The 55,111-nt window shown below is 71.5% G+C and carries 60 protein-coding genes (2 of these 60 only partly in view); 27 read left to right on the top strand and 33 right to left on the bottom strand.

Going from position 1 to position 55,111, the window contains the following annotated elements:
- Together AB0H71_RS26265 and AB0H71_RS26270 are read right to left on the bottom strand one after the other, a co-directional pair.
- Positions 1-43: the 5' portion of a DUF3107 domain-containing protein gene (locus AB0H71_RS26265; protein ID WP_357026340.1), read on the bottom strand. 185 nt of this gene lie to the left of the window's left edge; only the first 43 of its 228 coding nucleotides appear in the window; it begins with the start codon at positions 41-43; its stop codon lies off the left edge, out of view.
- Between the two features lie 97 nt (positions 44-140).
- On the bottom strand, positions 141-680 hold the full coding sequence (locus AB0H71_RS26270; RefSeq protein WP_357026070.1) for a YceI family protein: 540 nt from the start codon (positions 678-680) through the stop codon (positions 141-143).
- Positions 681-780: 100 nt separating this feature from the next.
- Here AB0H71_RS26270 and AB0H71_RS26275 point away from each other — a divergent pair, with 100 nt between their 5' ends.
- On the top strand, positions 781-1,614 hold the full coding sequence (locus AB0H71_RS26275) for a helix-turn-helix transcriptional regulator (RefSeq protein ID WP_357026072.1): 834 nt from the start codon (positions 781-783) through the stop codon (positions 1,612-1,614).
- Between the two features lie 85 nt (positions 1,615-1,699).
- Here the strand turns inward: AB0H71_RS26275 and AB0H71_RS26280 are convergent, their stop codons facing one another.
- Genes AB0H71_RS26280 through AB0H71_RS26290 form a run of 3 tightly spaced genes read right to left on the bottom strand, consistent with a single transcriptional unit; the run spans position 1,700 to position 4,403 of the window.
- On the bottom strand, positions 1,700-2,386 hold the full coding sequence (locus tag AB0H71_RS26280) for a ferritin-like fold-containing protein (RefSeq protein WP_357026074.1): 687 nt from the start codon (positions 2,384-2,386) through the stop codon (positions 1,700-1,702).
- Positions 2,387-2,404: 18 nt separating this feature from the next.
- Complete coding sequence (locus AB0H71_RS26285) at positions 2,405-3,502, bottom strand: alpha/beta hydrolase (RefSeq protein ID WP_357026076.1); 1,098 nt, start codon at positions 3,500-3,502, stop codon at positions 2,405-2,407.
- A 43-nt stretch (positions 3,503-3,545) separates the two neighbouring features.
- Positions 3,546-4,403: a hypothetical protein gene (locus AB0H71_RS26290; RefSeq protein ID WP_357026078.1), complete on the bottom strand. Its 858-nt coding sequence runs from the start codon at positions 4,401-4,403 to the stop codon at positions 3,546-3,548.
- Between the two features lie 344 nt (positions 4,404-4,747).
- Between AB0H71_RS26290 and AB0H71_RS26295 the strand changes: the two genes are divergently transcribed.
- From AB0H71_RS26295 to AB0H71_RS26315, 5 genes are all read left to right on the top strand, one after another.
- Positions 4,748-6,454 (top strand): DEAD/DEAH box helicase, encoded by a 1,707-nt coding sequence (locus AB0H71_RS26295; protein WP_357026342.1) that lies wholly within the window; start codon positions 4,748-4,750, stop codon positions 6,452-6,454.
- Positions 6,455-6,642: 188 nt separating this feature from the next.
- Positions 6,643-7,872, top strand: a complete 1,230-nt coding sequence (locus AB0H71_RS26300; protein WP_357026080.1) for a hypothetical protein — start codon at positions 6,643-6,645, stop codon at positions 7,870-7,872.
- 24 nt (positions 7,873-7,896) lie between these two features.
- Positions 7,897-8,517, top strand: a complete 621-nt coding sequence (locus AB0H71_RS26305; protein WP_357026082.1) for an acid phosphatase — start codon at positions 7,897-7,899, stop codon at positions 8,515-8,517.
- On the top strand, positions 8,514-8,993 hold the full coding sequence (locus AB0H71_RS26310) for a GNAT family N-acetyltransferase (RefSeq protein WP_357026084.1): 480 nt from the start codon (positions 8,514-8,516) through the stop codon (positions 8,991-8,993). Before AB0H71_RS26305 ends, AB0H71_RS26310 begins: the two co-directional genes overlap by 4 nt.
- Entirely contained in the window at positions 8,993-9,634 is a 642-nt protein-coding gene (locus AB0H71_RS26315) for an endonuclease V (RefSeq protein ID WP_357026086.1), read from the top strand. Before AB0H71_RS26310 ends, AB0H71_RS26315 begins: the two co-directional genes overlap by 1 nt.
- Position 9,635: 1 nt before the next feature.
- On the opposite strand, the gene AB0H71_RS26320 is transcribed toward AB0H71_RS26315, so the two are convergent.
- Positions 9,636-10,076 (bottom strand): hypothetical protein, encoded by a 441-nt coding sequence (locus AB0H71_RS26320; RefSeq protein WP_357026088.1) that lies wholly within the window; start codon positions 10,074-10,076, stop codon positions 9,636-9,638.
- Between the two features lie 63 nt (positions 10,077-10,139).
- Between AB0H71_RS26320 and AB0H71_RS26325 the strand changes: the two genes are divergently transcribed.
- Both AB0H71_RS26325 and AB0H71_RS26330 read left to right on the top strand, forming a co-directional pair.
- Positions 10,140-11,093, top strand: coding sequence for a diacylglycerol kinase family protein (locus AB0H71_RS26325; RefSeq protein ID WP_357026090.1), 954 nt, complete (start codon positions 10,140-10,142; stop codon positions 11,091-11,093).
- A 247-nt stretch (positions 11,094-11,340) separates the two neighbouring features.
- A complete protein-coding gene (locus tag AB0H71_RS26330; RefSeq protein ID WP_067659745.1) occupies positions 11,341-11,595 on the top strand; it encodes a WhiB family transcriptional regulator in 255 nt (84 codons plus the stop codon).
- Between the two features lie 102 nt (positions 11,596-11,697).
- Here the strand turns inward: AB0H71_RS26330 and AB0H71_RS26335 are convergent, their stop codons facing one another.
- From AB0H71_RS26335 to AB0H71_RS26350, 4 genes are all read right to left on the bottom strand, one after another.
- Positions 11,698-13,212: a histidine kinase N-terminal domain-containing protein gene (locus AB0H71_RS26335; protein WP_357026092.1), complete on the bottom strand. Its 1,515-nt coding sequence runs from the start codon at positions 13,210-13,212 to the stop codon at positions 11,698-11,700.
- A gap of 12 nt (positions 13,213-13,224) precedes the next feature.
- Positions 13,225-13,440, bottom strand: coding sequence for a biotin/lipoyl-binding carrier protein (locus AB0H71_RS26340; RefSeq protein WP_067659739.1), 216 nt, complete (start codon positions 13,438-13,440; stop codon positions 13,225-13,227).
- A gap of 233 nt (positions 13,441-13,673) precedes the next feature.
- The gene (rsrA, locus tag AB0H71_RS26345; protein ID WP_357026094.1) at positions 13,674-13,976 is read right to left on the bottom strand and encodes a mycothiol system anti-sigma-R factor; all 303 of its coding nucleotides are present in this window, start codon (positions 13,974-13,976) and stop codon (positions 13,674-13,676) included.
- The gene (locus tag AB0H71_RS26350; RefSeq protein ID WP_357026095.1) at positions 13,973-14,617 is read right to left on the bottom strand and encodes a sigma-70 family RNA polymerase sigma factor; all 645 of its coding nucleotides are present in this window, start codon (positions 14,615-14,617) and stop codon (positions 13,973-13,975) included. The genes rsrA and AB0H71_RS26350 overlap by 4 nt, the downstream gene beginning before the upstream one ends.
- A 199-nt stretch (positions 14,618-14,816) precedes the next feature.
- On the opposite strand from AB0H71_RS26350, the gene ybaK reads away from it, so the two are divergent.
- Positions 14,817-15,308 (top strand): Cys-tRNA(Pro) deacylase, encoded by a 492-nt coding sequence (ybaK, locus tag AB0H71_RS26355; protein WP_357026097.1) that lies wholly within the window; start codon positions 14,817-14,819, stop codon positions 15,306-15,308.
- A gap of 124 nt (positions 15,309-15,432) precedes the next feature.
- The gene (locus tag AB0H71_RS26360) at positions 15,433-15,696 is read left to right on the top strand and encodes a hypothetical protein (protein ID WP_357026099.1); all 264 of its coding nucleotides are present in this window, start codon (positions 15,433-15,435) and stop codon (positions 15,694-15,696) included.
- A gap of 3 nt (positions 15,697-15,699) precedes the next feature.
- On the opposite strand, the gene AB0H71_RS26365 is transcribed toward AB0H71_RS26360, so the two are convergent.
- Positions 15,700-16,473, bottom strand: a complete 774-nt coding sequence (locus AB0H71_RS26365; protein ID WP_357026101.1) for an SOS response-associated peptidase — start codon at positions 16,471-16,473, stop codon at positions 15,700-15,702.
- 170 nt (positions 16,474-16,643) lie between these two features.
- Between AB0H71_RS26365 and AB0H71_RS26370 the strand changes: the two genes are divergently transcribed.
- The 10 genes from AB0H71_RS26370 (at position 16,644) to AB0H71_RS26415 (ending at position 24,685) form a co-directional block, all read left to right on the top strand.
- Entirely contained in the window at positions 16,644-18,152 is a 1,509-nt protein-coding gene (locus tag AB0H71_RS26370; protein WP_357026102.1) for an aldehyde dehydrogenase family protein, read from the top strand.
- A gap of 129 nt (positions 18,153-18,281) precedes the next feature.
- Complete coding sequence (gene aroA, locus AB0H71_RS26375; protein ID WP_357026104.1) at positions 18,282-19,592, top strand: 3-phosphoshikimate 1-carboxyvinyltransferase; 1,311 nt, start codon at positions 18,282-18,284, stop codon at positions 19,590-19,592.
- Complete coding sequence (gene rsgA, locus AB0H71_RS26380) at positions 19,589-20,590, top strand: ribosome small subunit-dependent GTPase A (protein WP_357026344.1); 1,002 nt, start codon at positions 19,589-19,591, stop codon at positions 20,588-20,590. Before aroA ends, rsgA begins: the two co-directional genes overlap by 4 nt.
- A gap of 88 nt (positions 20,591-20,678) precedes the next feature.
- Positions 20,679-21,146: a type II toxin-antitoxin system antitoxin SocA domain-containing protein gene (locus AB0H71_RS26385; protein WP_357026106.1), complete on the top strand. Its 468-nt coding sequence runs from the start codon at positions 20,679-20,681 to the stop codon at positions 21,144-21,146.
- Positions 21,147-21,373: 227 nt separating this feature from the next.
- Positions 21,374-21,556, top strand: a complete 183-nt coding sequence (locus AB0H71_RS26390) for a hypothetical protein (RefSeq protein WP_357026107.1) — start codon at positions 21,374-21,376, stop codon at positions 21,554-21,556.
- A gap of 25 nt (positions 21,557-21,581) precedes the next feature.
- Positions 21,582-21,920: a DUF732 domain-containing protein gene (locus AB0H71_RS26395; RefSeq protein ID WP_357026109.1), complete on the top strand. Its 339-nt coding sequence runs from the start codon at positions 21,582-21,584 to the stop codon at positions 21,918-21,920.
- 67 nt (positions 21,921-21,987) lie between these two features.
- Positions 21,988-22,626: a CatB-related O-acetyltransferase gene (locus tag AB0H71_RS26400; RefSeq protein WP_357026110.1), complete on the top strand. Its 639-nt coding sequence runs from the start codon at positions 21,988-21,990 to the stop codon at positions 22,624-22,626.
- Positions 22,627-22,754: 128 nt separating this feature from the next.
- The gene (locus AB0H71_RS26405; protein ID WP_357026112.1) at positions 22,755-23,276 is read left to right on the top strand and encodes a hypothetical protein; all 522 of its coding nucleotides are present in this window, start codon (positions 22,755-22,757) and stop codon (positions 23,274-23,276) included.
- 492 nt (positions 23,277-23,768) lie between these two features.
- A complete protein-coding gene (locus AB0H71_RS26410) occupies positions 23,769-23,972 on the top strand; it encodes a hypothetical protein (protein ID WP_357026113.1) in 204 nt (67 codons plus the stop codon).
- 26 nt (positions 23,973-23,998) lie between these two features.
- On the top strand, positions 23,999-24,685 hold the full coding sequence (locus AB0H71_RS26415) for an AIM24 family protein (protein WP_357026115.1): 687 nt from the start codon (positions 23,999-24,001) through the stop codon (positions 24,683-24,685).
- 7 nt (positions 24,686-24,692) lie between these two features.
- Here AB0H71_RS26415 and AB0H71_RS26420 read toward each other — a convergent pair whose 3' ends face one another.
- From AB0H71_RS26420 to AB0H71_RS26430, 3 genes are read right to left on the bottom strand one after another with little or no spacing between them, the layout of a single operon-like run.
- Positions 24,693-25,130 (bottom strand): hypothetical protein, encoded by a 438-nt coding sequence (locus AB0H71_RS26420; RefSeq protein ID WP_357026117.1) that lies wholly within the window; start codon positions 25,128-25,130, stop codon positions 24,693-24,695.
- A complete protein-coding gene (locus AB0H71_RS26425) occupies positions 25,127-26,356 on the bottom strand; it encodes a hypothetical protein (RefSeq protein WP_357026119.1) in 1,230 nt (409 codons plus the stop codon). The genes AB0H71_RS26420 and AB0H71_RS26425 overlap by 4 nt, the downstream gene beginning before the upstream one ends.
- A 16-nt stretch (positions 26,357-26,372) precedes the next feature.
- Positions 26,373-27,176 (bottom strand): hypothetical protein, encoded by an 804-nt coding sequence (locus AB0H71_RS26430; protein WP_357026121.1) that lies wholly within the window; start codon positions 27,174-27,176, stop codon positions 26,373-26,375.
- Positions 27,177-27,334: 158 nt separating this feature from the next.
- On the opposite strand from AB0H71_RS26430, the gene AB0H71_RS26435 reads away from it, so the two are divergent.
- Positions 27,335-27,922, top strand: a complete 588-nt coding sequence (locus tag AB0H71_RS26435; protein ID WP_357026123.1) for a DUF3558 domain-containing protein — start codon at positions 27,335-27,337, stop codon at positions 27,920-27,922.
- Positions 27,923-27,985: 63 nt separating this feature from the next.
- On the opposite strand, the gene secA is transcribed toward AB0H71_RS26435, so the two are convergent.
- Both secA and AB0H71_RS26445 read right to left on the bottom strand, forming a co-directional pair.
- Positions 27,986-30,832 carry a preprotein translocase subunit SecA gene (secA, locus tag AB0H71_RS26440; RefSeq protein ID WP_357026125.1) on the bottom strand — a complete coding sequence of 949 codons (2,847 nt, stop codon included), beginning with the start codon at positions 30,830-30,832 and terminating at the stop codon, positions 27,986-27,988.
- 162 nt (positions 30,833-30,994) lie between these two features.
- Positions 30,995-31,507 (bottom strand): Rv3235 family protein, encoded by a 513-nt coding sequence (locus AB0H71_RS26445; protein ID WP_357026127.1) that lies wholly within the window; start codon positions 31,505-31,507, stop codon positions 30,995-30,997.
- A gap of 233 nt (positions 31,508-31,740) precedes the next feature.
- Here AB0H71_RS26445 and AB0H71_RS26450 point away from each other — a divergent pair, with 233 nt between their 5' ends.
- The 6 genes from AB0H71_RS26450 to bluB all read left to right on the top strand — a co-directional run bounded on the left by AB0H71_RS26450 (position 31,741) and on the right by bluB (position 38,359).
- Positions 31,741-33,123: a wax ester/triacylglycerol synthase family O-acyltransferase gene (locus AB0H71_RS26450; RefSeq protein ID WP_357026129.1), complete on the top strand. Its 1,383-nt coding sequence runs from the start codon at positions 31,741-31,743 to the stop codon at positions 33,121-33,123.
- A 40-nt stretch (positions 33,124-33,163) separates the two neighbouring features.
- On the top strand, positions 33,164-33,640 hold the full coding sequence (locus AB0H71_RS26455; RefSeq protein ID WP_357026345.1) for a hypothetical protein: 477 nt from the start codon (positions 33,164-33,166) through the stop codon (positions 33,638-33,640).
- A 127-nt stretch (positions 33,641-33,767) separates the two neighbouring features.
- Entirely contained in the window at positions 33,768-34,907 is a 1,140-nt protein-coding gene (locus tag AB0H71_RS26460) for a ferredoxin reductase (protein ID WP_357026131.1), read from the top strand.
- 46 nt (positions 34,908-34,953) lie between these two features.
- Entirely contained in the window at positions 34,954-36,324 is a 1,371-nt protein-coding gene (locus AB0H71_RS26465) for an acyl-CoA desaturase (protein WP_357026133.1), read from the top strand.
- 67 nt (positions 36,325-36,391) lie between these two features.
- Positions 36,392-37,627 (top strand): fatty acid desaturase, encoded by a 1,236-nt coding sequence (locus AB0H71_RS26470; RefSeq protein ID WP_357026135.1) that lies wholly within the window; start codon positions 36,392-36,394, stop codon positions 37,625-37,627.
- 111 nt (positions 37,628-37,738) lie between these two features.
- Entirely contained in the window at positions 37,739-38,359 is a 621-nt protein-coding gene (gene bluB, locus AB0H71_RS26475; RefSeq protein ID WP_357026347.1) for a 5,6-dimethylbenzimidazole synthase, read from the top strand.
- Here bluB and AB0H71_RS26480 read toward each other — a convergent pair.
- The 17 genes from AB0H71_RS26480 to cofD all read right to left on the bottom strand — a co-directional run.
- Complete coding sequence (locus tag AB0H71_RS26480; protein WP_357026136.1) at positions 38,356-39,645, bottom strand: acetyl-CoA C-acyltransferase; 1,290 nt, start codon at positions 39,643-39,645, stop codon at positions 38,356-38,358. The genes bluB and AB0H71_RS26480 overlap by 4 nt on opposite strands.
- 102 nt (positions 39,646-39,747) lie before the next feature.
- Complete coding sequence (gene raiA, locus AB0H71_RS26485) at positions 39,748-40,428, bottom strand: ribosome-associated translation inhibitor RaiA (protein ID WP_357026138.1); 681 nt, start codon at positions 40,426-40,428, stop codon at positions 39,748-39,750.
- A 226-nt stretch (positions 40,429-40,654) separates the two neighbouring features.
- On the bottom strand, positions 40,655-41,299 hold the full coding sequence (locus tag AB0H71_RS26490) for a ComF family protein (RefSeq protein ID WP_357026140.1): 645 nt from the start codon (positions 41,297-41,299) through the stop codon (positions 40,655-40,657).
- Between the two features lie 34 nt (positions 41,300-41,333).
- A complete protein-coding gene (lpqB, locus tag AB0H71_RS26495; RefSeq protein ID WP_357026142.1) occupies positions 41,334-43,139 on the bottom strand; it encodes an MtrAB system accessory lipoprotein LpqB in 1,806 nt (601 codons plus the stop codon).
- The gene (gene mtrB, locus AB0H71_RS26500; RefSeq protein ID WP_357026349.1) at positions 43,136-44,845 is read right to left on the bottom strand and encodes an MtrAB system histidine kinase MtrB; all 1,710 of its coding nucleotides are present in this window, start codon (positions 44,843-44,845) and stop codon (positions 43,136-43,138) included. Before mtrB ends, lpqB begins: the two co-directional genes overlap by 4 nt.
- Before the next feature lie 38 nt (positions 44,846-44,883).
- A complete protein-coding gene (gene mtrA, locus AB0H71_RS26505) occupies positions 44,884-45,570 on the bottom strand; it encodes an MtrAB system response regulator MtrA (protein ID WP_174552879.1) in 687 nt (228 codons plus the stop codon).
- Positions 45,571-45,639: 69 nt separating this feature from the next.
- Positions 45,640-46,287: a dTMP kinase gene (locus tag AB0H71_RS26510; protein WP_357026144.1), complete on the bottom strand. Its 648-nt coding sequence runs from the start codon at positions 46,285-46,287 to the stop codon at positions 45,640-45,642.
- 52 nt (positions 46,288-46,339) lie between these two features.
- Positions 46,340-47,821 (bottom strand): adenosylhomocysteinase, encoded by a 1,482-nt coding sequence (gene ahcY, locus AB0H71_RS26515; protein WP_357026146.1) that lies wholly within the window; start codon positions 47,819-47,821, stop codon positions 46,340-46,342.
- A 117-nt stretch (positions 47,822-47,938) separates the two neighbouring features.
- The gene (locus tag AB0H71_RS26520) at positions 47,939-48,676 is read right to left on the bottom strand and encodes an alpha/beta fold hydrolase (RefSeq protein WP_357026148.1); all 738 of its coding nucleotides are present in this window, start codon (positions 48,674-48,676) and stop codon (positions 47,939-47,941) included.
- A gap of 39 nt (positions 48,677-48,715) precedes the next feature.
- Positions 48,716-49,864, bottom strand: coding sequence for an alkane 1-monooxygenase (locus AB0H71_RS26525; RefSeq protein ID WP_357026351.1), 1,149 nt, complete (start codon positions 49,862-49,864; stop codon positions 48,716-48,718).
- A 212-nt stretch (positions 49,865-50,076) separates the two neighbouring features.
- Complete coding sequence (locus AB0H71_RS26530; protein WP_357026150.1) at positions 50,077-50,697, bottom strand: TetR family transcriptional regulator; 621 nt, start codon at positions 50,695-50,697, stop codon at positions 50,077-50,079.
- 40 nt (positions 50,698-50,737) lie between these two features.
- On the bottom strand, positions 50,738-50,920 hold the full coding sequence (locus tag AB0H71_RS26535; RefSeq protein WP_357026152.1) for a rubredoxin: 183 nt from the start codon (positions 50,918-50,920) through the stop codon (positions 50,738-50,740).
- Positions 50,917-51,084 carry a rubredoxin gene (locus tag AB0H71_RS26540; protein WP_357026154.1) on the bottom strand — a complete coding sequence of 56 codons (168 nt, stop codon included), beginning with the start codon at positions 51,082-51,084 and terminating at the stop codon, positions 50,917-50,919. The genes AB0H71_RS26535 and AB0H71_RS26540 overlap by 4 nt, the downstream gene beginning before the upstream one ends.
- Entirely contained in the window at positions 51,081-52,304 is a 1,224-nt protein-coding gene (locus AB0H71_RS26545; RefSeq protein ID WP_357026155.1) for an alkane 1-monooxygenase, read from the bottom strand. Before AB0H71_RS26545 ends, AB0H71_RS26540 begins: the two co-directional genes overlap by 4 nt.
- Positions 52,305-52,409: 105 nt before the next feature.
- Positions 52,410-52,928: an NUDIX domain-containing protein gene (locus AB0H71_RS26550; protein WP_357026157.1), complete on the bottom strand. Its 519-nt coding sequence runs from the start codon at positions 52,926-52,928 to the stop codon at positions 52,410-52,412.
- On the bottom strand, positions 52,925-54,364 hold the full coding sequence (locus AB0H71_RS26555; RefSeq protein WP_357026159.1) for a coenzyme F420-0:L-glutamate ligase: 1,440 nt from the start codon (positions 54,362-54,364) through the stop codon (positions 52,925-52,927). Before AB0H71_RS26555 ends, AB0H71_RS26550 begins: the two co-directional genes overlap by 4 nt.
- Positions 54,361-55,111 carry the 3' portion of a 2-phospho-L-lactate transferase gene (cofD, locus tag AB0H71_RS26560; RefSeq protein WP_357026161.1) on the bottom strand. It continues 308 nt past the right edge of the window, so only the last 751 of its 1,059 coding nucleotides appear in the window; the start codon falls outside the window, past its right edge; it ends in the stop codon at positions 54,361-54,363. The genes AB0H71_RS26555 and cofD overlap by 4 nt, the downstream gene beginning before the upstream one ends.

The following is a 55,111-nucleotide window of genomic DNA, read 5'->3' on the forward strand; positions in this document are numbered from 1 at the left end:
CGAGCTCCCGCGGGCTATCCGAAATACCGATCTTGACCTCCACGGTCAACCTCCGAACCTAGAGTCCTGTGCTGTCGATCCCAGGCTAGTCGAGCACGTCACCGGGGCGGCACACGGCCGCTGTGCTGTCAGCGAACAGTTCAGGCGGGCTCCACCAGCTGGATCTCCAGCTCGATCTTGACCGTGCTGCTCAGGAAACCCGGCGCGGGCGCGCCGACGCCGAGCGCGGTGCGGTCGATGCTTCCGGTGGCGGAGAAGCCGGCGTGCAGCTTCTCGTCGCCGGGGAACTGCTGCACGCCGCCCCACTCCACCTCCAGCGTCACCGGGGTGCTCTTGTCGCCGAGCGTGGCCTCGCCCTCGACGGTGAAGCTCTCGGCGACGCGCACCGGGGCGGCGGCGCGGAAGGTCAGGGTCGGGCGGTTGGCGACGTCGAGGAAGTCGGCGGTGCGCACGTGCTCGTCGCGGGCCGGGTTGCCGGTGTCGAAGGAATCCAGCGCGATGGTGGCGCCGAGCGTGGCCAGCCCGGCCTCGTCGACGGCGAACTCGGTCTGGAAGGAGGTGAACCGGCCGCGCACCTTGGCGATGCCGAGGTGCCGGACGGTGAAGCCGACCGAGGAGTGGTTGGCGTCCAGGGTCCAGGCGCCGGGCTTCAGCAGGGTGTCGTTCGTGCTCGTGGTCATGGCTCCACGCTGCCCGTACCGGGCGGGGGTACCAAGGCCGCGGTTATCCTGGCCCCGGCAGGGCCAGGCTGGGGCTCCCCGGATTGGGCATCATGGAGCGATGTCAGGCAACAGGTTCGCCGAGTTCCTCGTCGCGCGCAGGGCCGAGCTGCGCCCCGCCGACGTCGGGCTGCCCGGCGCGGGCCGGCGCCGGACGCCCGGGCTGCGCCGCGAGGAGGTCGCCGTGCGCGCGGGGGTGAGCGTCGACTACCTGGCCCGGCTGGAGCAGGGGCGGGACAGCAATCCGTCGATCGCCATCGTGGACGCGCTCGCGAACGCACTGCTACTCGACGACGCGCAGCGGCACCACTTCGGAATGCTCGCGCTGACCGCGGGCCGGGAGGATCGCTGCCCCGGCGCGCACGCGCCCGCGCGGGTGGTGCCTGCGAGCGTCGAGGCGATCATCCGGGCGCTCGATCCGACGCCCGCCTTCGTGCTCGGCCGCGGGCTCACGGTACTCACCGGCAACCGGGGCTGGGAGGAGTTCGCCGCGCCGCTCGGCCTGCTCGACCACCCCGGCGACCTGGCCTACTGGGTCTTCCGGCACGAGGCCGCGCACCGGGTGCTGCGCAACCGGGCCGCCGTCGCGGAGGCGTTCACCGCCCAGCTCTACCGGGCGAGCATTCGCTGGCCGGCGGACCGGGAGCTGCGCGAACTCGTCGACGGTCTGCGGGGGATCCCCGAGTTCGCGCAGCGCTGGGCGCCGCGGCTGGCCGCCGAGCCCGCGCCGACCCCGCTGCGGCTGGAGCACCCCGCGCACGGCGCCGTGACGATCACCATGGAGACGCTGGAGACGCAGCGCGACCACACCGTCGTGGTGTGGCTGCCGGACCGCGCGCTCACCCGCGAGCCAGGGCTGCGCCTCGTGCACGGCGACCGCGCGGTCAACGAGTAGCGGCGAGGCCGCGCACCCGGGCCCGGCCCGCACCCGGCCGAGTACCGACCCGGCGACGCCCAGGACCGCGCGGTCCGGGACGGTCTCAGAGACCGAGCGCCTCCATGCGGGCGGCGTGCCCGGCCTGCATGCGCTCGATGAGCTTCGCCATGCCGTTCAGATCGCCGGTGGCGCTGAGCACGAGCTCGGTGAGCTCGTCCCGCTGCGCCATCACGTACTGCGCCTGGGTGATCGCCTCGCCGAGCAGCCTGCGCCCCCAGAGCGTGAGCCGATCGCGCTCGGAGCGGTTCTCCTGCACCGCGTTCCGCACCTCGTCGACGACGAACTGCGAGTGCCCGGTCTCGGCCAGCACATCGCGCACCACGGCGCCGACCTCGGTCGGCAGCGCACCCGCGATCTCGGTGTAGAAGTCGGCGGCGATCCCGTCGCCGACGTAGAACTTGACCATCGACTCCAGCCAGGTGGAGGGGTCGGTGGAGGCGTGGTAGTCGTCCAGGGCGCGGATGAAGGGGTCCATGGCCGCGTACACGTCGACGCCGCGCTCGGCGAGCGCCGCCTCCAGGGTGCGGAAGTGCCCCATCTCGGCCGCCGCCATCTTGGCCGCGAGCACCTTGCCGGAGAGCGTCGGGGAGAGCGCGGCCTCCTCGGCGAGCCGGTAGAAGGCGGAGATCTCACCGTAGGCGAGGACCGCGAAGAGATCGTTCACCCCGGGGTGCTCCGCGGCCACGGCCGGCTCGGACGAGGACACGTCGGCAGGCGACTCGACTCCCATGCGCACCAGACTAGCCCGCTACCCGACCGGCACGACCCCGCCCGGCACCGCGACCTGCTCGGCGAGGAATCCGTCCAGGTGCGACCAGGTGGTAGCCGAGGCATCCGGGCCGGTCAGGATGCCGAGATGGCTGCCGGGGGCGGTCTCGTACCGCACCGAGCGGGCGCCGGTCAGGGTGCGCAGCCCGGACCGCACCGCGCCCGCCGCGGTGATGGCGTCGCGCGGGCCGCCGATCAGCAGCACCGCCGCGGTGACGTCGGCCAGCGCGATCCGGCGCGCGCCCAGCCGGAGCACGCCGGACTCCAGGTCGCCGGCGAGCACGAAGCGGCGCCAGACCTGGTCCATGAAGCGGCCGGGGTAGCCGGCCATATCGGCGAGGAAACGATCGATGGTCTGCATCTTCGCCAGCGCCTCGGTGTTCGCCAGATTGCTCGCGACGAAGAACGGCCTGGTGAGCTCGCGGTCCCAGGCGGAGAGGCGGTAGGAGAGCCGGGTCAGCGGCGCGGGCACCCCGCCCGCGGCCCGGATCGCCGCCGAGGTGAGCTGCCCGCCGGTCGGCGCGGCCAGCAGCCGGAGCTGCGGCACGCCGAGCATGCGGCCGTAGTCGAGCGGCGAGCCGACCGCGGTGACCGAGCGGATCGGCAGCTCCGGGTGCGCGGCCGCGGTGAGCAGCGCGAGCGTGCCGCCGAGCGACCAGCAGACCAGGTCCACCGGCTCGCCGCCGCGCTCCGCCGAGGTGCGCAGCACCGACTCCGGCAGGATGCGGTCGATCCAGTCCTCCAGCCCCATCCGCCGGTCGGCGTACCCCACCGGCCCGTAGTCGACCAGGTACGGCGCCCGGCCGGTGCTGCCGAGGAACTCGACCACGCTCTGCCCCGGCCGCAGGTCGAAGCAGCTCGCCGGGGCGGCCAGCGGCGGCACCAGCAGCACCGCGGGGGCGTCGGCCGGGGCCGCGTGGTGGTAGCGGCGCAGCGTCAGGTGCGGCTCGACGTGCAGCACGTCGGAGGGGATCGGCTCGGGCGCCCCGACGCCGGAGCCGAGCGGGGTCAGCGCCAGCGCGTTGCGGGCGGCGCGGGTAACAGCGGCGACGATGCTCACCGCATCAATGTCGCACATCACGATACCGTCGGTACCGGGTAGTTGGGTTTCGTGCCGAGGATCACTCGCGCCGCAGCCCGACCGGGCTCACCGCCGGGACGATGCCGCGCTGCACCGCGTCGACCAACGGCGCCAGCGAGGTGGTGAGCTCGGTGGCGGCATCGCTCGGCAGCGCGGCCAGCGCGCCGTTCCAGGCCGCCTCGTCGGTGACCCGCTCGACCCGCTGCAGCAGCGCGGCGCCGCTGCCGGTGAGCGTCGGGCCGTCCGGCTCGCCGGAGACCAGCCCGGCGGCGCGCAGCTCGTCGACCGCGTCCGCCCACTCCCGCTCGCTGACGCCGCGCGCGGGCCGGATCACCGAGACCGGCACCTTGCCCGCCGCCGCCTGCAGCACCAGCGCCTGCCGCCCGGTGACGCCCGCCCCGACCAGCGCGGCCACGTGGCCGTCGCCGCGGTGCTCGCGCAGCGCGGTGGCCAGCTGCCAGAGCGCGGCGACCGGGTCGGCGGGCAGCGGCAGCGCCGCGTTGGCGGCGAAGAGCGGGCGGCCGGTGGGGTCGGCGGCGCGCTGCACCGGCGCGAGCAGCTCGACCGCGCGGGCGCACTCGGCGGCACCGGCGCCCGCACCGCGGAGCAGCGCGGTGGCGATCTCCGAGCGGGCGGCCAGGCAGGTTTCCGGGGTCGCGCGGGTCCAGGCGTCCGGCAGCGCCCTGACGACCATGTCGCGGTGGAATCCGGCGAAGGTGGCGAGCACCGCGGCGGGCGCGACGGCGCCGAGCGGCGCGGCCCGGAAGGCGAAGTAGGTCTGCCAGTAACCGCGCAGCCCGACGGCGGTGCCCGCCTCCTTCACCCCGGACCCGAAATACACCACATCGTGCAGCGGTTCGAGCGTCGTCCAGATTCGCCGGGCCGGATGAATTGCCATGAGCCGCAGCGTACGTGGGCGTTCGCCGAGGACAAACCGCCGGGCGATCGCAATTGTGCGAACCCGGCATTCCGAGCGCGGAACAATAGCACGCTACAATCATTGCGGACAACGGAAGTTTGCCGGGGCGACAACTCGGCGAAACACCACCCGAACTCGGGACTCCGTTGCCGGGAAATGTGCGCGCACCGAATCCGCGGCACCGCCGCGCCGCGCCGACGATCCCTCGAGCAGGCCCCCGTCCAGGGGCTGCCTGCCCCGATCGTCCGGCAGCGAGCCGAGCAGGTGTCGACCGAGGAGAAACGTGGTCGTCGCGGGCCGCCAGGCCCGGCACCTCGTGCGCGCTGATGCGATCGACGAGGAAAGGCACGAACCTGAGCAAGATCACTGTCGAACAGGAACCGGGGCTGGCGGATACGCTGCTGACCGCCGAACTGGATGCGACGCACGCCGCCCCGACATTCGCCGAATTGGGGGTTCGCGACGAAATCGTCCGCGCGCTCACCGAGATCGGAATCGAACGTACTTTCGCCATTCAGGAACTCACCCTGCCGCTGGCGCTCGCGGGCGAGGACCTGATCGGCCAGGCCCGCACCGGAATGGGCAAGACCTTCGGCTTCGGCGTCCCGCTGCTGAACCGGATCGCGAGCGCCGACGGCACCGCGCCGCTGGACGGCACCCCGCGGGCACTGGTCATCGTGCCCACCCGCGAGCTGTGCATCCAGGTCACCCAGGACCTGGAGAACGCGAGCAAGTACCTGCGCAACCACCAGGGCCCGCTGCGGGTCACCTCGATCTACGGCGGCCGCCCGTACGACTCGCAGATCGCCGCGCTGCGCTCCGGCGTCGACGTGGTGGTCGGCACCCCCGGCCGGTTGCAGGACCTGGCCGACCAGCAGCACCTGATCCTCGGCAAGGTCGGGGTGCTGGTGCTGGACGAGGCCGACGAGATGCTCGACCTCGGCTTCCTGCCGGACATCGAGCGGATCCTGACCATGGTCCCGGAGAAGCGGCAGACCATGCTCTTCTCGGCCACCATGCCGGGCCCGATCATCACGCTGGCCCGCACCTTCCTCACCCGGCCCACGCACATCAGGGCCGAGGAGCCGCACGACTCCGCCATCCACGAGCGCACCACGCAGTTCGTCTACCGGGCGCACGCGCTGGACAAGGCGGAGCTGGTCGCGCGGGTGCTGCAGGCGGAGAGCCGCGGCGCCACCATGATCTTCACCCGGACCAAGCGGACCGCGCAGAAGGTCGCCGACGATCTGGCCGAGCGCGGCTTCGCGGTCGGCGCGGTGCACGGCGACCTCGGGCAGATCGCGCGGGAGAAGGCGCTGGACCGGTTCCGCAACGGGAAGATCGACGTGCTGGTCGCCACCGACGTGGCGGCGCGCGGCATCGATATCGACGACGTCACGCACGTCCTCAACTACCAGTGCCCGGAGGACGAGAAGACCTACGTGCACCGGATCGGCCGCACCGGGCGGGCCGGGCGCACCGGCGTCGCCGTCACGCTCATCGACTGGGACGAGCTGAACCGCTGGGCCGCCATCGACAAGGCGCTCGGGCTCGGCATGCCGGAGCCGGTCGAGACCTACTCGCGCTCGCCGCACCTCTTCGCCGAGCTCGGCATTCCGGAGGGGGTCACCGGAACCCTGCGCAAGGCGCGGGTGGAGCGGGACGAGGACGCGGTCGTCGTCGAGCGGCCGGCGCGGGAGCCGCGCAGCAGGTCGCGGCGGCGGACGCGGGCCGGGCAGCCCGTCGACGGCGAGGCCGATGGCACCGCCGTTGCCGATGTCGATGCGGGTGATGCGCCCGCGCGCAAGCGGCGCCGCAGGCGGCGCGCCGGGGATGCGCCGGTCGCCGACGGGTCCGGCGTCGACGTCGCCGATACCCCCGCGGACGTGACGGCGCCCGCCGGCACCGCCGAGGCCGACGGCGACACGGAGTCCGATGACGCCGCCGACAAGCCCGCCCGCCGGCGCCGCAGGCGGCGCAAGCCGTCCGGCGAGACCGCCACCCCGGCCGAGGCCACCGCCGAAGCCTGAGTTCGCACCCGCCCGCCGGCGCACCATCACGGTGCGCCGGCGGTCGCGTCTCCGGAGCATCGACATCCGTCCGGCCGCTGCCGGGAACACCGAGTGCAACCCGCGCCGCACGCCCCGTCGCGCCGGACGCGACGAACCGCGCTCCGTCGCGCCGGGCGCGGCACAACCCCTGCGCTACGCTCGCTGGCGTGCTCGAACCCGAGCGGCGAACCCGCGCCGACCTCCTGACCGCCGCCGGGATCGCCGCGCTCGTGCTGCTCGCGACCCTGGTGGTCTGGGTGAACTCGGGCGCGCGGCAGACCGAATCGGCGACGGCGGCGACGACCGTCGCGCCCCCGCCCGCGGCGGGCACCGTCCCGGCCGCGCTGCGCGAGCTGTGGCAAGTGCCCGACCCGGTCTCGACCCGGGTCCTGGTCGCGGGCGCGGTGCTGATCACCGGCGAGGGCGGCACCGTCACCGGCCGCGACGCGACCTCCGGCGCCGAGCTCTGGCACTACCGCCGCGACCTCCCGCTCTGCGGCCTGGAGACCCAGTTCGGCACCGTCATCGCCACCTACCGCGACGACCGCGGCTGCAGCGAGACCACCATGCTCGCCGCCGACACCGGCGCCCGCCGCACCGCGCGCAGCAGCTACGCCGACGGCGCGATCCGGCTCACGGTGGACGGCACCTACACCCTCGCCACGGGCGACCGCAGGCTGGAGGTGTGGCGCTCCGACCTGGTGCGCACGCTGGAGTACGGCTACGTCGACGCCCCGGTGAACGTGAAGACCCAGCCGCGGCGCGACTGCGAGCTGCGCTCGGCGGCCTCCTCCGCGTCCCGGCTCGCGGTGCTGGAGCGCTGCCCCGGCGACGCCTCCGCCCGGCTCACCGTGCTCGATCCGGCGCCGAAGGACAACACCGTGCCCGAGGAGTTCGGCTCCCGGGTGCTCACCTCCCCCGGCGCGGACGCCCCCGGCGCCAGGGTGCTCGCGGTGACCGAGAACCGCATCCTGGTCGCGCTGCCCGGTGGTCCCGGCCCGGACGGCACCGTGGCCGCGCCCCGGCTGGAGGTCTACGACGGCACCGGCAACGGCGTCACCACGCATGAGCTCTCCGCGCCGCTCGCCGACTCCGCGGCGCTCACCCGGATCGGCTCGGCCGCGCTGCTCTTCACCGGCAACAGCGTGATCGCGCTGAACGTCACCTCGTTCGACCCGCTCTGGGTGGCGCCGGAGGCGATCGGCACGCCCGCGACCATGGCGGGCAGGCTGCTGCTGCCCGCGCCCGGCGCCGTCCTCGTCCTCGACCCGCTCACCGGCGAGGTGCTCGGCCGGATCCCGGTCGACCGCGGCGCGAGCACCGGCCCGGTGGCGCTCGCGGTGAGCGGCTCCACCGTGCTCGAGCTGCGCGACGGCCGGGTGCACGCCCTCGGCTGAGCACGGGGGGACATGATGGGAGCCATGTCCGCACTCGACGAGGCCAGGCTGGTCCTGCTCCGGCACGGCGAGACCCCGTGGTCGACGCTGCGCAAGCACACCGGCCGCACCGACCTGCCGCTGACCGCGCTCGGCGAGCACCAGGCCGCGGTCGCCGGCCCGGTGCTGGCCGGGCTCGCCCTGCGCGCCCCGCTCGTCCTGACCAGCCCGAGGCGGCGCGCCGTCCACACCGCCGAGCTGGCCGGGCTCACCCCGGACGGGGTGGACGCGGAGCTCGCCGAGTGGGACTACGGCGACTACGAGGGCCGCACCACCGAGGAGATCAGGGAGACCGTGCCGGACTGGACCATCTGGACCGGCGCGGTACCCGGCGGTGAATCGGCCGCGCAGGTCACCGCGCGCGCGGACGCGGTGCTGGACCGGATGCTTCCGGTGCTGGCCGGGCGTGACGTGGTGCTGGTCGGCCACGGCCACTTCTCCCGCGCGCTCATCGCGCGCTGGAACGAGTTCCCGATCGTCGAGGGGCGGCGCTTCTCCATGGTCACCGGCGGCGTCTCGGTGCTCGGCTTCGACCGCGACGTCCGCACCCTGCTCGCGCACAACCTGGCCGGCCCGGCCCCCGCACCCGAAGGAGCTCCCGAGTGATCCGCCGCGCAGTCCCCGCCGACATCCCCGCCATCGTCGGCCTCGTGCACGACCTCGCCGCGTACGAGAAGGCCGCCGACGAGTGCACGCTCACCGTCGAGCAGCTGCACGGCGCGCTCTTCGGCCCGGCCCCCGCGCTCTTCGCGCACGTGGCCGCGGAGCCGGACGGCCGGGTGGTCGGCAGCGCCATCTGGTTCCTGAACTTCTCCACCTGGGACGGCGTGCACGGCATCTACCTGGAGGATCTCTACGTCACCCCGGAGGCCCGCGGCAGCGGGTACGGCAAGGCCCTGCTCACCGCGCTCGCCGCCGAGGCGGTCGACAAGGGCTACAGCCGAGTGGCCTGGTCGGTGCTCACCTGGAACACCCCCTCGCTGGAGTTCTACCGCGCCCTCGGCGCCGTCCCCCAGGACGACTGGATCGGCTACCGCCTCGCCGGCACCGCCCTCACCGACCTCGCCGCCACCGCCGGCTGATGGACGCCGCCGCCGCGATCGCGCTGCAGGAGCGGCTGCGGCACGAGGTGGCGATCACCCCGCTCCCCACCGCCATCCGCACCGTCGCCGGGCTGGACTCCGCCTACACCGAGGCGGGCGCGGTGGCCGCCGCCGTCGTCGTCCTGGACGCGGCCACCCTCACCCCGGTCACCACGGCCGTCGCCCACGGCCACACCGATTTCCCCTACCTGCCCGGGCTGCTCGCGTTCCGCGAGCTCCCCACCGCGCTGCGCGCCCTGGAACAGCTCAGCACCCCGCCGGACGTGCTGGTCTGCGACGCGCACGGGCTGGCGCACCCGCGCCGCTTCGGCCTCGCCTGCCACCTCGGCGTGCTGACCGGGCTGCCCGCCGTCGGCGTCGCCAAGAACGCGTGGGGCGAGCACGCCGAGCCGGGCCGCGAGCGCGGCGCCGCCGCCGACGTCACGGTGGACGGCGAGGTGGTCGGCCGGGCGCTGCGCACGCGGGAGGGGGTCAAGCCGGTGTACGTCTCGGTCGGGCACCGCGCCGATCTGGACTCCGCCTGCGCGCTCGTGCTCGGCCTCACCCCGGCCTACCGGCTCCCGGAGACCACGCGGCGGGCCGATCGGCTGTGCCGGGACGCGCTGCGCGCCGGCGGCTGACTCAGGGCGCCTCGACCCCGTACTCCGCCGCCATCCAGCGATTCGTGCCCGGCGCGAAGAGCAGGACCAGGGCGCCGACCACGACCACCCCGAGCAGGGCGCCGTAGAACGGCTGGTGCGAGTCGGTGAGCAGCGACCAGGTGACCGGGAGCAGCAGCACCTGGGCGATCACCGCGATGGCGCGGCCCCAGCGCTGCCCGGCGAGCAGCGCGATCCCGGCGGCGAGCACCGCGCCGCCGAGGATGCCGAACCACGCGGCGGTGCCGTACCCGCTGGCCTGGCTCTGATCGTGGCCCTGCAACCCACGCACGACCAGCACGATCACCACCACCACCGCCACCGCGCCCTCCAGCGCCACCAGGGCCCCTGCCCCGCGCACCGAGTTCGGCGTCGCAGTGCGCGCACCCTGCCCGGAGACCTCGTTCTCGTCGCTGTCGACCACCCGCCCAGCCTAGCGAGGGCCGCCCCGGCGGCACTGGCGCGATCCGCCAACTAGGCTTCCGGTGTGCGGACGCTGCTCATCGTCAACCCCAACGCCACCTCCACCACCGCCGCGACCCGCGATCTGCTGGCGCACGCACTGGAGAGCCGGACCCAGCTGACCGTCGCGCACACCCAGCACCGCGGCCACGCGGCCGAGCTGGCGCAGTGGGCGTCGACGAACGAGATGGACCTGATCGTCGTGCACGGCGGCGACGGCACCGTCAACGAGACGATCAACGGCTTCCTGCCGCTGCCCGAGGTGGACGACGGCCAGGCCTGGCTGCCCCGGCTCGGCGTGATCCCGGGCGGCTCGGCCAATGTCTTCGCCCGCGCGCTCGGCATCTCGCCGGACCCGGTGACCGCGACCAACCAGCTGATCGGGCTGCTCGGCACCGGCTCCGACCGCCGGATCGGGCTCGGCCTCGCCGAGGACCGCTGGTTCACCTTCAGCGCCGGGGTCGGGCTGGACGCCGAGGTCTGCGCGGCGATCGACGCGAGCCGGGCCAGGGGCAGGGCCGCGACCCCGGCGCGGTACGTCCGCACCACCATCCGCGAGTTCTTCCGGGCGAAGCGCCGGGAACCGAAGGTCCGGCTGCACATCCCCGGCCACGCACCCATCGACGATGTGCATTACGCCTTCGTCACCAACACCACACCGTGGACCTATCTGGAGAGCACCCCGGTGCACACCAACCCCGGCACCAGGTTCGAGACCGGGCTCGGGCTCTTCGCGGTCCGCACCACCGCCGTCGCGCCCACCCTGATGCTCGCCGCGCAGCTCCTCAGACCGGCGGGAAACCCCAAGTCACGCAACCTTTTCCGGGACGACGACGTGAAGTCCGTCCGGGTCGAGGCGCGGGAGCCGATCGGGCTGCAAATCGATGGCGACTACCTCGGCCAGCGCACCGCGGTGGAGTTCACGGCGGTGCCGGACATGCTCGGCGTCATCGCCCCGCCGCCGCTCCCCCGGGTGTGATCCCGGCCAAACCCGCATGGTTGGGCTGCACAAACCGGGTATAGCGAGTACAAAGGACCGGGCAGGATCCCCGAGGGGTTTCTTCGCAGCGTGAGCTTCCACACGGTGCACCGCGGACCTATTGACATCTACGGTGTTCGTGAAAGCATTCACAAGCAACCGTGCGGAAACATTCGATACGCACAAGTGAACTGATCACCAACAAAGCACAGCGTCTTTCGGGGCGCCCATGACAAGGAGCAGAGGAATGGACTGGCGCCACAATGCCATCTGTCGCGACGAGGACCCCGAACTGTTCTTCCCGGTGGGTAACAGTGGTCCTGCGCTCGCGCAGATTGCTGATGCCAAGCTGGTCTGCGCTCGCTGCCCTGTCACTGCCGACTGCCTGTCCTGGGCCCTGAAGTCCGGGCAGGACGCCGGCGTGTGGGGTGGTATGAGCGAGGACGAGCGCCGGGCGCTGAAGCGTCGCAACGCCCGCACCCGAACCCGCACCGTCGTCTAGTTCTCGACGGCCGGCTGAACCCGAGCCCAGCCCGGCTCGGTGGATGCCACCGGCCCGGCACCCCCGTGGTGCCGGGCTTTCTTGCTTCCGCGGCCCGGTCGCCTAGCGCCCGGGACGCCTGCCGAGCGGCACCCGGAGCACCGCGTCGGTGCCGATGTCGGCGCCGGGGTGCAGCCCGATCGAGCCGCCCAGCTCGGCGGTCACCAGGGTGCGCACGATCTGCAGCCCGAGCCGGTCCGACGCCTCCAGGCTGAAGCCGGGCGGAAGGCCGCGGCCGTCGTCGCTGATGATCACATCCAGCCAGCGCGCGGAGCGCTCCGAGCGGATGGTGACGGTGCCGTTCTCGCCGGCGTCGAAGGCGTGCTCGATGGCGTTCTGCACCAGCTCGGTCAGCACCATGACCAGCGGCGTCGCCCGCTCGGCGGAGAAGACGCCGAGCGAACCGGCGCGCCGCACCTTGATCCGCGCGGTGTGCACGGTGGCCACGTCGGCCATGATCGGCAGCAGCCGGTCCACCACCTCGTCGAGATCGACCTCCTCGTCCACCGACATGGAGAGCATCTCGTGCACCGAGGCGATGGAGGTCACCCGGCGCACCGACTCGGTGAGCGCGACCTGCGCCTCGGGGTTCTCGGTGCGGCGGGCCTGCAGCCGCAGCAGCGCCGCCACGGTCTGCAGGTTGTTCTTCACCCGGTGGTGGATCTCCCGGATGGTCGCGTCCTTGCTGAGCAGCGCGCGGTCCCTGCGCTTGACCTCGGTGACGTCGCGCACCAGCACCGCGGCGCCGGCCAGCTCGCCGTGCGGGCGCAGCACCAGGGTGCGCAGCAGCACGGTCGCGCCGCGCGCCTCCACCTCCATCCGCCTGCCGGTGCGCCCGGCCAGCGCGGCCTGGATGTCGCCGACCACCTCCTGCGCGTCGAACGGGTCGGTGACCAGCGAGCGCGTGGTGATGGCGAGGTCCTGCCCGGCCAGATCGCTCTGCAGCCCCATCCGGTGGTAGGCCGAGAGCGCGTTCGGGCTGGCGTAGACGACGGTGCCGTCGGTGTCCAGCCGGATGAAGCCGTCGCCCGCGCGCGGGCTGGAGTGCGTTGCCGCGCGGTCCTCGGTGGTCGGGAAGGTGCCGTCGGCGATCATCTGGCACAGGTCGTCGGAGCAGGCCACGTAGGCGGTCTCCAGCGCGCTGCGGGCCCGCGAGCGCTGCTGGTCGGTGTCCCGGCTGAGCACCGCGATCACATCGTCGCCGCAGCGCACCGGGATGGCCTCGCGCACCGCGTGCGAGGGGTGCGGGTGGTAGACGCCCGCGGCCTCCACCTCGCTGTCCGCCCGGACGATCCGCCCGGTGCGCAGCGCCTCGAAGACCTGCGCGTGCTCGTCCCTGGAGGCGGCGGTGCCGACCCGGTCCTCGAGGTGCACGGTGGGCGCGGTGGTCGGGCGGCACTGGGCGACGCAGACGATGTCGGCGCCGTGGTCGATCGGGCCCGCGCCGACCCAGAGCAGCAGGTCGGCGAAGGAGAGGTCGGCCAGCAGCTGCCAGTCACCCACCACCCGCTGCAGGTGGTCGACGGCGAGGCCGGGGAGGTCGGTATGTTCCGCGAGCAGCTCGCTCAGAGTGGCCACGAACGCCCCGGATCAGGAGATGACGGCGATCAGATCGCCCTGCTGCAGGACCTGGCCCGGCTCGACCGCGATCGAGGTGACCTCGCCGTCCGACTCGGTGATCACCGGGATCTCCATCTTCATGGACTCCAGCAGCACGAGGGTCTGGTCGGTCCGCACCGTGTCACCCACCGCGACCTCGACGGTCAGCACCGTGGAGACCATCTCCGCCCGCACTTCCTCAGCCATGACACCCCGTCCTCGCATCGGCCCATCCGCTGCGGTTACAGCCAACCACACGTGGAAGAATGGCCGTGAATCAGTCAGAAGGGAGACTACCTATGGGTAAGCGCGGACGTAAGAAGCGCAGCCGCAAGGGGAACGCGGCCAATCACGGCAAGCGGCCCAATTCCTGAATCGCGGCCGGAACGCACGAGCGGCACGCTCCTCCACCGGAGGACGCGTGCCGCTCGTTTCTCGTCTCAGCCCTGGTCGGTGCTCTCGATCCGGGTGATCGTGACCGATCGCCTGATCTCCAGCGTCAGCCGGTCGCGCAGCGAGGCGGGCGCCCGGTCGCCGCCGCACTTGCGGCTGAGCAGGCTCTTGATCTTCTCCTCGATGCCGTACGCCTCGATGCACGGCGAGCAGTGCTCCATGTGGTGCTGCAGCCTGGCCCTGGTGGCGGCGTCGCACTCGCCGTCCAGCATGAGCCAGACGTCGGTGAGGACCGCGGTGCAGTCCAGCTCCAGGTCGGGTTCGGGCGTGCCCTCGTCCAGCTCGCTCACTGCCTGACCTCCTGCCGATCCGCCCGGTTGAACCCCCGCTCGCGCGCCACGTCGGCGAGCAACCCCTTGAGCTGCTTCCGCCCGCGGTGCAGCCGGGACATCACCGTACCGATCGGAGTGCCCATGATCTCGGCGATCTCCTTGTACGGGAAGCCCTCCACGTCGGCGTAGTACACCGCCATCCGGAACTCCTCGGGGAGTTCCTGCAGCGCCGCCTTGATGTCGTCGTCCGGCAGCGCGTCCAGCGCCTCCACCTCCGCCGAGCGCAGCCCGGTCGAGGTGTGCTCGGCCGTCGCCGCGAGCTGCCAGTCGGTGATCTCGTCGGTGGGGTACTGCGCGGGCTGCCGCTGCTTCTTGCGGTAGGAGTTGATGTAGGTGTTCGTCAGGATCCGGTAGAGCCAGGCACGCAGGTTGGTGCCCTCCTTGAAGGACTTGAAGCCCTGGAATGCCTTGACGTACGTCTCCTGCACCAGGTCCTCGGCGTCGGCCGGGTTCCTGGTCATCCGCAGCGCGGCGCCGTAGAGCTGGTCCAGCAGCGGCAGCGCGTCGCGCTCGAACCGCTCGGACCGCGCGTCGTCGCTCTCCTGTCCGGCGCCGCTGTCGTCCGCGGGGCCGGCTCCGGTGTCATCGTCGCTCGTCACACGAATCCCTTCGGTCGCCGTACCCGCCAAATCTACCGGCAGGTCCGAGGCGACCGGGAACCGCAGGTCATTCGGCGAAGCCGCGGCCCACGCCGGGCGTTCCTCGACCAGAACGGGCACCACTCCTCCTTCGGTTGGTTCGCTCTCACGGCGTGCAACGCCGCGAGCACCGCGCGGTGTTCCCGCTACCGTTGCGCACATGGCCGGAGCCTCCACCCCCGCGATCAAAGCCCTGACCGCCGCGCGCGTCGCGCACCGGGTGCACGCCTACGGCCACGATCCGCGCGCCGATTCCTACGGCACCGAGGCGGTCGACGCGCTCGCCGGCGAGCTCGGCATCGCCGCCGGGCAGGTCTTCAAGACCCTGGTGATCAGCCTGAACACCGGCGGGCTCGCGGTGGCCGTCGTCCCGGTGCCGCGCTCGCTCGCGCTCAAGGCGGCGGCCGCGGCGCTCGGCGCCGCCAAGGCGGTCATGGCGGATCCCGCCGCCGCGCAGCGCGCGACCGGCTATGTGCTCGGCGGCATCTCCCCGCTCGGTCAGCGCAAGCGGCTGCCGACCGTGATCGATGACTCCGCGCTCGGCTGGGACCGGGTGCTGTGCAGCGCCGGGCGCCGCGGGCTGGAGATCGAGCTCGCCCCGGCCGATCTGGTCCGGCTCACCGCGGCGAGCACGGCGGCGATCGCCGCCTGAGCGGCGCCGCGCCCGCCCGATCGCGCCGGACGACCACCGGCACCGCGCGGACCCGCGATTCCGCCGCCACGCTCTGGGTATACGTGATCCGTATCACCGCGTCCGCGCCGAACCGAGGAGTGACATGTCCGCGTCCCGCCTGCTCGCCGCCCTGTTCACCGCCACCGCACTGACCGGTCTGGCGGGCGCGCAAGCCACCGCCGCGCCCGCGGTGACCCCGGTTGCCGACTTCCCCTTCGACGGCAAGGGCGCGGACGACGCCCCGAACCCCGGCGACCGGGCCGCGGACTACGGCGGCAACCTCGCCGCCGAGCTCATCGACCTGCTCGCCGACGCCGCCAAGTGCGGGCTCGCCGTCGCCAACCCGGCGGTGCAGTGCCCGCTCTGACCCTCAGAGCAGGCTGATCTGCTCGGACCGCTCGCTCGGCCGCACCGGCGCGAGCAGCTCCGGCCCGTTGTTCCGCACGCTGTTCACCAGCGGCGACACCGGGCGCGGCACGATATCCGCGACCGTGGCCGCCGCCGGGGTGGCGAGCAGCTCGGCCGGGGCCGGGTGGTCCGGGTCCAGCCAGGCGTCCCAGTGCTCGCGCGGCATGGGCAGCGGCATCCGGTCGTGGATCCGGGTCAGCTCGCCGACCGCGTCGGTGGTGAGGATGGTGCAGGAGAGCAGCGGCGCGGAGTCCGGCACGGCGCGGTCCCGCCAGACCGACCACAGCCCGGCCATGTACAGCCGCTCCCCCTCGGCCGCGGCCATGAAGTACGGCTGCTTGACGGCCTTGCCCCTGCCTGCGCCCGGCTCGACCAGCCACTCGTACCAGCCGTCCATCGGCACCAGGCAGCGCCGCTTCTTGACCGCGTCCCGGAAGGACGGCGTGGTCGCGGCCTTGTCGGCCCGCGCGTTGAACAGCGGCTTCCCCTTGACCGGAACACCGGGCTCGGCGGCCTTCGCCCACAGCGGGATCAGCCCCCAGCGCATCCGGCGCACCCGCAGCCGCGGCTCGTCGTCGGGGTGCTCGTGGTCGTGTCTGCGCACCACCGTGAGCACCTGGGTGGTGGGGGCGACGTTGTAGTTGGGCGTGGTCTCCACCGCCTCGACCTCGTCGATGGCGTCCAGCTCCGCTGCCAACCGCCCTGGATCGGTCGTGGTCGCATATCGTCCGCACATGCCTCGATAGTCCCACCGCGAGCCGACGACGTCGGGGACAATCGACTACACCAGGGGTGACCTGGTGAGAAATATGGCCTAGCATTCTCTCAGCGGTGGTGACGCACGCCACCCTCACGCGCCGGTCGCGCACCGACCGGCCACCCCCAGTTACAAGGAGAGAACCCACCGTGACAACCACCGAGACCACCCCGGCCGCTCCCGAGACGGCGTTGAAATCGGTCGACCCGGCCACGGGTGAGGTCATCGCCACCTATCCGATCGCCGATGCGGACGCGGTGCGCGCGGCCGTCGCCAAGGCCCGCGCCGCCGCCCCCGCCTGGGGCGCGCTGAGCTTCGACGACCGCCGCAAGGCGCTGCTGCGCTGGTCCACCCGGCTGGTCACCGAGTCGGACGCGTTCACCGACCTGATCCACCGGGAGACCGGGAAGACGCACGACGACGCCTTCCTCGAGCTCATGCTCGCGCTGGAGCACATCGCCTGGGCCGCCAAGAACGCCAAGAAGGTGCTCGGCCCGAAGCGGATCGCCTCCGGCCCGCTGATGTCCAACTTCTCGGCGCGGCTGGAGTACCGCCCGCTCGGCGTGGTCGGCATCATCGGCCCCTGGAACTACCCGGTCTACACCCCGAACGGCTCGATCGCGTACGCGCTCGCCGCCGGGAACACCGTGGTGTTCAAGCCGAGCGAGTTCTCCACCGGCATCGGCAACTTCCTGGTCGAGGCGTTCCGCGCGGCCAACCCGGAGCTGCCGGACGGCGTCTTCGTCGGGATCAACGGCTTCGGCGCGACCGGCGCCGAGCTGGTCAAGGCCGATATCGACAAGATCGCCTTCACCGGCTCGACCGCGACCGGCAAGAAGATCATGGCGGTCGCCGCCGAGCGGCTCACCCCGGTGCTGCTGGAGTGCGGCGGCAAGGACGCGGTGATCGTCGCCGCGGACGCCGACATCAAGGCCGCCGCCGACGCGGTGGCCTTCGGCGCGGCCGGCAACAGCGGCCAGACCTGCGCCGGCGTCGAGCGGGTATACGTGGAGCGCTCGGTGCGCGAGCCCTTCGTCACCGAGCTCACCCGGATCCTGAAGGACGTCAAGCCGGGCTCCGGCGACGACGCCAACTACGGCCCGATGACCATGCCGAGCCAGATCGACATCGTGAAGCGGCACATCGACGCCGCGCTGGCCAGCGGCGGCAAGGCGGTGCTCGGCGGGCCGGAGTCGGTGAAGGGCGCCTTCATCGAGCCGGTGGTCTTCGTGGACGTGGACGAGTCCTCGGAGGCGGTGGTCGAGGAGACCTTCGGCCCCACCGTCACCGTGCGCACGGTGGACAGCGTGGACGAGGCGATCGAGCTGGCGAACAGCTCCAAGTACGGCCTCTCCTCCGCGGTCTTCTCGAAGAGCAGGGGGCTGGAGATCGCGCGCCGGCTGCGGGTCGGCGCCACCTCGGTGAACTCCGTGCTCGGCTTCGCCGCCATCCCGGGGCTGCCCTTCGGCGGCGTCGGGGATTCCGGCATCGGCCGGATCCACGGCGAGCCCGGGCTGAAGGAGTTCGCCCGGCCGCACTCGATCGCCATCCAGAAGTTCACCGTGCCCGGCATGGCGCTGCTCAGCTTCGGCCGCACCAAGTCGACCGTGAACCTGCTGCGCAAGGTCGTCCCGGTGCTGCACGGGCGCAACAAGTAAGGGGTCGGACCGCCCTTTCCGGGCGGGGGTGCGTGGCGTGACAACGGCGTCGGCCACGCACTCCATCCGCGGGCCGGAACCGTCGAGGGGCGGCTCCGGCCCGTACCGCGTTCACGAGCCGGCACTCACATGGGAGAAGATGGACCGGTGAGTCTCTGGCCAGCGCCCCAAGTCGATGTCCCCGTGCACGCGACCGTGACCCTGCCCGGATCGAAATCGATCACCAACCGGGCACTCGTCCTGGCCGCGCTCGCCGACGGCCCCTCCACCATCACCGGCGCGCTCCGCAGCCGGGACACCGACCTCATGATCGGGGCGCTGCGCGCGCTCGGCGCGGGCATCTCCGGCGACGGCGACACGCTGGTGGTCACCCCGGCCCCGCTGCACGCGGGCACCGTGGACTGCGGCCTCGCGGGCACGGTGATGCGGTTCCTGCCGCCGCTGGCCGCGCTGGCCACCGGCGAGGTGCACTTCGACGGCGACGCGCAGGCCAGGGTGCGCCCGCTGCGCACCATCCTGGACGCGCTGCGCGAGCTCGGCGCCGACATCACCGGTGACGCGCTGCCCTTCACCGTGCGCGGCGCGGGCGCGCTGCGCGGCGGCTCGGTGACCATCGACGCCTCCGGCTCCTCGCAGTTCGTCTCCGGGCTGCTGCTCTCCGCCGCCCGGTTCGAGCGGGGTATCACGGTGCACCACAGCGGCGCGGTGCTGCCCTCCATGCCGCACATCGAGATGACCGTGGAGATGCTGCGCCAGGCCGATGTCAAGGTGGAGGCGCCGGCGGATCCGCGCGCCCCGCAGACCTGGACCGTGCTGCCCGGCCCGATCCGCGCGCTGGACCGCGAGGTGGAGCCGGATCTCTCCAACGCCACCCCGTTCCTGGCGGCGGCCGCGGTGACCGGCGGCGAGGTGAGCATCCCGCACTGGCCGCGGCTCACCACCCAGCCCGGCGATGTCATCCGGGAGATCGTGGTCCGGATGGGCGGCGAGGCCGGGATCGTGGACGGCGTGCTCACCGTGCGGGGCCCGGAGCGGCTCGCGGGCATCGATATCGACCTGCACGACGTCGGCGAGCTGACGCCGACCGTGGCCGCGCTCGCCGCGCTCGCCGACTCGCCCTCCCGGCTGCGCGGCATCGCGCACCTGCGCGGGCACGAGACCGACCGGCTGGCCGCGCTCTCCACCGAGATCAACCGGCTCGGCGGCCGGGTCACCGAGACCGAGGACGGGCTGGAGATCGAGCCCGCCGAGCTGCACGGCGGCACCTGGCACTCCTACGCCGACCACCGGATGGCGACCGCGGGCGCGATCCTCGGGCTCCGGGTCGCGGATGTGCAGATCGAGGACATCGGCACCACCGCCAAGACGCTGCCCGACTTCGTCGCGCTCTGGGAGCGCATGCTCGACCCGGAACCGGCCGGACAGGGAGCCGCACGCTGAGCAAGCAGCGCCGCTCGGCCTCCGGGTACGACGAATCCGATGTCCGGATCCGGCCCGGCGGCCGGTCGCGCCCGCGCACCAAGACCCGCCCGCTGCACACTGACGCCGAGCAGGCCATGGTGGTCGCGGTGGACCGCGGGCGCTGGGGCTGCGTGCTCGCCGGCGACCCGGAGCGGCGCCTGGTCGCCATGCGGGCCAGGGAGCTCGGCCGCACCCCGATCGTCGTCGGCGACCTGGTGGACGTGGTCGGCGATCTCTCCGGCGCCCCGGACACCCTGGCCCGGATCGTCCGGGTGGCCGAGCGCGCCACCGTGCTGCGCCGCACCGCCGACGACACCGACCCGTTCGAACGGGTCGTCGTCGCCAATGCCGAGCAGCTCTTCATCGTGGTCGCGCTGGCCGACCCGCCGCCGCGCACCGGCTTCGTGGAGCGCACGATGGTCGCCGCCTTCGTCGGCGGGCTGCAGCCGGTGCTCTGCCTGACCAAGGACGACCTGGCCGCCGAGTCCGACTTCGCCACCGACTTCGCCGACCTGGACCTGATCATCGTGCACGGCGGCATCGAGGACCCGCTGGAGCCGGTGCTCGACCGGATCACCGGGCGGCTCACCGCCTTCATCGGGCACTCGGGGGTCGGCAAGTCCACGCTGGTCAACCGCCTGGTCCCGGATGCCTTCCGCGCCGTCGGCGCGGTGTCGGGGGTGGGCAAGGGCAAGCACACCTCCACCCAGTCGGTGGCGCTGCCGGTGCCGTCCGGCGGCTGGGTGATCGACACCCCCGGCGTGCGCTCCTTCGGCCTCGCGCACATCACTCCCGACGACGTGATCGCCGCCTTCAGCGATCTCGCCGACGCCATCGAGGACTGCCCCCGCGGCTGCACCCACCTCGGCCCGCCCGCCGACCCGGAGTGCGCGCTCGACGAGCTGCCGGGCAAGGAGCGGCGGGTATCCGCCATCCGCCGCCTGCTGGTGGCGCTGAACTCGAACGACCCCTGGTGACAACGGAAACGGCGGCGCCGCACGGGTGCGGCCGTAAACTCGGCTTGCACGACTCGGGGGAGGGAACGTCGATGGGCAGGAGCATGTCATGGCAACGCCGGAACCCGTGCCCCGCTATCCGGCCCCGACCATCGGCCGCTGGTTCGTGGATTGGGCCACCACCGAGGACGCCGGGGTCTCCAACCTCAAGCTGCAGAAACTGCTCTACTACGCGCAGGGGCACCACCTCGCCGAGTACGAGGCCCCGCTCTTCGCGGATCCGGTGCAGGCCTGGCGCTCCGGGCCGGTGGTCCCCGCGGTCTTCCGCGAGTTCGAGGGGTTCGGCGCGGGGTGGGTGGTGCTCGCCGAGGAGGACCCCTTCCACTGGGACGCCGTCGACGCCGACACCACCCGCTTCCTGACCAAGGTCTGGAACACCTACGGCGGCATCGCGGGCTGGAAGCTGCGCAATATGACCCAGGCCGAGCCGGCCTGGCAGGAGTTCGCCGACCAGGACGAGGGCAATGTGGAGATCCCGGTCGACGTGATCGCCAAGTACTTCCACGCCCGCCGCTAGAACTTGCAGACCGCCCGGCTTGTCGCGGGGCGGGAAAACCGACCGCACCGGCGCACCGGCGAGCCCCGACCACTCGCCGGTGCCGTCCCGAACAGTCGCTCCTCGGGCGCGTGAAACCGGTATTCCGGCAGCCTTTTCCATTACCGTTCGGACCGCCGCCACCGGGGTACCCACCCGGCGGCATTCCCAAGCACGCTGCTCTCCCGCTCGACAGAAAGCCGTCTCGAATGGCCGGATCGCCCGACCCGCTTCCCGCCGAGGACGCGAAGGAGGACCGCACCGGGCCGCTGCCCGAGCTCTACGGTTCACCCGCGTATCCGGCTGCGCCGCACCGCATGACCACCACCGCCGTACGGCCGTTCCACCCCGTCTACGGCGCCGTTCCGCAGGTTCCGCCCCTTCCCGGATAGCCATCGAACGCTCCCGAAAGGCCCCATGCGCACCTTCGTCACCGCCCTCGCCGCGACCACGCTGCTGCTCGGCGGCGGACCGGTCGCCCTCGCCGCGCCGCAGTCGAACATCGTGGGCACCGCCGGCCAGCGCAGCGCCGCGGACCGGCAGTTCCTGCGGGACAGCCACTACGACGAGGAGACCGGTGCGGTGCAGGACGCGGCGATCAAACTGGCGCACACCCAGTGCGACTACCTGAAGGCGGTCGGCAACTCCCCCTCCGAGCACATCTACCTGGCCGAGTCCGCGAGCGAGACCATCGAGTTCCCCTACCTCTTCGTCTACGCCGCCGTTGCCGCGTACTGCCCGGAGAACCGGGCCTGAAAACCGCTGTCGCTCCCGGCGATCGGTGGGCTACCGTCTTGGCGCCCGCCGACGCCGAGGAGCCCCCATGACCGCACCCGATCCGGCCGCCCTGCACCCGATGGCCGGGCAGCCCCGGGTGGTGCTGCTGAAACCGCTGGTCACCTCCCCGCTCATCGAGGTCGGGGAGTACTCGTACTACGACGACCCCGGTACCCCCACCGCCTTCGAGACCGCCAATGTGCTCTACCACTACGGCCCCGAGAAGCTGGTGATCGGCAAGTTCTGCGCGCTCGCCACCGGGGTGCGGTTCATCATGAACGGCGCCAACCACCGCATGGACGGGGTCAGCACCTTCCCCTTCCCCACCCTCGGCGGCAGCTGGGCCGAGCACATCGACCTGCTCACCGAGCTCCCCAACCGCGGTGACACCGTCCTCGGCAACGACGTCTGGCTCGGCTACGGCGTCACCGTCATGCCCGGGGTCCGGATCGGCCACGGCGCCATCGTCGCCGCGGGCTCCGTCGTCACCCGCGACATCCCCGACTACGCCGTCGCCGGTGGCAACCCGGCCCGCGTCCTCCGCAAGCGGTACACCGACAACGACATCGCCCGGCTGCTCGCGGTGGCGTGGTGGGATTGGCCGGTCGAGCACCTGAGTGCGCAGGTCCGGGTGCTCATGTCCGGCAGCGTGGACGATCTGGTCGCGGCAGCGCCGATAAACTAGGATCCAATCTCAGTTAGTTGGGATCTTAGTTTGGGGTGGCCCGCGCTCCGCCGCCGCATGCCGCCCGCGGGTGGCCTGGAAGACCAGGTAGGGACGTCCGGAGCGATCACAGAACTCCTGGACCAGCCGTGACTTCCCGACCCGAGGAGTTCACCGCGACCGTCGCGCAGTCGCCGCTCGGTGGGGCCGAGCTCGTCGCCGGCATTCGAGCCGGCGACTGGAATCAGGCACCGCGCTCCCTGGCCATCGCGCTTCCGGACGACACCCCCGCCATCGCGGTGATCGACGAGGTGCCCTGGCCGGTCGAACAGGATCCGGAGTTCGAGGGCGCCCTGCAGACGGTGTGGGACCGGCACCTCTCCGGGAAGCCGGTGCTGTTGCTGCTGGTCGGCAGCGACATCTCGGTGATGGAGGCGCTCGGCTCCCGGGACCGCCCGTTTGGGCCGCGCGACGAAGATGACGGTCGAGCCGCTGCACGTCGCGGACGTCCAGACCATGACCGGGCTCGCCGCCGCCGACGCCATCGACGCCACCCTCATCACCGGCTGCTTCCCCGAGATCGTGCGCTCCTGGCAACCGGAGCGGAGCCGCCTGGATTTCCTGCGCGACGTGGTCACCGACCCCCTGGCCCCGCTGCTCGTCGCCGGTGAGCTCTCGCTGCTCGGCGAGTTCCCGGAGGGGCAGCGAACACGCGCCGTACTGGAGGCGATCGGCAGCGGCGAACGCACCATCGCCGCCCGCTCCGGCGGGGCGGGCGCGCTGCCCGCGGGCACGCTGCACCCGATCCTGAACACCCTGCAGGCCAAGCGAATCGTCGGCACCGACCTGCCGCTCTCCACCAAGCCGGACACCAAGAACAAGCGATATCGGATCACCGACTCCTACCTCCGCTTCTGGCTGGCATTCCTGGAGCGCGGGCTGCCGATGATCGAGCGCGGGCGCGGCGACCTCGCGCTGAACCGGATCGAGCGCTCCTGGACCACCTGGCGCGGCCGGGCCATCGAACCCTTCGTCCGGAATCACTGCTGCGCCTCGCGCCGGATCGCTGGCCCGATCTGGAAGCCGTCGGCGGATGGTGGAACCGGCAGAACAACCCCGAGATCGACCTGGTCGGCGCCGATCGGGCACCGACCGCAGATACCGTGCATTTCGTCGGCTCGATCAAGTGGCTGGAGGACCGCCCCTTCGACCGGCACGACTACGACGCGCTCGCCCGCTCGCTCCCCGGCGTGCCCGGCATCGGCCGGGACACCGCCCTGGTCGCGGTCTCCCGTGTCGGGATGGCGGGCCGCCTGCCGATCGACGAGCACTGGGGGCCGGACGATCTCGTGCGCGCCTGGCGGTAGTAGATGCGCTCCGTACCCTGGGAAGCATGCGAAGCGTACTGTTCGACCAGGCCAATCTCGAGGTGCAGGCGCAGCAGCGGTTCTCGCTGCAGAACTCCCAGATGCTGCGGGTGGGGCTCGGCCCCGATGTGCTCGCGGTTAAGGGGGCGATGGTCGCCTACCAGGGCGACATCCGCTTCGACCACCAGGGCTCGGGGAGCGTCGGGAAGCTGCTCAAGCGGATGGTCACCAACGAGGACGTGCCGCTCATGCGGGTGTCCGGGCAGGGCGAGGTGTTCTTCGCCAACCAGGCCGGGCACGTCTTCCTCATCGACCTCACCGGCGACGCGCTCAGCGTCAACGGCACCAACCTGCTCGCCTTCGACGCCGCGCTGGAGTGGGACATCAACCGGGTCAAGGGAGCGGGGTTCTTCACCGGCGGGCTGTTCAACACCACCGTCTCCGGCACCGGCACCGTCGCACTCTGCGCGGTCGGCAAACCCGTTGTGCTGGACTGCAGTGCGCAGCCCACCTACGTGGACACCCAGGCCGCGGTGGCCTGGTCGGCGAATCTCGCGCCCAAAGTGGTCTCCAGCATGAACCTCAAGTCCATGCTGCGCGGCGGTAGTGGTGAGGCGTTCCAATACGCCTTCCACGGGCCGGGGTTCGTCGTGGTGCAGCCGTTCGAGTGGGAGCCGCCGAGCAGCACGGACACCAGCGGCTCACAATCCTGAGCCGCTGCTACTCCAGCCAGGAGCGCCGAGTGGGGTAATCGTCGAAATCGTCCGGCCAGTCCGAAGGCCCGACGGTATCCGCCGAGCGCCGGATCGGCCCGCGCTCGACCGGCGGTGTCGCTGACCACTGCCAGACGTAGCGCGGGGAGTTCTTCAACTCGGCGACTTCCGGCGGCACCGGCTGCGCGCGATACTCGATCTCCGACCAGCGACATTCGCCCGCGCGAACTCGCTCCGCGTAGGTCTGAAGTTCGGCGGAGGAAGAAGGCACATTCGCCACCGAGGCCATGAATGCGTCGTCGACGACGGTCGGCCCATCCAGGAGGGCCTGAATGTCGAGGTTCTCGAGTCGAATGCGCGACGTCTCCAGATCGGCCATCGCATTGCGCACCTCGCGGACCACGGCCTCGATCTCGGGGGCGAGATCGTCGTCTCGCGCTGTCACCCGTCCTCCCAGGGCCGCTGGCCGGTGCCGACCTGATAGTCGGTCTGCGGCCGGTCGAGGGTATCGCCGAGCTGACCGACCGATACCAGGTCTTTCGCCCTGGCCGCGTTCTTGCTGAACGGTTCGATGGTCTTCTCCAGGTGCTCTTCCGCCTTGTTCCGGGCCGTACCGAGCGGGTCGGAGACCACCTCGATCAACTTCACGACCTTGTCGCGCAGATTGACGATGTCCAGCACGAGGTTGACCGCTGTCCTGATGATGTCGTACAGCTTCTGGCCGATCTCGGCGATCTCCTTGGCGGTGCCGACCACCGGAATCTTGTTGGCGATGGTCTTGAGCGCGCCCCTGATACTGCTCAGGTCGAATCGTGATTCGAGCAGCTCCCAGAGTTTGGTGAGGATCGTCTTGACCGCGTTCCGGATCTTGTCCGCGACCTCGCCGAGAATGTCGGACACGATCCGGCCGACGGGACCCTCCCACTTCATCGCCGCGATCTGCCGTCGCGCCCAGTCCTCGTAGGCCAGCGCGGCGGCGCCATCCCACTCGGCCCCGGCCCTGGAGGTCGCCGCTTCCAGATTCTTACCGCACGCCTCCATCCCGTTGCCGGCGATCTTGTAGGCTTCGCCGACCCGGCGCACCTCGTTCCAGTTCCCCGGAATCGGTTTCAGCGCCTCGCCCAGCGGATCGATCTCCTTGCCCGCGAATCGCGTGATGGATTTGATCGACTCGTTCACATTCCCCAGTACGGGTGAGACCTCGGCGATCAGGGCGGCGGTGTCCTCCTTGTTCGCCTGCGGCACGTCGAGCTTGAACTCCTCCGGTTTCGCGTACTGCGCCGCGCCCTCGTAGGCGGACACGTACCCGTCCGCCTCCCGATCGGTCAGGACCGGCACCGGCTGATCGCGGTGGCCGAGGTTCACCTTGTTCGCATTCAGCGCCTCGTAGTTGCGCGCCTCCTGGTCGTGGTAGAGCCAGGCGGCCTTCTTCAGTTCACCCCCGGTCTGCGAGGTCAGCATCCCGATATCACCCATGCGCTTGAAGCTGGCGTCCGCGGCATTGCGGATGGGCGTCAGGAGTTCGTCGATGATCGGCCCGTGCAACCAATCCGCCGGCTTCCCGTGCTGCTGGATGAAGGTGGCGGCCGCGACGGCGTCGCTCCCGACGCTCGCCACCAGCACCCCCAATCCGGCGACTTCGGCAGGGGATGCCTTGAAACTCTCGGTCATCAGCACTCCTGGTCTCTCAGTGGTTCGAGCTTCGCAGCGAGCCGACAATGGCGTCGACCGCGTCGTCGCTCAGCGCGTCCGGTACGTCCAGCTTCTGCAGGACAACGAAGACCGCGACTTCGGCGGTCGCGTACGCCGCGGTGGCGACGACATGCAACCGCACCGCCGCCGCGTCGCAGTCCGCGCCCTTCGACACCTCGGTCAGCTCCGCGGTGTAGCGGACCGCCGAGCGGCTAGAGACCTCGGTCTGCACCGGGCCGGATACCGTTACCCGCGGCGCCCGCCCGGTGTCGTCGGTCAGGGCTCGCTCCATCCGGTCGATCTCCGACCGCGCCGCCGTCGCGGCGTCGGTCGCGTTCCGCCCCGTGATGCCGACCGCGGCTTTGTCGGAGCCGTCCAGCGCCGGGCAGTAGTCGTAGCCGTAATCGCTGACCGAGCCGTACGCGGTGATCAATTCGCCGTCGGAGGTCCACCCCATGGTCCGGTCGCTGCTCGGGCGCCATCCCCTTGACGAGGGCACCGTGTAGGTGAGTCCATAGCGGGTCGGGACGGGCTGCGGCGCACCCTGGCGAATGGCGGGCAACGGCGGCGGGAACTCGATCCGGGGAAGATCGGCAGGCGGTGGCGGTGGTGCGCTTCCGCGCAGCGACGGGGCTGTCCAGGGCGTGCCCGTGGCTCCGGAAGATTCATCCGAATCGGTATAGGGGTTGCCGACCCAGGTGGCGACCTGCAGGACCGCCACCGCCGCGACGAGCAGACCGGCGATCTTCACCAGCTGGACCGCGATACCGCCCCGGCGCAGCACATCGATGACCCGCATATTTCCCTCCCCCGCATGCGTACCCGAACGCTACGGAGCGGCCGCGAGACTTGTCAAAGCACGCCCGACCGTGCTCTACGCTGAGCGCGGGGGACTCACCGCCGCGGTCAGTTCTTGTCGACGACCACCGGGAGGTCGAGTTGATATCGCGATACACCGTGCCGATCGTCGCGCTGGGGCTGCTCGCCGGTGCCTGCGGACAGGACTCTCCGGCCGCCGACCCGTCGGCTACCCCGGTGCGCACCGGGAACCCCTCGATCGCAGTCTCCGTGCCCGCCGGGCCGGATCAGACCGGGGTGGCGGAGCAGGTCCGGCTCGACCCGTGCCTCGCCATCGGCGACGCGACGGTGACCGCCGCCGGCTTCGACCCGTCCACCCGGAGCCGCTCCGGCGACCTGGTCTCCGGTGACCTCGTAGTGATCGGCTGCAGTTTCCTGCGCTTCCAGGGCACCGGCGCGGCCGCGGTCCCGACCGGGACCGTGTGGATCAGTGTGCAGAACCGCGATGTCGACGACATCCGGGATTCGGCGGAGTACTCGATCTTCGCGACCGAGCAGCTCGCCGGGCGCGAAGCGGTGCTGTACACGGTGCCGCGACTGGATGGTGAGTGCAGCGCGGCATTCGCGGCGCCCGACGGCCGGGTGGAGATCAGCTTCCTCGCGAACTCGGCATCCGTCCCCGTCCCGCCGTCGTGCGACGGGATCAGGCCGATAGCAGCGGCTTTCGTAGCCGGGCTCGACCTGTGAACTGACCACCGAACGAGCGAGGGCGCCCACCCGGAAGTGGACGCCCTCGCTCGGAACGAAAGATCAGTGCCTGCGGCGGCTCTTCGGACCCCGCTTCCCGCGCGACTCGGTCCGCGCCGCCTCGCGCCGCTCCCGGCGGGAGCCGGAGTTGTCCCCGCCGTACTCCTCGTCGTCGGTGTGCACGGCGGTGCGGCCGCCCTCGTCGGGGCCGGAGTAGCTGAGGCCGCGGGGGCCGGAGTCGTCGATGCCCTTGGCGAGCAGGGCGGCGGGGGCGCCGGAAGGCGCCGCGTTGGCCGCGGCCTCCTGGGTGGGGAGCGGGCGGGGGGCGGGGGCGACGGCGCCGACCGGGGAGCGCAGGCCGGGGTCGACGGCGACGCCGGCGGGCTGCGGCTGCTGCACCTCGACCTGGAGGTTGAAGAGGAAGCCGACCGACTCCTCCTTCAGCCCCTCCAGCATGGCGGTGAACATGTCGAAGCCCTCGCGCTGGTACTCGACCAGCGGGTCGCGCTGGGCCATGGCGCGCAGCCCGATGCCCTCCTTGAGGTAATCCATCTCGTAGAGGTGCTCGCGCCACTTGCGGTCGAGCACGGAGAGCAGCACCTGGCGCTCCAGGTTGCGCATGGCGCCCTGGCCGGCCAGGCCGTCGATCTCCTCCTCGCGCTTGGCGTACGCCTCGTGCGCGTCGTCGAGCAGGATCTCCAGCAGCTCGTCGCGGCTCAGGTCACCGGCCTCGCCGACCTCGGTCTCGCCGGTCAGGTCCTTGTGGTTGAGCGCGATCGGGTACAGCGTCTTGAGCGCCGTCCACAGCTTCTCCAGATCCCAGTCCTCGACGTACCCCTCGGCGGTGGCGCCGTCCACGTAGGCGGTGACCACGTCGCTGATCATGCCCTGGACCTGGCCCTCCATGTCCTCGCCGCGGAGGATCCGGTTGCGCTCGCCGTAGATGATGGTGCGCTGCTGGTTCATCACCTCGTCGTACTTGAGCACGTTCTTGCGGATCTCGAAGTTCTGCTGCTCGACCTGGGTCTGCGCGCTCTTGATGGCCTTGGAGACCATCTTGGCCTCGATCGGCACATCGTCGGGCAGGTTCAGCCTGGTCATGATGGCTTCCAGGGCGGCGCCGTTGAAGCGCCGCATGAGCTCGTCGCCGAGCGACAGGTAGAACCGGGACTCGCCCGGGTCGCCCTGGCGGCCGGAGCGGCCGCGCAGCTGGTTGTCGATGCGCCGGGACTCGTGCCGCTCGGTGCCGAGCACGTAGAGCCCGCCGGCGTCGCGCACCGCCTCGGCGTCGGCCTCGGTCTGCGCCTTGACCTGCTCCAGGGCGGGCAGCCACGCGGCCTCGTACTGATCGGGGGTCTCGACCGGGTCCAGCCCCTCCTTGCGGAGCAGGATGTCGGCGATGATGTCGGGGTTGCCGCCGAGCACGATGTCGGTACCGCGGCCGGCCATATTGGTGGCGACGGTGACGGCGCCGGGGCGCCCGGCCTCGGCGATGATCGCGGCCTCGTTCTCGTGGAACTTGGCGTTCAGCACGCTGTGCGGGATGCCGCGCTTGGTGAACTGCTTGGAGAGGTACTCCGAGCGCTCCACGCTGGTGGTGCCGATCAGCACCGGCTGGCCGTTCTCGTGCCGCTCGGTGACGTCGTCGACCACGGCGGCGAACTTGGCCTCTTCGGTCTTGTAGATGAGGTCGGCCTGGTCCAGCCGGACCATCTGGCGGTTCGTCGGGATCGGCACCACGCCGAGGTTGTAGATCTGGTGCAGCTCGGCGGCCTCGGTCTCGGCGGTGCCGGTCATGCCGGAGAGCTTGTCGTAGAGCCGGAAGTAGTTCTGCAGCGTGATCGTCGCCAGGGTCTGGTTCTCCGGCTGGATCTCGACCTTCTCCTTGGCCTCGATCGCCTGGTGCATGCCCTCGTTGTAGCGGCGGCCGACCAGGATGCGGCCGGTGAACTCGTCGACGATGATGACCTCGCCGTCGCGGACGATGTAATCCTTGTCCCGGTTGTACAGCTCCTTGGCCTTGATGGCGTTGTTCAGGTAGCTGACCAGCGGGGAGTTCGCCGATTCGTACAGGTTGTCGATGCCGAGCTGATCCTCGACGAACTCGACGCCCGCCTCGTGCACGCCGATGGTGCGCTTCTTGATGTCGACCTCGTAGTGCAGGTCCTTCTTGAGCAGCGGGGCGATCCGCGCGAACTCGGCGTACCACTTGGAGGAGGCGTCGGCCGGGCCGGAGATGATGAGCGGGGTGCGCGCCTCGTCGATCAGGATGGAGTCGACCTCGTCGACCACGGCGAAGTTGTGCCCGCGCTGCACCAGGTCGTCCAGCGAGTGCGTCATGTTGTCGCGCAGGTAGTCGAAGCCGAACTCGTTGTTCGTGCCGTAGGTGATGTCCGCGGCGTAGGCGTGGCGGCGCTGCGCGGGGGTCATGCCGGAGAGGATGACGCCGACCTCGAGCCCGAGGAAGCGGTGCACGCGCCCCATCCACTCGGCGTCGCGCTTGGCCAGGTAGTCGTTCACCGTGACGACGTGCACGCCCGCGCCGGAGATGGCGTTCAGGTAGGCGGGGAGCACACAGGTGAGGGTCTTGCCCTCACCGGTCTTCATCTCGGCGATATTGCCGAGGTGCAGCGCCGCGCCACCCATGATCTGCACCTTGTAGTGCTTCTGGTTCAGCACCCGCCAGGAGGCCTCGCGCGCCACCGCGAACGCCTCGACCAGCAGGTCGTCCAGGTCCTCGCCGTCGGCGTAGCGCTCGCGGAACTCGTCGGTCTTGGCCCGCAGCTCGGTGTCGGTCAGCTCCTCGAGGTCGGAGCCGTACGCGGTGACCTGGTCGGCGACCTGGCCGAGCCGCTTCACGACGCGACCTTCACCAATCCGTAGCAACCTCGAAAGTGTCAGCGCAGGCACGGGTCTCGTCAGTCCTCTGGTCGGTGTGCGGGTGTCGTCGGCGTCCCGTCGTTCGGCCGGGCCGTCCGGCGCGGCGACCCGCGACGTCATCGGCACGTTTCATGGTAATGCGGCACCCATGGTAGGCGCCCCGGAGCGCCGACCCACCGGACCGCTCCGGCCCTACCGTACCCGCAGCGCGCAGAGCCGCCACCCGCCCCGGTGCGCCCGCAGGCAGGCCGCGACGGCGAAGACGCGGTCGCCGCGGCGGTACCGGCCGAACACCTCGACCCGGCCGCGCGCGCCCGGCGCGCAGCCGACCCGCTCCAGCACGGCGGCGCCGAGCCCGCGCTCCCTGCCGCCGGTGCGGGCGTACGTCTCCAGCGCGGCGACCACCTCCGGGTCGGCGATATCGCGCAGGTGCAGGGCGCGGCGGCGGCCGTCCAGCGTCTCCAGCACCGCGCGCAGCGCCCGCTCCGCGAAGCGCTTGGCGTCCCGCTCACCCCTGGAGCGCGGCCCCGGCCGCCCCGGCGCACATGGCGCCGCGCCGCCGCGACGCCGGGCGGGATCAGCCACCGCGCCGGACCCGGGCACCGGCCGGGCCACGCGCCCGGCGGTCACGGCCGCGCCATTCCCGGCCGCCGAGACCACCGCGCCACCCGGCGCCCCCTCCGGCGCGGTGGCGGGCCGCGGCACCCCGCGCGACCCTGCCTCCCCGTGCGGCGCGCACGACAGTGAAACTCTGCTCTCCATCCGGATTCCCCCTGTGCGAATCGAGTCCCCCGAGCTCGATGCGCGACATCCTGCCACGCACCCCCGACACGGTAAAGAAGACGCCGATCACACGGCGGACTCACCGGCTACGAGCCAAAACGCTGTCCTGCCCGCACAATGGGGCGGCAGACCAACGGAAAGGAGCAGCGGGCAGCGTGATCACCAGACTGACGGCGCAGGACGCGTCGTTCCACCGTCAGGAACAGAGCAGCAACCCCGTCTACATCGGTTCGCTGGCCATCGTGGAGGGCCCCCTCGACTACGACCGCCTGCTCGATCTGGTGGAGACCAGGCTGGCGATGGTGCCGCGGTACCGGCGCAAGGTGCGGGCGATCCCACTGGCGCTCGGCAGGCCGGTGTGGGTGGAGGACAGCGCCTTCGACCTGACCTACCACATCCGGCGCTCCGCGCTGCCCGCTCCCGGCCGCGAGGCGCAGCTGCACGACCTGGTGGCGCGGCTCGCCTCGCGCCCGCTGGACCTGGACCGCCCGCTCTGGGAGATGTACCTGATCGAGGGGCTCGCCGACGGCCGCGCCGCCGTCTTCACCAAGACGCACGCGGCGCTGGTGGACGGCGAGACGGCGCTGGAGATCGGGCACGTCATCCTGGACGAGGGCCCGGACCCGCGCGCCCTCGCCCCCGACTCCTGGCACCCGCCGCGCGAGCCCGGCGACGCCGAGCTGCTCGCCGGGGCGCTGAGCCACCTGGCGGCGCAGCCGCGGGAGGCGCTTGAGGTCGCGCGGGAGGCGGGCGCGGCGGCGTTCACCGTGCTCGGCGCGGCGAACCGGGCGGTGGACTCGGTGGTGTCGGCGGTGCGCACCGCCACCGCGGGCGCGCCGGACAGCCCGCTCAACGCCGGGATGACCCGCAACCGCCGGTTCGACGTGGTCCGCACCGAGCTGGCCGACTACCGCCGCATCCGGGCGCGCTTCGGCTGCTCGATCAACGACGCCATCCTGGCGGTGATCACCGGCGCGCTGCGCGCCTGGCTGCTCTCCAGGGATCAGGCCGTCACCGAGTCGGCGACGCTGCGCGCGATCGTGCCGATGTCGGTCTACCTGGACGATCCGCCCGGCGACACCGCGGGCGAGGTCTCCTCGTTCCTGGTCGACCTCCCGGTCGGCGAGCCGAACCCGGTGATGCGGCTCTCGCACATCACGCACGCCACCGCGGCGACCGGCGGCAGGCGCCGCGGGGTGCGCGCCCGCACCCTGGTGCACCTGGCCGGATTCGCCCCGGCGAGCCTGCATGCGATGAGCGTGCGGGCGGCGAGTACGTTCGCAGAACACACGTTCAATCTGGTGATCACCAACGCGCCTGGTCCGCAGTCCCCGATGTACATCGGCGGGGCGCGGATGCTGGAGATGTACCCGGTGTCGCCGCTGCTGCGCAATCAGGCACTGAGTCTCGGGCTCACCTCCTACGACGCGCGGGTCTGCTACGGGCTCAACGCCGATCGCGACGCGATGGCGGATCTCGGGGTGCTGGCCGCGTCGGTGCACGAGTCCCTGGAGGAGCTGCTCGGTGCCTGCGCCTGACGATCGCCCGCTGCGCGTCTACCTGCCCGCGACCATCGCGATGCTGCGCACCCTGGTCGAGGAGCGGGAGCTGCGCGCGGTCAGCGGGACCGCCTTCGCGGTCACCCCCGCGCTGCGCGAGGCGTACGCCTCCGGCGACGACGAGGAGCTGGCCGAGGTCGCCATGGGCGAGGCGGCGCGGGCCGCGCTGCGGCTGCTCGCCGCCGAGGCCGAGGATTCCGATACCCCGCCGATCCAGCGCCGCGCGGTGATCGCCGCCGACGTCACCGGCGCGACCCCGCGCCCGGACCTGGACGACGCGGTGGTCCGGCTGGCCGGGCCGGTGCCGTACGCGGCAATCGCCTCGGTGCACGTCGACCTGGCCGATGCCGAGGCGGACGTGGCCAAGGCCGTCGAGGTGATCGATGCCGCCGATCTGGGCGACCCGGACGCCGAGTTCACCCTGGGCGACGCGGAGGACCACCAGCTCGCCTGGTACGCCACCCAGGAGCTGCCCTTCCTGCTCGAGCTGCTCTGATCGGCGCGTTCGGGAGTAGTCACAACGCCGCGTCGGCCGTCTCCACAGGGCAACCTACGATGCCGTAACCTGGCGGCAGGACGGGCCCCGACGGGGCCCGCGGCAACCGAGGAGACGACCGGCGGCGATGGTGTTCGAGAATGTGCGGCAATGGCTGGAGGAGCCCGCGGCGGAGGTGGCCGACCGTGGTGGCCGTTTGAACGTACTGCGCGGCGCGGTCGCCCGGATCACCACACCGCTGCTCCCGGACGACTACCTGCACCTGGTGAACCCGCTGTGGTCGGCGCGCGAGCTGCGCGGCCGGGTGCTGGAGGTCCGCAGGGAGACCGCCGACTCGGCGACCCTGGTGATCAAGCCGGGCTGGGGCTTCGACTGGGCCTTCGAGCCGGGCCAGTACATCGGCATCGGCGTGCTGGTCGACGGCCGCTGGCACTGGCGCTCGTACTCGCTGACCTCCCCGCCGAACTGGTCCGACGACCCGGCCGGGCGCGGCAAGCGGCTGATCTCGATCGCGGTCAAGGCGATGCCGGAGGGGCTGCTCTCCAGCCACCTGGTGAACGGCGTGACCGCGGGCACCGTGGTGCGGCTGGCCGCGCCGCAGGGCGGGTTCGTGCTGCCGTCGCCGCCGCCGCCCAAGGTGCTCTTTCTCACCGCGGGCAGCGGGATCACCCCGGTGATGTCGATGCTGCGCGCGCTGGCCCGGCGCGATGTCTTCAGTGACGTGGTGCACGTGCACTCGGCGCGCACCGCCGAGGACGTGATGTTCCGCGCCGAGCTGACCGCGCTCGCCGAGCGGCACCCCGGCTTCACCTCGCACCTGCACCTCACCGGCGTGCACGGCAAGCTGGAGCTGACCGACCTGGACACCCTCTTCCCGGACTGGCGCGAGCGGCAGACCTGGGCCTGCGGCCCGGCCGCCATGCTCGACGACATCGAGAAGCACTGGGCGGCGGCAGGACTCGCGGGCAAGCTGAACGTCGAGCGGTTCGAGGTCGAGCGCTCCGCGGTCGGCGAGGGCGGCACCGTCACCTTCGCCAGGAGCGACCGCAGCACCGTGGCCGACGGCGCGACCAGCCTGCTGGAGGCGGGTGAGGCGGCGGGCGTGCGGATGCCGTTCGGCTGCCGCATGGGCATCTGCCAGACCTGCGTGCTCACCATCACCGCCGGGCACGCCCGCGATCTGCGCAACGGCGACGAGCGCCGCGAGGGCGACAAGGTACAGACCTGCGTCTCGGCCGCCGCGGGTGACTGCACGCTGGACGCCTGACCCCGGGTACCCTCGGCAGCAGAGCACAGCACGGAAAGGGAACCCGGTGGCCATCACCGATATCCGCGCGTTCGCGCACCTCACCGCCGCCGACATCGAGACCCTCGGAGACGAGCTCGATGCCATCCGGCGCTCGGTGGAGCTGTCCCGCGGTGAGCGCGACGCGAAGTACATCAGACACACGATCGCCGCACAGCGCGGGCTGGAATTCGCCGGCCGCGTCGCGCTCTTCGGCAGCCGGAACCGGTGGGCCTGGCTCACCGGCACCGCGCTGCTCTCGCTGGCGAAGATCATCGAGAACATGGAACTCGGGCACAACATCAGCCACGGGCAGTGGGACTGGATGAACGACCCGGAGATCCACTCGAGCACCTGGGAGTGGGATCAGACCGGGCCGTCGGCGCAGTGGCGGCGGGCGCACAACTACTCGCACCACACCTACACCAACGTGCTCGGCAAGGACGAGGACCTCGGCTTCGGCATCCTCCGGATGACCAGGGACGAGCCGTGGCGCCCGATCCACCTGGTGCAGCCCTTCGCCAACCTGGTGCTGGCCGCCACCTTCGAGTGGGGGATCGCGCTGCACGACTGGAATATCGACAAGGATCTCTCCGGGGTGCCGCGCAAGCAGCTCATGTCCGAGCCGAACGTGCTCTTCGCGCGGAAGATCACCCGGCAGGTGGCCAAGGACTTCGTGCTCTACCCCGCGCTCACCGGCCCGGCCTGGAAGAGCACGCTGAAGGCGAACGCCACCGCCAACCTGGTGCGCAACCTGTGGGCCTACGCGGTGATCTTCTGCGGCCACTTCCCGGACGGCGCGGAGAAGTTCACCATCGAGCAGCTCACCGGCGAGACCCGCGCCGAGTGGTACCTGCGGCAGATGCTCGGCAGCGCCAACTTCCGGGCCGGGCGGCCGATGGCCTTCCTCAGCGGCAACCTCTGCTATCAGATCGAGCACCACCTCTTCCCCGACCTGCCGAGCAACCGCTACGCGGAGATCGCGCAGCGGGTGCGCGAGCTGTGCGACAAGTACGACCTGCCCTACACCACCGGCTCGCTGGGCAGGCAGTACCTGCTCGCCTTTCGCACCATCCACAAGCTGGCGCTGCCGGACCGGCTGCTGCGGCGCACCGCGGACGACGCGCCGGAGACCTCGTCGGAGCGCAAGTTCGCCGGGATCGCGCTGCCCGCCCAGGTGGATCCGGCGACCGGGCAGCGCCGCGGATTGCGCTCCGCGATGCACGAGGCCAAGCTCGTGCTGCGGCAGAAGGCGGAGCACGAGAAGCAGGTGCTGCGCGAGGCCAGATCGACGCTGCAGGAGAAGGCCAGGCACGAGCAGGAGGTGCTGCGCGAGGCCCGGATCACCGTGCGCGACAGGGCCCGCGCCCGGGGCTGGCTGCGCCGGCCGACCGCGTGACCAAGACCACAGCGGGAGCAAAGAACTCGTAACCTACGGTCTCGTAACTTACGGTAGAGTAACCCGCATGGCTATTTCGGATGTCAAGGAGTACGCGCACCTCACGGAGGCCGATGTCGAGGCGCTCGGCGAGGAATTCGACGCGATCCGGCGTGACATCGAATCGTCGCGCGGCGCGGCCGACGCCCGGTACATCCGCAACGTCATCCGGTTCCAGCGCACCCTGGAGCTCGCGGGCCGCACGGCGCTCTTCGCGAGCCGGAAGCGGCCCGCGTGGCTCGCCGGCGTCGCCCTGCTCGGCACGGCCAAGATCATCGAGAACATGGAGATCGGCCACAACGTCATGCACGGCCAGTGGGACTGGATGAACGATCCGGAGATCCACTCCAGCTCCTGGGAGTGGGACAACACCGGCCCGGCCAAGCACTGGAAGCAGACGCACAACTTCCTGCACCACAAGTACACCAACGTGCTCGGCATGGACGACGACATCGGCTACGGCCTGCTGCGCGTCACCAGGGACCAGCGCTGGAAGCCGTTCAATCTCGGCAACCCGGTGTACAACCTGCTGCTGCAGCTCTTCTTCGAGTTCGGGGTCGCGGTGCAGCACCTGGAGCTGGGCAAGGTCGCGGCCGGGCGGTTCAAGGGCGATGCCGAGCGCGCGGAGTTCGAGCGCAAGCGCCAGGAGGTGCTGGTCAAGGTCGGCCGCCAGGTGGTCAAGGACTACGTGGTGTTCCCGGCGCTCACCGGCCCGGCCTGGAAGAGCACCCTGACCGCGAACCTGGCCGCCAATATGGTGCGCAATGTCTGGACCAACGCGGTGATCTTCTGCGGGCACTTCCCGGACGGCGCGGAGAAGTTCACCAAGGCCGATATCGACAGCGAGTCGAAGGGCCAGTGGTACCTGCGGCAGATGCTCGGCAGCGCCAACATCAGCGGCGGCCCGGTGATCCACTTCATGACCGGCAACCTGAGCCACCAGATCGAGCACCACCTCTTCCCCGACCTGCCGAGCAACCGCTACGCGCACATCGCGGTGCGGGTGCGCGAGCTGGCCGACAAGTACGACCTGCCGTACACCACCGGCTCGCTGCCGGTGCAGTACTTCAAGGCGTGGCGCACCATCCTCAAGCTCTCGCTGCCGAACAAGTACCTGCGGGCCACCGCCGACGACGCGCCGGAGACGGCGTCGGAGCGCAAGTTCGGCGGCAATGCCGTCCCGGTCATCGACCCGGAGACCGGGCGGCGGCGCGGGCTGCGCAGCGCGCTGACCGCGGGCAGGCGGCGGCTCAGCCGGCGCTGACCCCGGCTCGAACGGCCCCGCACCCATTCGGTGCGGGGCCGTTCGGCCGTCCGGGGTGCGGAAACCTGATTCACTGAGCGGGTGTGTGCCAACGATGTCCACCAGCACGCCCTGAGCGTCTACGAAGCCATCCGCCTGCGCCGCGACGTGCGCGCCGAGTTCACCGGGGTCCCGATCGACGACGACACCCTGTGGCGGCTGCTCGACGCCGCGCACCGGGCGCCGAGCGTCGGCAACTCGCAGCCGTGGGACTTCGTCGTGGTCCGGGAACCGGCGACGCTGGAGCGGTTCGCCGCGCACGTCGCGGAGAAGCGCCGCGAGTTCCGGGCGAGCCTGCCGCCGGAGCGGGCCGCCACCTTCGACCCGATCCGGATCGAGGGCATCCGGGAGAGCGGCACCGGGGTCGTGGTCAGCTACGACCACGCCCGCGGCGGGCCGAACGTGCTCGGCCGGGCCACGGTGCCGGAGACCGGGATCTTCTCCACCGTGCTCGCCATCCAGAACCTGTGGCTCGCGGCGACGGCCGAGCAGATCGGCGTCGGGTGGGTGTCGTTCTACGACGCCGACCACCTAGCCGAGCTGGTCGGGCTGCCGCCCGGGGTGCAGCCGGTGGCGTGGCTCTGCGTCGGGCCGGTGCGCGAGTTCCAGCGGGTGCCGGATCTGGAGCGGTTCGGCTGGCGCAGCGGGCGCACCCTGGAGCAGGCGGTGCACCGCGAGCGGTTCGGCGGTTAGACCCGCTCCAGCACGGCCGAGGCGCCGATGCCGCCGGCGGCGCAGATGCCGAGCAGCGCGGTCTCGGCGCCGGTGCGGGCGAGCTCGTTCGCCATGGTGGTGACCATGCGGGCGCCGGTGGCGCCGAACGGGTGGCCGAGCGAGACCGAGCCGCCGTGCACGTTCACCTTGGCGGGATCGACCTCGCCGACCGCGCTCGCCCGGTCCAGCCGGGTCTTGGCCCACTCGTCGCTGGCCAGCGCCGACAGCACGGAGAGCGTCTGGGCGGCGAACGCCTCGTGGATATCGACCAGGTCGACGTCGGCGAGCGCGAGCCCGGCCTTGTCGAGGGCCCGCGGCATGGAGATGGCCGGGCCGATCAGCACCTGGTCGGTGGGGTCGACGCTGACGTAGCTCCAGGAGCGGAAGGCGGCGAGCGGGGTCAGCCCGAGCGCGCGCGCCTTCTCCTCGCTCATGAGCAGCACCGCCGAGGCGCCGTCGGTGAGCGGGCTGGCATTGCCCGCGGTGACGGTGCCGTCGGCGGCGAAGACCGGCTTCAGCCGGGCCAGCTTCTCGACACTGGTGTCGCCGCGGACCAGGCCGTCCCGGGTGACGGTGCGGCCCTCCGGCGTGGTCACCGGCACCACCTCGGCGTCGAAGCGGCCGGAGGCGATGGCGGCCGCGGCCCGCTGGTGCGAGCGGACGGCGAACTCGTCCTGCGCGGCCCGGCCGATGCCGTGGATCCGCGCCATCTTCTCCGCCGACTCCCCCATCACCTCGCCGGTGGTGCGCTCGGCGATCTTGGGCCGGGTCGGCAGGACGTCGGTGAAGGGCGCCAGCTGCCGCACCGCGGCCAGGTAGTCCTTGGGCTTGGGCTTGCCGAGCGCGATCGGGGCGGCGGCGTGCACCACGTGCTGCGGCAGCTTGATCTCGGCATTGCTGGTGGAGTCGCTGCCACCGGCGATCATGATGTCGTACTCGCCGCGCTCGATGGCGGCGGCCGCGGTGGTCACCGCCTGCAGCCCGGAGGCGCAGGCCCTGGTGACGGTGTGCCCCTCACAGCCGGGATCGAAGCCGAGGTCGAGCGCGACCTCCCGCGCGATGTTCGGCGCTGCGCTCGGCAGGATCACCCCGCCCCAGACGATCGCCTGCACCAGCCGCTTGTCCAGCCCGGTGCGCTCGAGCAGCCCGCCGACGGCGGCATCCGCGAGCGCGATCGAATCGAGCCGGGTGAAATCGGTGAAGGCGCGGACGAAGGGGGTGCGGGCGCCTGCGACGACGACGGCACGGCGAGCGGTGGAGGCCATGGCCGTAACTTACCCTACGGTAAGGTCGGGCGGGCCGGATTGTCCCGGACACACCACCGGCCGGTGCGCTGCGCACCGGCCGGCTGGAGGCGGGGGACTCGATCAGGCCAGGCGGATCAGGCCGTAATCGAAGGCGTGCCTGCGGTAGACCACGGACGGCCGGTCGGTCTCCTTGTCGTGGAACAGGAAGAAGTCGTGGCCGACCAGCTCCATCTGGTACAGCGCGTCGTCGACCGTCATGGGCGCCGCGGAGTGCACCTTGGTGCGGACGATGTGGCCGGGGCCCTCGCTCTCGGCGGGCGCCCAGGGATCGGGCTCTGCCTCGGGGTGCGCGTGCGCGGCGCCGTTCCGCCCGAAGAGCGTCTCGTCGACCAGCTCGGCGGTGGCCTCGGCGACCGAGAGCGGCGTCTTCTCGCCGTAGTGCACCTTGCGCCGGTCCTTGGTGCGGCGCAGCCGGCTCTCCAGCTTGGCGGTCACCCCCTCGAAGGCGGCGTAGAAGCTGTCGGCGCAGGCCTCGGCCCGGACGATCGGGCCCTTGCCGCGCGCGGTGATCTCGACGCGCTGGCAGCTCTTGCGCTGCCTGCGGTTGCGTTCGTGGAACAGCTCGACATCGAAGAGGAAGATCGACGGGTCGAACCGTTCGAGCCGGGAAAGTTTGTCGGCGACGTAGATTCGGAAGTGGTCCGGCACTTCGACATTGCGACCTTTGACCACGATGTCGGCCCGGTTACCTCCTCCCTCCGCGGTGGTTTCCGGTTCGTCCAGCGTGCCGCCGCGCGGCATCGAAGGATCTGCGTCTTGGACTGAAGGACGTGAAGACGTCACGCGTACCTCCCGGATAGGGCCGCACCGTCGAAAATGGCGTGCGGCGGGATTGATCGTGCCGATCGGCTCTCCGCTCGGCACCGAATGTCCGAGGCCCCACCTCCAACTCCCGTGTCGGGTGTGTGTCCGCGACGCTAGTCCGCCCGCGACCGGTCCGCCACTGTTCACGCAAATTTTCCGTCGATCACGTTCCGCATGTCACCAGCACGTCATGAATGGGTATCCGGTAGCGTCCGGCGACCCGGACCGACTCGGCCGCGGTCGCGCCGGTGGTGAGGACATCGTCGACCAGGACGACCTGCGGATTCGCTGTCCCGGACAGCGTGGCGAGCACCTCCGGTCTGACCACGACCCGTGCTGCCAGATTGCGCCTGCGTTGCGCCGGAGTCAACCCGACCGAATCGCGCGTACCGTGCCGCGATCGCAACAGTGGCGCCATCCGGCAACCGGGCAGCCAACTCGCCGCCACCGCCGCCGTCCTGGCCACCGGATCGCCGCCGCGGCGCCGCGCGGCGGCGGCCCGGCCGGGCGCGGGGATCAGCAGCAGCGGGCGGCCGGGGGCGCGCAGCCGGTGCAGCCCGCGGGCCAGGGCGTAGCCGAGCGGCCCGGCCAGGTCGCGGCGGCCGCGCTCCTTGAGCGCCAGCACCGCGCGCCGCCCCGGCCCGGCGTACGGGCCGAGCGCCCAGCACGGCACCCCCGGATCGGTGCGCGGGCGCAGCCGGACGGGCGGGCCGTCCAGCGCGCTCGCGCAGGCGGGGCACCACGGCAGCCCGGGCAGGCCGCAGCCGCCGCATTCCACGGGCAGGATCAGCTCCAGCAGGGTCCGCATGGCCCGCAAGTCTGGCCGGAGCCACCGACACACCTCAGCCGGGCAGCACCGGGACCACGTTCTCGCCGGTCAAACCGGGCACCTCGCGCCAGAAGCCCTCGGTGGTGACCGGCTGGCCGTACTGTAGCTGCAGTACGGCGCGGGAGTCGGCGACGTACCAGGTGTCCAGCGCCGCGCTGACCACGCGCATGGGCGGGGTGAGGTTCTGCGAGGTCTGGGTGACCTGCTCGGAGCCGTCGATGGAGACCGTGACGACCGGGTCCACATTGCCCTCGCGGGCGATGATGATGGTGTCCCCGCTGAGCCAGCTCAGCGAGACCGCCCTGGTGCTGAGCCCGACGGCGAGCGGCTGCGGCGCGGTGAAGGCGTAGCGCCCGTCCGGGCGGCGCTCCACCACCGCGACGTACACCTTGCCGTCCGCGATCAGCGCGGCCCGCACCCCGCTGCCGGAGATCCGCAGCTCGGTGATGGGCAGCCGGGGCGAGAGCGCCGAGGTGACCGCAGTCAGCGCGGAGATGTCGACGTCCTGCTGGGAGACGGTGCCGGTGGCCCGGTCGGTGGCGGCCCTGACCACCCGCTCACCGTCCACGACGGCCCAGGCGGCGCTGCCGTCCGAGTTCCAGGACGGCCTGCTGATGGTGCCGCCCTCGGCGACCGGGAAGGCGTCGCCGCCGTAGCTGCCGACCATCAGGGTGGCGCGGCCGGCGTCGGCGGCCACCGCGGCGACCAGCTGGCCGTCCTCGGAGAGCGCGGCCGATTGCAGGTTGTTCACCCCGCCGAAGTACCCGGGCACCGGGGTGATGCCGGTCTCCCTGACCTGCACCAGCGTGCCGTTGCGCAGCGCGAAGAGCCCGATCTTGTTGCGCAGGTGCGCATCCGGGGTGTACTGCTCGATATCCGCGACCGACCAGCCGTTCGCGGCGAACCGGTCGTCCAGCGCCTTGCCGTCGGCGAGCAGCACGTACGGGCCGAGCACCTCGGCCGCCGAGAGCGTCGCGACCACCTGGGCGGCGAGCATCTCCTTGTCCCGCGGCGGCAGCGCGGCGGCACCGGCCAGGTCGATCCGGACCCCGCCGAGCCCCACCCCGACCTCCTCCGGGTCGCCGTTGGCTTTGGTGACCGCACCGCGCAGCGCCACCGGCGGCGCAACGACGGTGCGCACGTTCTCGGTGAGCGCGGGCTGCGGGCCGTCCAGCAGCAGGTCGAGCAGGCGCTGGGTGCGCTGCGCGGGCGGCACCGAGATCCAGCGCAGGTCCGGCACCAGCGAGGTGCCGTTGGGGTCGAGGAAGTAGAGCGCGTGCCGCTGGTAGGCCTTGGCGAAGGCGGCATTGTCCATGACGACGCCGTCCTGCAGGTCGTCGATCCGCCACTCGCCGCCGACCCTGGTCATCTCGATCTTGTTCTCCAGCATCGAGCCGTCCGAGGGGCGGTACGACCCGTCCGCGGAGAGCTCGCCGACCTTGCGCGCCCGGATCACGTAGGTCGCGGCGTCGCCGCCGCGCGATTCGCGCAGCGTGTCCGGCTTCTCCACGATCACGGTGCCCGCCGCGTCGTCCCAGCGGGTGGAGGCGGACGGGGTCAGGTACTGCCTGGCCGCCTCGTGCCGGTTCGCCGGGGTGGCGGTGGCCTGCAGGAAGTCGCGGAGCAGCAGGTCGGGGTCGCGGCCGGAGATGGGCGGCGGCGGACCGTCCGAGGTCGGTTCGCGGTCCAGCGTGCCGAGTGCCTGCGGGGCGGAGGACTCCGGCAGGCTGGCGCAGCCGGTGAGCAGCACCAGCGCGGCCACCAGCACACCGATCACGCCCCGGCGCACCGCGGCGGGGGACCAGGTACGCATCGTCATGACTGTACGTCCCGATCGTCGGGGTTCGGCCGGGCGGTGGGCACCGCGCCCCGCTGCAGGCTCGCGACGAACTCCTCGATCTCGTCCCGCGGCAGCCGGACGGTATCCGACTCGTCCGGTTCGGGCTCGGTGCGGATCGACACCTTGCGGGGCGCGTCCAGCGGCAGCGGGCTCGGGCCGAGCTTGCTGCCGCGGGCCATCGGCAGGGTGAGCCGGAAGCTGGCGCCGCTGCCGAGCTCGCCCCACGCCTCGAGCCGGCCCTCGTGCAGGTGCGCGTCCTCCTGGCTGATCGAGAGCCCGAGGCCGGTGCCGCCGGAGCGGCGCATGCGCGAGGGATCGGAGCGCCAGAAGCGGTTGAAGACCAGCTTCTCCTCGCCCGGCCGGAGCCCGATGCCCTGATCCCGGACGACGACGGCGAGCGCGTTGGCCTCCTGGTCGCCGCGCATCCGGATCAGCACCGGCTTGCCGTCGCCGTGGTCGATGGCATTGGCGAGCAGGTTGCGCAGCACCCGCTCGACGCGGCGCGGGTCCACCTCGGCGACCAGCGGGTCCTCCGGCAGGTCGGCGACGACCTCGACCCCGGCGTCCTTGGCCAGATGCCGCACGGTGGAGATGGCGGCCTTGGCGCACATCCGCACATCCAGCGACTCCACCTGCAGCTCGGCGACGCCGGCGTCGTGGCGGCTGATCTCGAGCAGGTCGTTGAGCAGCCCCTCGAACCGGTCCAGCTCGTTGACGAGCAGCTCGGCGCTGCGGGCCAGCGCGGGCGAGAGCTCGTCGCTGCTGCTGTGGATGAGGTCGGCGGCCATCCGCACGGTGGTGAGCGGGGTGCGCAGCTCGTGGCTGACGTCGGAGGTGAAGCCCTTCTGCAGGTTGCCGAACTCCTCCAGCTGGTTGATCTGGGTGGAGAGGCTCTCGGCCATCTCGTTGAACGCCTGCGCGAGCTTCGCCATGTCGTCCTCGCCGCGGACCAGCATGCGCTCCTTGAGCCGGCCGTCCGCGAAGCGCCCCGCGATCCGGGCGGCCGACCGGATGGGCAGCACCACCTGCCTGGTCACCAGCGCGGAGATGGCGGCGAGCAGGACGAGCAGCACGGCGCCGCCGACCAGCATGGCGCCGCGCATGAGCGCCAGGCTGCGCTCCTCGTTGACCAGCGGGAAGATCAGGTAGATCTCCAGGGTCGGGATCTCGGCGCTCGGGCTGCCGATCACCAGCGCGCGGCCGCGGTAGCCGTCCGGGTCGTCGACGGTGGCGAACTGGTAGCTGATCTGGCTGCGCTGCACGAAGCGGCGCAGCTCCTCCGGCACCTCCTGCACCGGCCCGGAGGTCATCTGCTGCGGCGGGGTGCCGCCGATGACGGTGAGCGCGGAGTCGAAGCTGCCCGCGACGCCGCCGGACTGCCCGGTGCCGCCGCGGTTGGAGAGCGAATCCCGCGCCTCGGCGAGCTGCTGCTGCTGGATGCCGTTGCCGTGCGCACCCGCCAGCTGGCTCTCCACCGTGTTCCTGGCGCGCTCCATCTCCTCGATGGCCGCGTTCAGCTTGGCGTCGAGCAGCCGGTCGGTGATCTGGCTGGTGAGCACGACGCCGAGCACCGTGATGACGATGAGCGAGAGGGTGAGGGTGGAGACGATGACGCGCAGCTGCAGCGATCGCCGCCACAGGTGGCCGAGTGCGACGCCCTGGCGCTGCGCCCACGCCGCGGCGATGCCGACCGCCGGGCGCAGACGCGCGATCAGGCGGTCGATCACGGCGGTCCGGCCTTGTACCCGACCCCGCGAACGGTCAGCACGATCTCCGGATTCTCCGGGTCCTTCTCGACTTTGGCGCGCAGCCGCTGCACGTGCACGTTGACCAGCCTGGTGTCGGCCGCGTGCCGGTAGCCCCAGACCTGTTCCAGCAGCACCTCGCGGGTGAAGACCTGGCGCGGCTTGCGGGCCAGCGCGACCAGCAGGTCGAACTCCAGCGGGGTGAGCGAGATCTGGGTGCCCTCCCTGGTGACCTTGTGCGCGGGCACGTCGATCACGATGTCGGCGATGGAGAGCTGCTCGGAGGGCTCGTCCTCGGTGCGGCGCAGCCGCGCCCGCACCCTGGCGACGAGCTCCTTGGGCTTGAAGGGCTTGACGATGTAGTCGTCGGCGCCGGATTCCAGGCCGAGTACCACGTCGACGGTGTCGGTCTTGGCGGTCAGCATGACGATCGGCACGCCGGAGTCGGCGCGCAGCACCCGGCACACGTCGATGCCGTTCATGCCGGGCAGCATGAGGTCGAGGAGCACGAGGTCCGGCCGGATCTCCCGCACCGCGGAGAGCGCCTGGGTACCGTCGCCGACCACGTGCGGGTCGAACCCCTCCCCGCGCAGGACGATGGTGAGCATCTCGGCGAGAGCCATATCGTCGTCGACGACCAGAATCTTCGGCTTCATGATTCCTATGTTGTCATCTCGGTGGCGGGCGACGGGCCGCCACGCCAACACTGGCGATTTCGCACCGTACCCGCCGCGCTATCGGCGCAGTACCGCGGCCAGCCGGTCGGTGACCGTGGCCGGATCGTCATCCGGGCGGTAGCGCCACCAGGGACCGGCCCAATCGCGTTCGGCCAGCTCACGGTACACCGCGCCGGTGCGCAGTTGCAGCTCGGCATCGCGCTCGTAGGCGTCGAGCGCGCGGCCGGGGTCCAGCTCGCCGCGGCGGCGGGCCCGCCGCGCCGCCAGCTCGGTCGGCACGTCGAGCAGAATCTGCAGGTCGGGGCTGGGCAACCCGAATCGGCCGTACTCCAGTTCCGCTGTCCAGGAGACGATATCGCCGTCCGCGGTCTGGCCGAGCCGGGCCGCGCTGTAGGCCGCGTTGGAGGCGACGTAGCGGTCGAGCACCACGTAATCGTGCTCGACGAGCAGCTTTTCCAGCTGGTCCCGCGCGCCCGCCCGGTCCAGCGCGAAGAGCAGCGCCATGCCGGAGACCGAGGCGGCCAGATCGCCGTGTTCGCCGCGCAGCGCCTCGGCCGCGAGGTCGGCGTGCACCGAGTGCCCGTAGCGCGGAAAGGCGAGCGTGGCGGTGCGCGCGCCGCGCGCGGCCAGATCGCTGACGATCCGGTCGGTGAGCGTGCGCTTGCCGGAGCCGTCCAGCCCTTCCAGCACGATGAGGGTGCCCATGCGCAGGGAGACTACGCGGGGCCCCGCCGGCTGCCCGGCGGGGCCCGGTGCGTCAGTACCGGTAGTGGTCCGGCTTGAACGGGCCCTCCACGTCCACGCCGATGTACTCGGCCTGGTCCTTGGTGAGCTTGGTCAGCGTGCCGCCGAGTGCCTCGACGTGGATCTTGGCGACCTTCTCGTCCAGGTGCTTGGGCAGCCGGTAGACCTCGTTGTCGTACTGCTCGGGCTTGGTCCACAGCTCGATCTGCGCGATGACCTGGTTGGAGAAGCTGTTCGACATCACGAACGACGGGTGCCCGGTCGCGTTACCCAGGTTCAGCAACCGGCCCTCGGACAGCACGATGATCGCCTTGCCCGACTCGAACGTCCACAGATCCACCTGCGGCTTGATGTTCAACCGATCCGCACCCGAACGCTCGAGGGCGGCCATATCGATCTCGTTGTCGAAGTGCCCGATATTGCCCAGGATCGCCTGGTCCTTCATCGCCTTCATGTGCTCGAGGGTGATGATGTCCTTGTTGCCCGTGGAGGTGATCACGATGTCGGCCTGGCCGATGGCCTGCTCCACGGTCACCACGTCGTAGCCGTCCATCAGCGCCTGCAACGCGTTGATCGGGTCGATCTCGGTTACCTGTACCCGCGCGCCCTGCCCGGCAAGCGATTCCGCGCACCCCTTGCCGACATCGCCGTACCCGCAGATCAGCACCTTCTTGCCACCGATCAGCACATCGGTGCCCCGGTTGATCCCGTCGATCAGCGAATGCCGGGTGCCGTACTTGTTGTCGAACTTCGACTTGGTCACCGAATCGTTGACGTTGATCGCCGGGAACACCAGCTCCCCCGCCGCCGCGAACTGATACAGCCGCAGCACGCCGGTCGTGGTCTCCTCGGTCACCCCGCGCACCGACTCCGCGATCGCCGACCACTTCCCGTTCTCGGACGCCAGCCGCTCCCGCAGCAGGTTCAAGAACACCTTGAACTCCGCGGAGTGGTCCTCGTCCTCGGGCGGGACGACACCGGCCTTCTCGAACTGCGCGCCACGCAGCACCAGCATGGTCGCGTCGCCGCCGTCGTCGAGGATCATGTTCGCCGGCTCACCCGGCCAGGTGAGCATCTGCTCCGCCGCCCACCAGTACTCCTCCAGGCTCTCGCCCTTCCAGGCGAAGACCGGGGTGCCCTTGGGCTCGTCCACCGTGCCGTGCGGGCCGACGACGACCGCCGCGGCGGCGTGGTCCTGGGTGGAGAAGATATTGCACGACGCCCACCGCACCTCCGCACCCAGCGAGGTCAAGGTCTCGATCAACACCGCGGTCTGCACCGTCATGTGCAGCGACCCGGAGATCCGCGCACCCTTGAGCGGCTGCACCTCCGCGTACTCACGGCGCAACGCCATCAACCCGGGCATCTCGTGCTCGGCCAGCCGGATCTCCTTCCGGCCGAACTCGGCCAGCGACAGATCCGCCACCTTGTAGTCGATGCCATTGCGGACATCGGCCGTCAAAGCGGTTTCAGCGGAAAGTTCGGAAGTCGTCATCTGCCTCTCCAGGGATTGGGCGGCGGTACCCGGCAAGGCTAGCCGCTCGGTCGTGGGCCGTGCCGAGGTGTCCCCCGGCTGCGGCGGCCGAACGCACCGAGCCGAATTCGGTGCGGCTCAGCCGAACGGAATCCCGCTCGGGAAGAGCGTGGACTCCGCCGTGATGGCGCCGTCGGGTTCGTCGGCGTACTCGCCGGCGCAGCCACCGGCGAGCGCGGAGCGCAGCTGCTCGAGTACCGCGGGCAGCACCGGTTCCAGCGAGTGGTCGATACCGCCGTTGCCGAGGGTCGGGAAGGGGGTGAGGCGGCATTGGCCGCCGTCGAGCCGGCCATCACTCCATTCGCGCTCGCTGCGAATGGCGTAGTAGGTGGTGGCGCCGGGGGTGTCGTCCCCGGCGTTGAGCTGCTCCATGAAGGGCGTGCCGGGGCACGCCTCGGGTGCGGCGGGCTGCCCGCAGGCGCCGGGCGAGCCGTACTGCGGTGCGCCGATCGCGACGTACCGCGCCACGGTGCCGATGCCGCCGAGTTCGCGCAGGTAGTACCGGCTGCTGAGCGCGCCGATGCTGTGCCCGACCAGGGTGATCGGCTGCCCCGGGTGCGCCGCGGCCACCGCCGCGACGGCGCCGTCGATGGCACCGGCGTCGGCGGCGATGTCGATGCCCTTCAGGTCGAGCACGACGGGTTCGTACCCGTCGGCCCGGAGTGCGGCCGCGAGCGGCTGGTACGGCAGCGCCCCGAGGTACTGGCCGGGCACGATTACCACGACCCCGCGGGCGGGCTCGGCGTGCCCGGCCCCGGCGGTACCGAACAGGGCGAGTGCGGCCGTGAGACCGACGAACAGGATCCGCTCGAGCATCTAGCGCAGCCTAACCTCACCCGGCCCGGCCGTGGAGTGCTAGGCGACGCTGCCGTACTGGGCGAGCAGCCGCTCCCGCTTGCCCGGTTGCAGGTTGGCCCTGGTGATGTCGCCCCGGTAGTGGGCGAGCACCCGGTGGTCCATGATGCGCCGCCAGAGCGGCGGGATCGCGGCGAACAGGATCATCGACGCGTACCCCGCGGGCAACTGCGGCGCCACCTCCGAGGTCCGCAACGTCTGATACCGCCGCCCCGGATTCGCATGATGATCACTGTGCCGCTGCAAATGGAACAGGAAGATATTCGTCACCAGACGATCACTGTTCCACGAATCCCGCGGCGAACACCGAGCCCACCGCCCATCGGGCTTGCGCTCCCGCAACAACCCGTAGTGCTCGACATAGTTCACCGTCTCCAGCAACACCGCACCGATCACCGCCTGCACCAGCAACCACGGCAACACCGCCACCCCGAACGCCAGCACCAGCCCACCGAACAACACCACCGTCATCGACCACGCCTGCAGGATGTGATTCTTCGGCGACCACCACCGCACACCGTTGCGCGCCAGCCGCTGCCGCTCGATCGTGATCGCCGACCGGAACCCACCCGAGACGCTGCGGGGCAGGAACGCATAGAGCGACTCCCCCAGCCGGGCACTGGCCGGATCCTCCGGCGTCGCCACCCGCACGTGGTGCCCGCGGTTGTGCTCGACGAAGAAATGCCCGTACCCGGACTGGGCCAGCGCCAGCTTGGCCAGCCACCGCTCCAGGTGCTCGACCCGGTGCCCCAGCTCGTGCGCGGCATTGATCCCGATCCCCGAGACCAGCCCCAGCGTCGTCGCGAGCCCGAACTTGTCGACCACGCTCAGCTCGGTCCCCGCCCACATCCAGCAGGCGATCAACAACCCGATCAGCTGAATCGGCAGGAACAGATACGTGCACCACCGGTAGTACCGGTCGGCCGACAACCGCTCGTAGTCCTCATCCCTGGGATTGGACCCGTCTTCCCCGACCAGCCAATCCAGGACCGGAATCGCGACCAGCACGATGAACGGCCCGATCCACCAGAACACCGCCCACCCCGTCTGGTACACCAGCTGCGAGGGCAGCAGGGCCGATGCGGGAGCGATCAACCCCAGAAACCACAGGTGCCGTTTCGAGTCTGGCGATGTGTCTGCCCTTTGCACCTTTGCTCCGCTACGTAAAGCCGTACTTTCTGTGTCATAGGAATAGTTCCAGATCACGCGCGCGTTACACCCCCCTTACAGACAAAAACGTGGCCACGAGCACAATGACAGCGGTCGGTATTTGTCGGGTTCCCCCAAGCGATCTCACGAACGAGGCTACCCCGTCCACAAAGCGGAGGCGAGGGGGGAGGCGGCGCCTGTGGACAACTCCGTCAGGAAGGGGCGCGGGCCGCGAGGATGGCCTCCACGTACGGGCCGAGCAGCAGGCTGAGCTCCGCGGGGGTGTCGCGGTCGGGCGTGGGCGGGGTGGGGATGTAGCTCATGGCGAGCCGCACCATGGCGTGCGCGAGCACCGCGGACTCCGCGGCCGATGCCGCGACCCAGCTGTGCTGGAATGCCGCGGCGAGCCGCTCCCCCGCGTGTTCCAGCAGCGGCCCGGCGTCCAGGGTGATGAGCCGGAGCAGGTCCAGCTTGACCTCGCCCGCCACCAGCGAGCGGACCAGCGGGTCGGCGGCGGCGTCGACCAGGAAGTTGGCGATGCCGTCGTGTATGGCGGCGCGGGCGTCGCCCACGTGCGCGGCGATGGCCGCCGCGACGTGGTCGACCAGGTCGTCGGCGAGGCGAAGCGCGTAGGCCTGGGAGAGGCCGGTGCGCGAGCCGAACTCGTTGTAGAGCGTCTGCCTGCTCACCCCGGCCCTGGTCGCGACGTCACCAAGGGTGATCTTGGACCAGTCGCGCTCGGTGAGCAGGCCGCGCACCGCGTCGAGCACCGAGGTGCGCAGCAGTTCCCGCGCGGCCTCCTGATACGACGGCCTGGATCCGGAGCGCGGCATACCCGCGACAGTGGCACGGGCGTGCGCCGCAGTCAAAATGTCACGACCGCTCGATCTCGACCATGAAGAAGTCGGCCTTGGCGGCGCCGCAGTCCGGGCAGCTCCAGTCGTCCGGGATGTCGTCCCAGCGGGTGCCGGGCGCGATGCCGTCGTCCGGCCAGCCCTTCGCCTCGTCGTACTCGAAACCGCACTGAATGCACTGGTAGAGCTTGTAGTCGGTCATGCCGGAGCCTCCTCGAAGTCGATTTTCTCGCGGACCCCGCAGTCCGGGCAGCACCAGTCGTCCGGTACCGCCGACCACGCCGTCCCCGCCGGAAAGCCCTCGTGCGGTTCGCCTTTCGCCTCGTCGTAGACGTACGCGCAGACGGGGCAGCGGTAGGCGCTCACGAGGCGGCGCCGTAGCGGGCGAGCACCTGCTCCCGCCGCGCGGGCAGGATATTGGCCCTGGTGACGTCGCCGTCGTAGTGCGCGAGCACCTTCGGGTCCATCACCCTGCGCCAGAGCGGCGGAACGTACGCGAGCAGGATCATGGTGGCGTAGCCGGCGGGCAGGTTGGGGGCGCCCTCCCAGCTGCGCAGGGTCTGGTAGCGGCGGGTCGGGTAGGCGTGGTGGTCGCTGTGCCGCTGCAGGTGGTACAGGAAGATATTGGTGACCAGGTGGTCGCTGTTCCAGCTGTGCGTCGGCGCGGCGCGCTCGTACCGGCCGCTCGGGGTGCGCTGCCGGAGCAGGCCGTAGTGCTCCAGGTAGTTCACCGCCTCCAGCAGGCTGAACCCGACCACGGCCTGCAGCAGCAGGTACGGCAGCAGCCCGATCCCGAAGATCGCGCAGAGCGCGCCGAAGAGCAGCACCGTCATGGCCCAGGCGCTCAGCACCTCGTTGTGGATCGACCACGGCCCGGAGCCGGTCCGCTCCAGCCGCGCCTTCTCCAGCCGCCAGGAGGAGGTGATCCCGCCCCACACGGTGCGCGGCCAGAAGCGGTAGAAGCTCTCGCCGAGCCGGGAGCTGGCCGGGTCCTCCGGCGTGGCCACCCGCACGTGGTGGCCCCTGTTGTGCTCGATATAGAAGTGGCCGTACCCGGACTGGGCCAGCGCGATCCGGGAGAGCCAGCGCTCCAGCTCCACCTTCTTGTGTCCGAGCTCGTGCGCGGTATTGATCCCGACGCCGCCGATGATGCCGACGGTGATCGCCAGCCCGATCCGGTCCACCGTCCACAGCCCGCCGTCGATGTGCAGCCAGGAGAGGTCGTCCGCGGTGATCAGGTAGCAGGCCAGGATCAGCGAGGCGTACTGCAGCGGCAGGTAGAGGTAGGTGAGGTAGCGGTAGTACCGATCGTTCTCCAGGTACTCCATGACCTCGTCCGGCGGGTTGTCGCCGTCCGGGCCGATGAAGACGTCGGCGATCGGGATCACCAGGTAGATCAGGATCGGCCCGAGCCAGAACGGCACGTGCGCGGCGCCGTCCCAGCCGAGCCGGCTGAAGAGGTAGATCGTCGGCAGCCCGATGAGGAACAGCCCCGCCGGGGCGAAGAGCCCCCAGAGCCAGTAGAGGCGCTTGGTGTCGCGCCAGGCGGGCGCCTCGATGGACGAGGGTTCGGCTTCGGTGGACATCGTCGTCTCCCATCCCGGATACACAGTGTGATGTGCGTTACCGCGTTAGGTTGACGATACCGCCGATCGTGTCGGCAATCTATACAAATCGAAGAATTTGTAAAATCAGCGCAGCAGCACGTCCGCGTCCGGCGGCAACGCATCCACACCCCACCAGCGCAGGTCGGCCGACTCGCTGCTGCGCACCGGGATCGCGCCCGGCGGCGCGGTGATCCGGAAGAGCAGGTCGAGGTGGCGCGTCGGCTGCCCGAGCGAGCAGGTGATGGGGTGCGCCTGGGCGCCGTAGAGCCCGGGCTCCAGGGTGAGGTCCGGGATGCTGGACTCCTCGACGGCCTCGCGCAGCGCCGCGTCGGCGACGGTCGCGTCCGGCTCCTCGCAGTGCCCGCCGAGCTGGATCCAGCGCCCGACCCGGGGATGCAGGGTGAGCAGCACCTCCCGGCCGTCGTGCGAGAAGACCACCGCGGATGCCGTCACGTGACCGGGCGCGTGCGCGCGCAGGCACCCCCGCGGCGCCGAGCCGAGGAAGGCCAGCATGGCCTCGCGCAGCGAGCGCTCCCCCGGCGCGGCCGGGGCCCACTCGGTGAGCAGCGCGGTGGCGGAGGCGTGCAGCGATTCCGCGCTCACAGCTCGACCAGGCCGTCGCCGGGCGGGCGCGGCGAGCGCGCGGTGAGCTCCTCCGCGGCGTGCCCGATGGCGATGGCGCCCAGCGGTTTCCACGCCGCGGGCAGCCCGAGCACGGCGCGGGTGGCGGCGGGGGCGAAGATGGTCGAGCCGATCCAGCAGCTGCCGAGCCCCTCGGCGGCCAGCGCGACCAGCAGCCCCTGCACCGCCGCGCCGACCGCGACGGTGAACATGGTGTCCTCGGCGGCGCGGCGGGTGGCGTCCGGGTAGTCGTGCGCGCCGTCCGGCACGCAGCACGGGATGACCACCTCGGGGGCGTCGAAGAGGATGCGGCCCCTGGCGATCCGGCGCTCCACGCGCTCCGGGTCGAGGCCGTCGCCGGTCAGGTCGGCGCGCCAGGCGGCGGCCAGCTCGGTGAGCAGCCGCTCGCGCAGCTCGGGGGTGCGCACCCAGACGAAGCGCACCGGGCGGGTGTGGTGCGGGGCGGGCGCGGTGAGCGCGACCCCGATGGCGGCGCGCACCCGCTCCGGCTCGACCGGCTCGGCGGTGAAGCTCCGCACCGAGCGGCGCAGCAGCACGGCCTCCCGGCGCCCCTTCTCGATCGCCTCGGCGGTGCCGAGCCAGAAGAGGTCCTCCTCGCCGCGGCGGATGAGGTCGGCGGCGGTGGAGCCGTCGTCGGCGACCGGGAGCCCGCGCACCACGGCCACCGGGACGCCACCGAGCTTGCCCTTCACCAGATCCGCCGCCGCGGCGAGTTCGTCCGCGACCGCGACCAGGGTCACCTGGAGCTCGTTGCCCTGGCCGTCGACGGCGCCCGCGTAGTCGTGCAGCACGCGCAGCCCGCTGGCGCCGATGGCGGCGTCGGTCTGGCCGTTGCGCCAGGCCCGGCCCATGGTGTCGGTGATCACCACCGCCACCCGGACGCCGAGCCGCTCGGCCAGGGCGCGGCGCAGGGCGGCGGCGCTGCCGTCCGGGTCGGCGGGGAGCAGCACCAGCTCGTCGCGCTCGACATTGGAGCCGTCGACGCCGGAGGCGGCCTGCACGATGCCGAGCTTGTTCTCGGTGATCAGGGTGCGGCCCTTGCGGGCGAGCACGCGCACGGCCTCCTGCGCCACCAGCGCGCGGCGCGCGGCGTCGCGCTCGTCGGGATCGCTGGGCGCGTGCGCGATCCGGCCCTCGGCCTTGGCGACGATCTTGCTGGTGACCACGAGGATGTCGCCGTCGGCGAGCCAGGGGGCCCGCTCGGCCAGGTGCGCGGCGACATCGTCACCGGGACGGAACTCGGGCAGGCCGATGATCGGCAGGATGCGCAGCTCGCCCGCGGCGTGATCGGGGAGCGGCGCGGCGGAGGCCGCGGGATCGCCCTGCGGCGCGCGGCCGCGGTCGCCCGCGGGCGCCGAGCCCGGCCGGCCGGGTGCGCGCTCCGGTTCGAGCGTCACGGCTTCACCCCCGCGAGATCCAGGGCATCCTTGACCATTTCCGCCGTCGCGGCCGGATCGGTCATGAGCAGCGGGACGCTGCGCACCTCGACGCCGTCGACCTCGGCGGAGTCGGTGCTGTGGATGAGCCAGCCGTCCAGGATGCCGGTGCCGGAGCGGGCGCCGTAGTGCCTGCCGACGGCCTCGGCGGTGGTCTCCACCCCGAGCACCGAGAGGCACTCGTCGGCCATGCCGCGCAGCGGCTTTCCGTCGATCACCGGCGAGAGCCCGATCACCGGCGCCGCGGTGGTGCGCAGCGCGCCGCGAATGCCGGGAACGGCAAGGATGGAACCGATGCTAACTACGGGGTTCGAGGGGGCCAGTAATACCGCATCGGCACCTTCTATGACTTCGATCACATTAGGTCCAGGTTTCGCCTCATCGGCCCCGATTGTGGCGAATCCATGGGTCCGGATGTTCGCGCGATAGCGAACCCACCACTCCTGGAAATGGATCGCGCGACGTTCGCCGGGGTTGTCCGCGTCGTCCACAACGACGTGGGTTTCGCAGCGATCATCGGTTGCCGGGAGAAGTTTCACCCCCGGTTGCCACCGATTGCAGAGCGCTTCGGTGACCGCTGACAGCGGATACCCGGCACGCAACATTTCACTGCGAATCAGGTGGGTGGCGATATCTCGATCACCGAGCCCGAACCAGTCCGGCTGCGCCCGATAAGCCGCCAGCTCCTCCTTCGCGTGCCAGGTCTCG

The sequence above is a fragment of the Nocardia sp. NPDC050697 genome (assembly GCF_040654395.1).
Classification (GTDB): Bacteria; Actinomycetota; Actinomycetes; order Mycobacteriales; family Mycobacteriaceae; genus Nocardia.

Excerpts from the sequence above, each read along its gene's own strand:
- AB0H71_RS26270 (WP_357026070.1), bottom strand. The coding sequence starts at position 680 with ATGACCACGAGCACGAACGACACCCTGCTGAAGCCCGGCGCCTGGACC.
- AB0H71_RS26275 (WP_357026072.1), top strand. The coding sequence starts at position 781 with ATGTCAGGCAACAGGTTCGCCGAGTTCCTCGTCGCGCGCAGGGCCGAG.
- AB0H71_RS26280 (WP_357026074.1), bottom strand. The coding sequence starts at position 2,386 with ATGGGAGTCGAGTCGCCTGCCGACGTGTCCTCGTCCGAGCCGGCCGTG.
- AB0H71_RS26285 (WP_357026076.1), bottom strand. The coding sequence starts at position 3,502 with ATGTGCGACATTGATGCGGTGAGCATCGTCGCCGCTGTTACCCGCGCC.
- AB0H71_RS26290 (WP_357026078.1), bottom strand. The coding sequence starts at position 4,403 with ATGGCAATTCATCCGGCCCGGCGAATCTGGACGACGCTCGAACCGCTG.
- AB0H71_RS26305 (WP_357026082.1), top strand. The coding sequence starts at position 7,897 with ATGTCCGCACTCGACGAGGCCAGGCTGGTCCTGCTCCGGCACGGCGAG.
- AB0H71_RS26315 (WP_357026086.1), top strand. The coding sequence starts at position 8,993 with ATGGACGCCGCCGCCGCGATCGCGCTGCAGGAGCGGCTGCGGCACGAG.
- AB0H71_RS26330 (WP_067659745.1), top strand. The coding sequence starts at position 11,341 with ATGGACTGGCGCCACAATGCCATCTGTCGCGACGAGGACCCCGAACTG.
- AB0H71_RS26340 (WP_067659739.1), bottom strand. The coding sequence starts at position 13,440 with ATGGCTGAGGAAGTGCGGGCGGAGATGGTCTCCACGGTGCTGACCGTC.
- ybaK (WP_357026097.1), top strand. The coding sequence starts at position 14,817 with ATGGCCGGAGCCTCCACCCCCGCGATCAAAGCCCTGACCGCCGCGCGC.
- AB0H71_RS26360 (WP_357026099.1), top strand. The coding sequence starts at position 15,433 with ATGTCCGCGTCCCGCCTGCTCGCCGCCCTGTTCACCGCCACCGCACTG.
- AB0H71_RS26365 (WP_357026101.1), bottom strand. The coding sequence starts at position 16,473 with ATGTGCGGACGATATGCGACCACGACCGATCCAGGGCGGTTGGCAGCG.
- aroA (WP_357026104.1), top strand. The coding sequence starts at position 18,282 with ATGGGAGAAGATGGACCGGTGAGTCTCTGGCCAGCGCCCCAAGTCGAT.
- AB0H71_RS26385 (WP_357026106.1), top strand. The coding sequence starts at position 20,679 with ATGGCAACGCCGGAACCCGTGCCCCGCTATCCGGCCCCGACCATCGGC.
- AB0H71_RS26390 (WP_357026107.1), top strand. The coding sequence starts at position 21,374 with ATGGCCGGATCGCCCGACCCGCTTCCCGCCGAGGACGCGAAGGAGGAC.
- AB0H71_RS26395 (WP_357026109.1), top strand. The coding sequence starts at position 21,582 with ATGCGCACCTTCGTCACCGCCCTCGCCGCGACCACGCTGCTGCTCGGC.
- AB0H71_RS26400 (WP_357026110.1), top strand. The coding sequence starts at position 21,988 with ATGACCGCACCCGATCCGGCCGCCCTGCACCCGATGGCCGGGCAGCCC.
- AB0H71_RS26415 (WP_357026115.1), top strand. The coding sequence starts at position 23,999 with ATGCGAAGCGTACTGTTCGACCAGGCCAATCTCGAGGTGCAGGCGCAG.
- AB0H71_RS26425 (WP_357026119.1), bottom strand. The coding sequence starts at position 26,356 with ATGACCGAGAGTTTCAAGGCATCCCCTGCCGAAGTCGCCGGATTGGGG.
- AB0H71_RS26430 (WP_357026121.1), bottom strand. The coding sequence starts at position 27,176 with ATGCGGGTCATCGATGTGCTGCGCCGGGGCGGTATCGCGGTCCAGCTG.
- AB0H71_RS26455 (WP_357026345.1), top strand. The coding sequence starts at position 33,164 with ATGCTGCGCACCCTGGTCGAGGAGCGGGAGCTGCGCGCGGTCAGCGGG.
- AB0H71_RS26460 (WP_357026131.1), top strand. The coding sequence starts at position 33,768 with ATGGTGTTCGAGAATGTGCGGCAATGGCTGGAGGAGCCCGCGGCGGAG.
- AB0H71_RS26470 (WP_357026135.1), top strand. The coding sequence starts at position 36,392 with ATGGCTATTTCGGATGTCAAGGAGTACGCGCACCTCACGGAGGCCGAT.
- AB0H71_RS26480 (WP_357026136.1), bottom strand. The coding sequence starts at position 39,645 with ATGGCCTCCACCGCTCGCCGTGCCGTCGTCGTCGCAGGCGCCCGCACC.
- raiA (WP_357026138.1), bottom strand. The coding sequence starts at position 40,428 with ATGCCGCGCGGCGGCACGCTGGACGAACCGGAAACCACCGCGGAGGGA.
- AB0H71_RS26490 (WP_357026140.1), bottom strand. The coding sequence starts at position 41,299 with ATGCGGACCCTGCTGGAGCTGATCCTGCCCGTGGAATGCGGCGGCTGC.
- lpqB (WP_357026142.1), bottom strand. The coding sequence starts at position 43,139 with ATGACGATGCGTACCTGGTCCCCCGCCGCGGTGCGCCGGGGCGTGATC.
- AB0H71_RS26510 (WP_357026144.1), bottom strand. The coding sequence starts at position 46,287 with ATGGGCACCCTCATCGTGCTGGAAGGGCTGGACGGCTCCGGCAAGCGC.
- ahcY (WP_357026146.1), bottom strand. The coding sequence starts at position 47,821 with ATGACGACTTCCGAACTTTCCGCTGAAACCGCTTTGACGGCCGATGTC.
- AB0H71_RS26520 (WP_357026148.1), bottom strand. The coding sequence starts at position 48,676 with ATGCTCGAGCGGATCCTGTTCGTCGGTCTCACGGCCGCACTCGCCCTG.
- AB0H71_RS26530 (WP_357026150.1), bottom strand. The coding sequence starts at position 50,697 with ATGCCGCGCTCCGGATCCAGGCCGTCGTATCAGGAGGCCGCGCGGGAA.
- AB0H71_RS26535 (WP_357026152.1), bottom strand. The coding sequence starts at position 50,920 with ATGACCGACTACAAGCTCTACCAGTGCATTCAGTGCGGTTTCGAGTAC.
- AB0H71_RS26545 (WP_357026155.1), bottom strand. The coding sequence starts at position 52,304 with ATGTCCACCGAAGCCGAACCCTCGTCCATCGAGGCGCCCGCCTGGCGC.